The sequence below is a fragment of the Dysgonomonas sp. HGC4 genome (assembly GCF_001261715.1).
Lineage (GTDB): Bacteria > Bacteroidota > Bacteroidia > Bacteroidales > Dysgonomonadaceae > Dysgonomonas_A.
This window is the reverse complement of sequence record NZ_CVRU01000005.1, coordinates 1-53,839: the sequence shown is the minus strand read 5'-3', so window position 1 is coordinate 53,839 and position 53,839 is coordinate 1. Positions and strand designations below refer to the sequence as shown.

46 protein-coding genes and 1 riboswitch are annotated in these 53,839 nt (G+C 36.4%); of the genes, 29 read left to right on the top strand and 17 right to left on the bottom strand.

The genetic code is table 11. The features are described 5' to 3' along the window. Positions 1-224: 224 nt before the first annotated feature. The 3 genes from HGC4_RS00570 to HGC4_RS00560 all read left to right on the top strand — a co-directional run bounded on the left by HGC4_RS00570 (position 225) and on the right by HGC4_RS00560 (position 3,282). Positions 225-938, top strand: coding sequence for a hypothetical protein (locus HGC4_RS00570; protein ID WP_050708170.1), 714 nt, complete (start codon positions 225-227; stop codon positions 936-938). Positions 939-1,124: 186 nt separating this feature from the next. After that, positions 1,125-2,189, top strand: coding sequence for a chorismate synthase (gene aroC, locus HGC4_RS00565; RefSeq protein WP_050708169.1), 1,065 nt, complete (start codon positions 1,125-1,127; stop codon positions 2,187-2,189). A 100-nt stretch (positions 2,190-2,289) separates the two neighbouring features. After that, positions 2,290-3,282, top strand: coding sequence for an FAD:protein FMN transferase (locus tag HGC4_RS00560; RefSeq protein WP_082204016.1), 993 nt, complete (start codon positions 2,290-2,292; stop codon positions 3,280-3,282). A gap of 6 nt (positions 3,283-3,288) precedes the next feature. Here HGC4_RS00560 and HGC4_RS00555 read toward each other — a convergent pair whose 3' ends face one another. Next, positions 3,289-3,660: a nuclear transport factor 2 family protein gene (locus tag HGC4_RS00555; protein WP_050708167.1), complete on the bottom strand. Its 372-nt coding sequence runs from the start codon at positions 3,658-3,660 to the stop codon at positions 3,289-3,291. A gap of 299 nt (positions 3,661-3,959) precedes the next feature. Between HGC4_RS00555 and glyA the strand changes: the two genes are divergently transcribed. From glyA to gap, 3 genes are all read left to right on the top strand, one after another. Next, positions 3,960-5,240 (top strand): serine hydroxymethyltransferase, encoded by a 1,281-nt coding sequence (gene glyA / locus HGC4_RS00550; RefSeq protein ID WP_050708166.1) that lies wholly within the window; start codon positions 3,960-3,962, stop codon positions 5,238-5,240. Between the two features lie 122 nt (positions 5,241-5,362). Further along, the gene (locus HGC4_RS00545) at positions 5,363-6,349 is read left to right on the top strand and encodes an endonuclease I family protein (RefSeq protein ID WP_050708165.1); all 987 of its coding nucleotides are present in this window, start codon (positions 5,363-5,365) and stop codon (positions 6,347-6,349) included. A 311-nt stretch (positions 6,350-6,660) separates the two neighbouring features. Next, entirely contained in the window at positions 6,661-7,665 is a 1,005-nt protein-coding gene (gene gap, locus HGC4_RS00540) for a type I glyceraldehyde-3-phosphate dehydrogenase (RefSeq protein WP_050708164.1), read from the top strand. Positions 7,666-7,749: 84 nt separating this feature from the next. On the opposite strand, the gene HGC4_RS00535 is transcribed toward gap, so the two are convergent. The 10 genes from HGC4_RS00535 to atpD form a co-directional block, all read right to left on the bottom strand. Further along, on the bottom strand, positions 7,750-10,398 hold the full coding sequence (locus HGC4_RS00535; RefSeq protein WP_050708163.1) for a glycoside hydrolase family 78 protein: 2,649 nt from the start codon (positions 10,396-10,398) through the stop codon (positions 7,750-7,752). Between the two features lie 201 nt (positions 10,399-10,599). Next, positions 10,600-11,508: an ATP synthase F1 subunit gamma gene (atpG, locus tag HGC4_RS00530; protein WP_050708162.1), complete on the bottom strand. Its 909-nt coding sequence runs from the start codon at positions 11,506-11,508 to the stop codon at positions 10,600-10,602. A 7-nt stretch (positions 11,509-11,515) separates the two neighbouring features. Further along, the gene (gene atpA / locus HGC4_RS00525) at positions 11,516-13,102 is read right to left on the bottom strand and encodes a F0F1 ATP synthase subunit alpha (RefSeq protein ID WP_050708161.1); all 1,587 of its coding nucleotides are present in this window, start codon (positions 13,100-13,102) and stop codon (positions 11,516-11,518) included. An 84-nt stretch (positions 13,103-13,186) separates the two neighbouring features. Continuing rightward, complete coding sequence (locus HGC4_RS00520) at positions 13,187-13,741, bottom strand: F0F1 ATP synthase subunit delta (RefSeq protein ID WP_050708160.1); 555 nt, start codon at positions 13,739-13,741, stop codon at positions 13,187-13,189. A gap of 6 nt (positions 13,742-13,747) precedes the next feature. Continuing rightward, positions 13,748-14,248, bottom strand: a complete 501-nt coding sequence (gene atpF, locus HGC4_RS00515) for a F0F1 ATP synthase subunit B (RefSeq protein ID WP_050708159.1) — start codon at positions 14,246-14,248, stop codon at positions 13,748-13,750. A gap of 16 nt (positions 14,249-14,264) precedes the next feature. Further along, positions 14,265-14,519: an ATP synthase F0 subunit C gene (gene atpE, locus HGC4_RS00510; protein WP_050708158.1), complete on the bottom strand. Its 255-nt coding sequence runs from the start codon at positions 14,517-14,519 to the stop codon at positions 14,265-14,267. A 138-nt stretch (positions 14,520-14,657) separates the two neighbouring features. After that, positions 14,658-15,758, bottom strand: coding sequence for a F0F1 ATP synthase subunit A (gene atpB / locus HGC4_RS00505; RefSeq protein ID WP_050708157.1), 1,101 nt, complete (start codon positions 15,756-15,758; stop codon positions 14,658-14,660). Continuing rightward, complete coding sequence (locus HGC4_RS00500) at positions 15,751-16,161, bottom strand: hypothetical protein (RefSeq protein ID WP_050708156.1); 411 nt, start codon at positions 16,159-16,161, stop codon at positions 15,751-15,753. The genes atpB and HGC4_RS00500 overlap by 8 nt, the downstream gene beginning before the upstream one ends. 3 nt (positions 16,162-16,164) lie before the next feature. Further along, complete coding sequence (atpC, locus tag HGC4_RS00495) at positions 16,165-16,410, bottom strand: ATP synthase F1 subunit epsilon (protein ID WP_050708155.1); 246 nt, start codon at positions 16,408-16,410, stop codon at positions 16,165-16,167. A 109-nt stretch (positions 16,411-16,519) separates the two neighbouring features. Further along, positions 16,520-18,046, bottom strand: coding sequence for a F0F1 ATP synthase subunit beta (atpD, locus tag HGC4_RS00490; protein ID WP_050708154.1), 1,527 nt, complete (start codon positions 18,044-18,046; stop codon positions 16,520-16,522). A gap of 389 nt (positions 18,047-18,435) precedes the next feature. On the opposite strand from atpD, the gene HGC4_RS00485 reads away from it, so the two are divergent. Then, positions 18,436-19,629 (top strand): saccharopine dehydrogenase family protein, encoded by a 1,194-nt coding sequence (locus HGC4_RS00485; RefSeq protein ID WP_050708153.1) that lies wholly within the window; start codon positions 18,436-18,438, stop codon positions 19,627-19,629. Between the two features lie 110 nt (positions 19,630-19,739). On the opposite strand, the gene aldA is transcribed toward HGC4_RS00485, so the two are convergent. Further along, the gene (aldA, locus tag HGC4_RS00480; protein WP_050708152.1) at positions 19,740-21,176 is read right to left on the bottom strand and encodes an aldehyde dehydrogenase; all 1,437 of its coding nucleotides are present in this window, start codon (positions 21,174-21,176) and stop codon (positions 19,740-19,742) included. Positions 21,177-21,344: 168 nt separating this feature from the next. Beyond that, a complete protein-coding gene (locus HGC4_RS00475) occupies positions 21,345-21,872 on the bottom strand; it encodes a hypothetical protein (protein WP_050708151.1) in 528 nt (175 codons plus the stop codon). A 127-nt stretch (positions 21,873-21,999) separates the two neighbouring features. After that, positions 22,000-22,066: riboswitch (Fluoride riboswitch) on the top strand. Positions 22,067-22,093: 27 nt separating this feature from the next. Here HGC4_RS00475 and HGC4_RS00470 point away from each other — a divergent pair. From HGC4_RS00470 to HGC4_RS00410, 13 genes are all read left to right on the top strand, one after another. Next, the gene (locus tag HGC4_RS00470; protein WP_185099927.1) at positions 22,094-23,416 is read left to right on the top strand and encodes a voltage-gated chloride channel family protein; all 1,323 of its coding nucleotides are present in this window, start codon (positions 22,094-22,096) and stop codon (positions 23,414-23,416) included. 77 nt (positions 23,417-23,493) lie between these two features. Beyond that, positions 23,494-24,366 (top strand): YicC/YloC family endoribonuclease, encoded by an 873-nt coding sequence (locus HGC4_RS00465; RefSeq protein ID WP_050708150.1) that lies wholly within the window; start codon positions 23,494-23,496, stop codon positions 24,364-24,366. A gap of 132 nt (positions 24,367-24,498) precedes the next feature. After that, positions 24,499-25,062 carry a guanylate kinase gene (gene gmk / locus HGC4_RS00460; protein ID WP_050708149.1) on the top strand — a complete coding sequence of 188 codons (564 nt, stop codon included), beginning with the start codon at positions 24,499-24,501 and terminating at the stop codon, positions 25,060-25,062. Beyond that, entirely contained in the window at positions 25,059-25,634 is a 576-nt protein-coding gene (gene nadD, locus HGC4_RS00455; RefSeq protein ID WP_050708148.1) for a nicotinate (nicotinamide) nucleotide adenylyltransferase, read from the top strand. Before gmk ends, nadD begins: the two co-directional genes overlap by 4 nt. Positions 25,635-25,711: 77 nt before the next feature. Continuing rightward, positions 25,712-26,893: a M24 family metallopeptidase gene (locus HGC4_RS00450; RefSeq protein ID WP_050708147.1), complete on the top strand. Its 1,182-nt coding sequence runs from the start codon at positions 25,712-25,714 to the stop codon at positions 26,891-26,893. Positions 26,894-27,002: 109 nt separating this feature from the next. Next, positions 27,003-27,836: a dihydropteroate synthase gene (gene folP / locus HGC4_RS00445; protein ID WP_050708146.1), complete on the top strand. Its 834-nt coding sequence runs from the start codon at positions 27,003-27,005 to the stop codon at positions 27,834-27,836. 92 nt (positions 27,837-27,928) lie between these two features. Next, positions 27,929-28,723 carry a diadenylate cyclase CdaA gene (gene cdaA / locus HGC4_RS00440; RefSeq protein ID WP_082204015.1) on the top strand — a complete coding sequence of 265 codons (795 nt, stop codon included), beginning with the start codon at positions 27,929-27,931 and terminating at the stop codon, positions 28,721-28,723. A 179-nt stretch (positions 28,724-28,902) separates the two neighbouring features. Next, a complete protein-coding gene (locus HGC4_RS00435) occupies positions 28,903-29,877 on the top strand; it encodes a lytic transglycosylase domain-containing protein (protein WP_050708145.1) in 975 nt (324 codons plus the stop codon). A gap of 165 nt (positions 29,878-30,042) precedes the next feature. Further along, positions 30,043-32,877, top strand: a complete 2,835-nt coding sequence (gene uvrA, locus HGC4_RS00430) for an excinuclease ABC subunit UvrA (protein ID WP_050708144.1) — start codon at positions 30,043-30,045, stop codon at positions 32,875-32,877. A gap of 83 nt (positions 32,878-32,960) precedes the next feature. Then, on the top strand, positions 32,961-33,461 hold the full coding sequence (gene tpx, locus HGC4_RS00425) for a thiol peroxidase (RefSeq protein WP_050708143.1): 501 nt from the start codon (positions 32,961-32,963) through the stop codon (positions 33,459-33,461). A gap of 218 nt (positions 33,462-33,679) precedes the next feature. Further along, complete coding sequence (locus HGC4_RS00420; RefSeq protein WP_050708142.1) at positions 33,680-35,965, top strand: NADP-dependent malic enzyme; 2,286 nt, start codon at positions 33,680-33,682, stop codon at positions 35,963-35,965. Positions 35,966-36,035: 70 nt separating this feature from the next. After that, on the top strand, positions 36,036-36,380 hold the full coding sequence (locus tag HGC4_RS00415; protein WP_050708141.1) for a DUF4878 domain-containing protein: 345 nt from the start codon (positions 36,036-36,038) through the stop codon (positions 36,378-36,380). Between the two features lie 71 nt (positions 36,381-36,451). Next, positions 36,452-37,039 (top strand): YiiX/YebB-like N1pC/P60 family cysteine hydrolase, encoded by a 588-nt coding sequence (locus HGC4_RS00410; protein WP_050708140.1) that lies wholly within the window; start codon positions 36,452-36,454, stop codon positions 37,037-37,039. Between the two features lie 12 nt (positions 37,040-37,051). Here HGC4_RS00410 and dgt read toward each other — a convergent pair whose 3' ends face one another. From dgt to lgt, 3 genes are all read right to left on the bottom strand, one after another. Beyond that, complete coding sequence (gene dgt / locus HGC4_RS00405) at positions 37,052-38,380, bottom strand: dGTP triphosphohydrolase (RefSeq protein ID WP_050708139.1); 1,329 nt, start codon at positions 38,378-38,380, stop codon at positions 37,052-37,054. A 283-nt stretch (positions 38,381-38,663) separates the two neighbouring features. Next, entirely contained in the window at positions 38,664-39,866 is a 1,203-nt protein-coding gene (locus HGC4_RS00400; RefSeq protein WP_050708138.1) for an FprA family A-type flavoprotein, read from the bottom strand. Between the two features lie 15 nt (positions 39,867-39,881). After that, positions 39,882-40,733 (bottom strand): prolipoprotein diacylglyceryl transferase, encoded by an 852-nt coding sequence (gene lgt, locus HGC4_RS00395; protein WP_050708137.1) that lies wholly within the window; start codon positions 40,731-40,733, stop codon positions 39,882-39,884. 333 nt (positions 40,734-41,066) lie between these two features. On the opposite strand from lgt, the gene HGC4_RS00390 reads away from it, so the two are divergent. From HGC4_RS00390 to ahpF, 9 genes are all read left to right on the top strand, one after another. Continuing rightward, positions 41,067-41,507: a DUF6769 family protein gene (locus HGC4_RS00390; protein WP_050708136.1), complete on the top strand. Its 441-nt coding sequence runs from the start codon at positions 41,067-41,069 to the stop codon at positions 41,505-41,507. 91 nt (positions 41,508-41,598) lie between these two features. After that, on the top strand, positions 41,599-42,729 hold the full coding sequence (locus tag HGC4_RS00385) for an efflux RND transporter periplasmic adaptor subunit (RefSeq protein WP_050708135.1): 1,131 nt from the start codon (positions 41,599-41,601) through the stop codon (positions 42,727-42,729). Between the two features lie 109 nt (positions 42,730-42,838). Continuing rightward, positions 42,839-45,931 carry an efflux RND transporter permease subunit gene (locus tag HGC4_RS00380; RefSeq protein WP_050708134.1) on the top strand — a complete coding sequence of 1,031 codons (3,093 nt, stop codon included), beginning with the start codon at positions 42,839-42,841 and terminating at the stop codon, positions 45,929-45,931. Between the two features lie 74 nt (positions 45,932-46,005). Further along, positions 46,006-47,193, top strand: a complete 1,188-nt coding sequence (locus HGC4_RS00375) for a TolC family protein (protein WP_050708171.1) — start codon at positions 46,006-46,008, stop codon at positions 47,191-47,193. Positions 47,194-47,221: 28 nt separating this feature from the next. Continuing rightward, on the top strand, positions 47,222-47,644 hold the full coding sequence (locus HGC4_RS00370) for a Fur family transcriptional regulator (protein ID WP_050708133.1): 423 nt from the start codon (positions 47,222-47,224) through the stop codon (positions 47,642-47,644). A 221-nt stretch (positions 47,645-47,865) separates the two neighbouring features. Next, positions 47,866-48,240 (top strand): hypothetical protein, encoded by a 375-nt coding sequence (locus tag HGC4_RS00365; protein WP_157258040.1) that lies wholly within the window; start codon positions 47,866-47,868, stop codon positions 48,238-48,240. Beyond that, positions 48,237-49,643 (top strand): tetratricopeptide repeat protein, encoded by a 1,407-nt coding sequence (locus HGC4_RS00360; RefSeq protein WP_050708131.1) that lies wholly within the window; start codon positions 48,237-48,239, stop codon positions 49,641-49,643. Before HGC4_RS00365 ends, HGC4_RS00360 begins: the two co-directional genes overlap by 4 nt. A gap of 577 nt (positions 49,644-50,220) precedes the next feature. Then, entirely contained in the window at positions 50,221-50,787 is a 567-nt protein-coding gene (gene ahpC, locus HGC4_RS00355) for an alkyl hydroperoxide reductase subunit C (protein WP_050708130.1), read from the top strand. A 106-nt stretch (positions 50,788-50,893) separates the two neighbouring features. Further along, complete coding sequence (gene ahpF, locus HGC4_RS00350; RefSeq protein ID WP_050708129.1) at positions 50,894-52,450, top strand: alkyl hydroperoxide reductase subunit F; 1,557 nt, start codon at positions 50,894-50,896, stop codon at positions 52,448-52,450. A gap of 104 nt (positions 52,451-52,554) precedes the next feature. Here ahpF and HGC4_RS00345 read toward each other — a convergent pair whose 3' ends face one another. Further along, the gene (locus HGC4_RS00345) at positions 52,555-53,376 is read right to left on the bottom strand and encodes an aldo/keto reductase (RefSeq protein ID WP_050708128.1); all 822 of its coding nucleotides are present in this window, start codon (positions 53,374-53,376) and stop codon (positions 52,555-52,557) included. Between the last annotated feature and the right edge of the window lie 463 nt (positions 53,377-53,839).

The following is a 53,839-nucleotide window of genomic DNA, read 5'->3' as shown; positions in this document are numbered from 1 at the left end:
CTCCTATAGGAGAAAAGACTATAGTAAAGTTTAATTGTACATTTATTTAGGTCTGCCATATTTAAGTGCATCTGCAGGAAAGTCTATTATCAATGCAAAGTAACGAAACCTACTATTGTGACCTTATTAGAACTTTAGTTACTTTTGTAAAATAAATCTGAACTTATTTAATATACAGAATGTTAATAAAATCAGCTAGTAAACACATAACTCCATCTAAGTGTATGAAAAGTTTAATTCTTTCATTAGTGACCTTCATTTTAGGAATATCAAATTGTTTAGGGCAAACCGAAACGAAAGCCTTTCGTTATGATACGATTCCTGCTCCAGCAAAGAATGAAGTACAATTATTTCGTTACGATACAGTTGCCGATCCAAGGGCGAGTCAATCTCAGGAACCTTTGTACAAAATTGAGCAGCCAGTGAAACAACAAAGATATCAGTCGAAGCCTACGCAACAGCCACTAAGCTACAATGAGGGACAAGGGAGTCAAGGCCGAATGGTATTCGGAGGTGCATTTGGTATGGCATTTAGTAGTGGTTATGTGTCTGTCAATATCTCTCCGCAGATTGGTTATGAGTTTAATCGTTACTTTACTGCCGGAGGCGGAATCGGTTATTTTTATTATAGAGACAACTCTCATGGGAATGATTTTTCGCAAAACTATTTGGGAGTGAACGCTTATGCCAGATTTCACCCAATTCGTTTTATCTCATTGCAGGTACAACCCGAACTTTATCAGATGTGGGGAAGTGCAGGAGGGCAGTCTCTTGATTCGCAAACCGTTCCTTGTGTATTAGTTGGAGGTGGTGTGAATATTCCTTCTGGACGTAATGGAGCTGTCACTATGATGATTCATTACGATTTGGTTCAGAATGATTGGAGTCCTTATGGAAATCAGATGTTTTATTCAGTCGGATATATTTTTGGATTTTGACGTGTGTAATATCTCCTTAAAGTAGTGGTGACATCTATTGCTTCTAGGAGGCTTTTCGCATTATTATGTATAGTTGAAGTTGTGATTTGCTTTCATTTTTATCTATATTTGTAATAGTTAAGATGGCAGGCTTATTGATATTGATATGTCAACTTAAATTATTTACGATTATTACTTAATAAGGATATGAATACTTTTGGCAATATATTTCGTTTAACGTCTTTCGGAGAGTCTCATGGTGCAGGCATAGGAGGCATAATTGATGGCTGTCCTGCAGGCATTGAGGTAGACATGGATTTTATTCAGAATGAATTGAATCGTCGTCGTCCGGGGCAATCAAAAATAACTACACCCAGAAACGAAGCTGATAAGGTAGAATTTCTATCGGGTATTTTTGAAGGAAAAACTACAGGTACTCCCATTGGTTTTATTATTTGGAACGCTAATCAGCATTCGTCTGATTATGATAATATGAAAGCTTTGTATCGTCCGTCTCATGCGGATTATACATACCAACAAAAATACGGAATAAGAGATCATAGGGGAGGAGGTCGTTCTTCGGCTCGTGAGACTATTGCCCGTTGTGTAGCCGGTGCTTTGGCTAAATTGGTATTGAATCAATTGAATGTTTCTATTACTGCATATACTTCTCAGGTAGGTGGTATTAAATTAGAGAAATTGTATTCTGAATATGATTTGAATACTATTGAAGATACTCCCGTTAGATGTCCCGATGCTGCGAAAGCAGAGGAGATGATAACGTTGATAAATGAAGTGAAATCGAAAGGTGATACAATTGGTGGGGTTATTACTTGTGTAATCAAGGGAACTCCTGTCGGATTGGGCGAACCAGTGTTTGGTAAACTGCATGCAGCTTTGGGAAATGCAATGCTTAGTATCAATGCCGTTAAAGGTTTTGAGTATGGCGATGGCTTTGATGTGAATCACAGAGGCTCGGAAGTGAACGACGAGTTTTATGACAAAGATGGAGCAATAGATACTCGTACCAACCATTCGGGAGGTATTCAAGGTGGAATCTCAAATGGACAGGATATTTATTTCAGAGTAGCATTCAAGCCAGTTGCAACTATATTGATGCAACAACATACGGTAGATCAGGAAGGAAACGAAGCAGATCTTAAAGCTCGTGGACGTCATGATGCGTGTGTACTTCCTCGTGCAGTACCTATTGTTGAGGCAATGGCTGCTATGACAATTCTCGATTACTATTTATTGAATAAAGCTCGTTGATTATATAAGGGCAAAGATCGATTTGTTCTTTCAGAAAATGTTGTAATTAGAGATAGTTATGACTGGTAGATAGTATAATAATTTTTGAACTCTAAGTTGTATGTGGAAACAGTGCTTTATGCTTTTTATTATATCGCTATTTCTTATTTCTTGTAATAAGAAGCAAGCAATTTATATTGAAGATAAAGGAGATGTTTTTCATACAACCTATTCGATAAAATATAAATATACCCATTCTCTTAAATCGGAAATAGAGACAGAGTTAGCAAGGTTTGATGATTCACTGAATCCATTTAAGGCTACTTCTATCATATCTAAAGTGAATAACAATGAGGATGTTGTATTAGATAGTTTTTTTGTGAATGTGTTCAATAGATCACAAGCTGTCTCTAAGGTTTCTGATGGACTTTTTGATATAACAGTGTCTCCACTGATTAATGCTTGGGGTTTTGGGTTTAAGAATCTAGAGAATGTAACCCCCGAAATGATTGATAGCCTTAAATCAATTGTAGGATACGATAAAATACAACTTCAAGATGGGCAGATAGTAAAAAATGATTCTCGTATTCAGATAAATACATCTGCTATTGCTAAAGGTTACTCAACTGATGTTATTGCAAAGCTGCTCGAATCATACGGTATAGCCGATTACATGATTGAGATTGGTGGAGAGGTAACTGCAAAAGGCACAAATGCAAAGGGTGAATGTTGGCATATCGGGATAGATAAGCCTATTGATGAAAAAGTGCCCGAACACAGAGAGTTACAGACCATTATACAATTGTGCGACAAATCGATGGCTACATCTGGCAGTTACCGTAACTTCTATATAAAGGATGGAAAGAAATATGCACATACAATTAACCCTAAAACGGGTTATCCATCGGAATCTAATATCTTAAGTGCAACTGTTATTGCTGATGATTGTATGACAGCAGATGCCTATGCTACGGTCTTCATGCTTGCCGATACTGCCGATATAAGGCGTATAGCATTACAAGAGCAAATTTCGTATCTGCTGATCTTAGATTCGGGTAATGATAGTTTATCTGTTGTAAAATCGTCAGATTTCGAGAAATATGAAGTCCGATAATCTTATTTATATCATTACACTGCTTCCTGCTATAATTTGCCAGTTATTATTGAACTGTTTCCATACTCTAAGGAAACGAACTTTTCCTGAAATAGGTTGAACTCCGTATTCTCCGTTCATGTCTATTGTTACTGCAACTACTGCTGTATCTCCAATTATATTAATCTGCTGATTGGTCGCACTGATGTTGTGCACTTTCATGAGACCACTGCTGTATGATTGCAAATCTATTTCTTTAGTGACAGTTTGCCCCATAGCACTATTAAAAAGGAGATCGGGATGTATAAGTTTATCTAATGTTTCTATATCAGCATGTAGCATAGCATCCAGTAATTGATTTTCAAGTTGCTCAATTGCATTTTTGATCGTTGTGTTCATATCTTCTGTGTTGTTTTATGTATTCTACAAAAGTAGCGTTTTTCTTAAATGAAAAAATGAATATTAAGCAAAACCCTCAATTTTCGTATTATATGGCGATGAGTTTTCAGAATGGTTGTTAAGGTTGAAAATATTGTTCATATAGTCAGCGAAATGAAAAATAATATAGTAAATTTGTAAGCGTATTTTTAGTATTGTCGAATAACTCTATTCTTAACAATACGAGTAATAAAGAGGTCAACGACCTTTAATCAGAAAAATAATAAACAGGTCAGCGACCTTTAAAACTTTCTTATATAATGAAAAGAGATACTGCAATTTTTGATATTATTGAAAGAGAACACCAGCGCCAACTAAAAGGAATTGAACTTATCGCTTCAGAGAATTTTGTGAGCCAACAAGTAATGGATGCTATGGGATCGTGCTTAACTAATAAGTATGCCGAAGGATATCCGGGCAAACGTTATTATGGAGGCTGCGAAATAGTTGACCTTAGCGAGCAATTGGCTATAGATCGTTTGAAACAAATTTTTGGAGCAGAATGGGCGAATGTACAACCTCACTCGGGTGCTCAGGCAAATGCTGCAGTATTTTTGGCATGTCTTCAAGCAGGCGATAAATTTTTAGGATTGAATCTTTCTCATGGAGGTCACCTTTCGCACGGTTCGCCCGTTAACTTTTCGGGGTTGATGTTCCATGCACTAGAATATAATGTAAGACAAGATAACGAAGAGGTTGATTATGATCAGATGGAAGCTGTAGCTAAGGCTGAGAAACCAAAATTGATTATTGCAGGTGCTTCGGCATACTCTCGTGATTGGAATTATGCTCGTATCCGTCAGATTGCAGATTCTATCAATGCTATTTTCTTGGTTGATATGGCTCACCCTGCGGGACTAATTGCTGCGGGTCTTTTAAACAACCCTCTTCAATATGCACATATTGTAACTACTACAACTCATAAAACTCTACGCGGACCTCGTGGAGGAGCTATATTGATAGGTAAAGATTTCGAAAATCCTTGGGGTAAGAAAACTCCTAAAGGCGAAACTCGTATGATGTCGGCTTTGTTAGATTCTGCTGTATTCCCAGGAATACAAGGTGGACCACTAGAGCACGTTATTGCAGCTAAAGCGGTATCTTTTGCTGAGGCATTAGACCCATCATATAAAGTATATCAGGCACAAGTTCAAAAGAATGCTGCTGTAATGGCTCAGGCTTTTGCTGATAAAGGATATAAAATTGTATCGGAAGGTACAGATAATCACTTGATTTTGATTGACCTTAGAAAGAAATTCCCTGAATTGACTGGTAAGGTTGCTGAAAAAGCTCTTGTGGCAGCAGATATTACTACCAATAAAAACATGGTACCTTTTGATAGCCGTAGCCCATTTCTTACATCGGGTTTACGTTTTGGTACTCCAGCTATTACAACTCGTGGAGTTAAGGATGGTTTGATGGGTGATATTGTAGAAATGATTGATACAGTATTGGCTAATCACGAAGACGAAAAAATAATTAAGGCTGTACATGATAAAGTAAATCAAATGATGAAAGATTACCCATTGTTTGCTTGGTAATTTGATCAGAGATTCATTATACATACAAAAAAACGCAGTTGAGGTTTAAAGGCTTCATCTGTGTTTTTTTATTTAGAGATAGTTAAAATAATAAAGAGGGTCTTTTGACCTTGCAGTAATAAGTGGCAAAGAAAAGAAAAAAGAAAAAAGGAAGAAGTAAAGGCTCAAGCTTTGGTAAAAAGCTGTTGTGGGTGATTCCTCTATTAATAGCAATTGCTTCTTTATTTATCAAAGATATATCAATTGGATATTACAATCGGGCAAATGGTTTATACGGCGCAGCTTTAAAGACTGCTATGCATGATATTATAAGAGATCATGAGTATCTGAATTTTGATGAAAATACAACAGCTCGCTATTGGTGGGACAATTATTTTAAGAAGACAGACTGGAGTTCGGAAGGTTATTTTCTAGATATGTATTCTAATGAAAAGCATACAACCTATGTTGGTGGGAATGTCCAGAATCGCGAACATTGCATGCCTCGTAGTTGGTGGGGAAAGAGAGATAAGTATTCTTCGTATGATGCTAATGGCGATCTTCATAATATATTCCCTTCCGATTATAGCGCTAATGCAGCTAAGAGTAATTTGCCACTAGGGGAGGTTGGAATTGCTAAGTTTGATAACGGAGTGTCTAAGGTTGGAAACAATACTTATCCTCATGGATATAGAGGACAGGTGTTTGAACCAGCAGATGAATATAAAGGAGACTTTGCCCGTGTTTACTTTTATATGTTAACTTGTTATGAAGATTACTCATATGATTGGAAGGATGATGCTAAGAAGTCGATGTTGCAGATAGAAGCTTATCCTGGACTTCAACCGTGGGCTCTCGAAATGTTAATCAAGTGGAATAATGAAGACCCTATAAGCGACAAGGAAATAGCCAGAAACAATGCGGTATATAAAATACAAGGCAATAGAAACCCCTTTGTAGATTGTCCTGAATTAGTGAGTCATATTTGGGGAGATAGTAAAGATCAACCGTTTTATATTTCTGAAGATGATAAGATAAATAGACAACCTCAAATAAAAGATTTGGTCTTTTCCTATGTGTTGGAGGCTAGAGATATAGCCGATCGGGTTCTGCTTAAAATTAAAGAATAAATTAAAAGTATTAGGCATAGTTTCGAGTTTTGGAATGTAAAGTCTAGTATTCGTTTTCCTTGGATTTTGCAATATATACTTAGCATAATTCTTTCAGGCTCATAGTCAATACTAAATTATACTAAAGAGGGTATCCAGAAGTGTAATTTTGAAAGAGAATAATTAGTGAAAAATATATTTTTTGCGTATTTTTGTAAAGGTCAAAATGATTAATGTTAGATATCATTTTGGTAATTGTAGAAATACAATGGTGTACTTATTAAGTTAATTTCGGATTAATAAATTTTTTAACCCATAAAACTTTTAATAAAATGATTAAAGTAGGTATTAATGGTTTCGGACGTATTGGTCGTCTAGTTTTCCGTGCAGCTCAAGGTAGAAGTGATATTCAAATTGTTGGTATCAATGACCTTATCGATGTAGAATACATGGCTTACATGCTACGTTATGATACTATCCACGGAAGATTCAACGGAACTGTTGAAATTAAAGACGGTAAATTAGTTGTTAACGGTAATGCTATCCGCGTAACTGCTGAGAGAAATCCTGCTGACCTAAAATGGAGTGATGTTGGTGCTGAGTATGTTGTTGAATCAACAGGTCTTTTCCTAGATAAAGCAAGCGCTCAAGGTCACATTACTGCTGGTGCTAAATATGTAGTTATGTCTGCTCCATCAAAAGACGATACCCCTATGTTCGTTTGCGGTGTAAATGATAGCAAATATGTAAAAGGAACTCAATTTGTTTCTAATGCATCTTGTACTACTAACTGTTTGGCTCCTATCGCTAAAGTATTGAATGACAAATTCGGTATCGTAGAAGCGTTAATGACTACAGTACACGCTACAACTGCAACTCAAAAAACAGTTGATGGTCCTTCAGCTAAAGACTGGAGAGGTGGACGTGCTGCTGCTGGTAACATTATCCCTTCTTCTACAGGTGCAGCTAAAGCTGTAGGTAAAGTAATTCCTGAATTGAATGGCAAACTTACTGGTATGGCATTCCGTGTTCCAACTTTGGACGTTTCAGTTGTTGACTTAACTGCTCGCTTAGCTAAAGAAGCTACTTATGCTGAAATCTGTGCTGCAATGAAATCTGCTGCTGATGGCGAATTGAAAGGTATCCTTGGATATACTGACGAAGAAGTTGTTTCTTCTGACTTTATCGGTGATGCTCGTACTTCAATTTTCGATGCAAAAGCTGGTATCCAATTGAGCCCAACATTTGTGAAAGTTGTTAGCTGGTATGACAATGAGTGGGGTTATTCAAACAAAGTTCTTGAACTAGTTGCTAGAATGGCTAAAGTTAATGCTTAATTAAATTAAGTATCTTATAGATATTAAAAAGCCGAGATTCCTAAAGGAGTCTCGGCTTTTTCTTTTGAAGTATAGCTTGATGTTTTATTTTTTGATCTCTCTCAATTCAAGGTCATAAACTCCGGCAGAGAGTTGTATTGTTTTTTCTCCTTCTATATTCTCTGGAAGATATAATGTGGCTGAACTGTTAGCAGGAATTACCAGATGATAAAGTATCTGTTTATCTGTACGTTTCCACGATGATACAATTTCGCCATAGGGAGAAGTATGCTTTGCCTCGAATTGATTGAGTGCCTTTACAAAATTAGGGCGAAGTTGTATGTGTTTAAATCCTGCCTTATTCTCATCCGGGAATAAACCTCCAAGAGCTCTGTACATCCAAGCATTGATATCGCCGAACATAATATGATTCATAGAAATGTCATTTTCTGCATCTATGTTCCAATTTTCGTATAATGTAGTTGCTCCGTTTACAATCCACCAACCCCATGAAGGATATGTTTCTTGTGATGCAATAGTATACGCTGCTTCTGCGTACCCATTTTCAGAGAGAGCATTTAATAAAGCTTTAGCTCCTAAAATACCGGTATCAATGTGAAAATTATCTTCTTCTACTTTTTTGTAAAGATTGGCTGCAACTTTCGACTTGAGCTTCTCTGGAACTATTCCAAAATAGAGAGGTGCAGCTAGTTCGGTTTGTGATCCCGAACAATATATACCGGTTTTGGTATTCAAGAACTTCTTATTTATAGCATTGCGTATCTTATGAGCCAAACGTGTGTAATGCTCATGGTCTCGTTTCTTTCCGAATATCTTAGCAGCATTGGCTAGTATTGTTACATCCTTATAATAGTACAGAGATGACGTCAGTTCCTTATTACTAATTGTTTTTACAGGAACCCAATCACCGAGCCCCCAATCAGTAGTTCCATGAGGACTGATAGATGCTATATGATCTACATATAACTTGATGTTGCCATACATTTTGTGAAGTAAGCGACTATCACCATAGAATAGATATATTTGCCAAGGAATGATGCCTACAGCGCTAGTCCAGTCAGGACCATTTCCCCAGTCGTATCCCCAACCATGAGTCGGCACTATACTTGGTAATACTCCATTTGACTTTTGTTCATCTTTGAAATCATTCATCCATTTCTCATAAATAGTGATGGCATCAAAACTATATAAGCCTGTTTCTATGGCAATGTGAGAATCGCCTGTCCATCCGTTTTTTTCTCGCTGAGGACAATCAGTCGGATAGCCAAATAAATTCGACAAATATGAGTTGTTAGTGGCTTCCCATATTTTATTCAAAGTAGGGTTCGATGATTTAATACTCCCTATCTGGGGAACATCACTGTGCATTTCTAAAGCCGTTATGCTTTCTTTATTCAAGTCTATTGGTTTTGAAGAGGTAACTTCTACATACTGAAAACCTTTATAGTTGAATTTGGGTGAGAATGTTTCTTTAATTCCTCCTCCTTTTAAAATAAAGATATCTGTTTGGAAAGGATCACTATCATCAGTTGGGCGATAATGAACATCTATATTAGACATATCAGCTCTTCCATCAGGATAGAGACGTTCAGTGTGTCTTATACGTATCTCTGTGTCCTTATCTCCTTGAACACGTATCTCTATAACTCCTGCAATATTTTTAGCAAAACTAAAGACATAGCAAGTGTCATTCCTTTTATCTACTTTGATTGGTTCTAATCGTTCAGTTACACGTATTGGATGTAATTGTTGGCTTGTAATCAGTTTTGAAGGAGCGTCTACAACAACTGCAGTTTGCCAGTCAGTAGTATTCAGACTGGGCATATTCCAATCCTCTATTTCTTTACGAGCATCGTAGTGTTCTGCTGTATAAATACTATTAAATATAATAGGGCTCTCATGAATTCTCCAAGTACTATCAGACGCAATTGTGTCGGTCGTTCCATCTTCATAGTTAATTCTTATATTAACAAGGAAGCGAGGTCGGTTACGCCAATGAGCTTTATCAAAATCCCATACAGCTGTTGACTGATGATTGTACCATCCATTACCGAGTATAACACCAAAAGTGTTGTCTCCTGCCTGTAATAATGAAGTTATATCAAGAGTTGAATACAAATTTCGTTTATCGAATCGGGTGTACATAGGATCTAACATGCGATCGCCCGCCTTAAGTCCGTTTACAGAGAGCTCGTATAATCCAGCTGCTGTTATATAAGCTCTTGCCGATTTGACTACTTTATCCTTACTAATATTTGTATCTTTCCTGAAATAGAAAGTTGGTTTATAATCTACATCTTGTCCATCAGATATCCATTTTCCCTGCCAGTTTTTAGAGGTCATCAATCCCGTTTCAAAAGAGGTAATATCCGAAGGGTTAGATTGATTAGCCTTCCCATTCCATGTAGTTACTCTCCAATAATATTTAGTAAATGGATTTAACGTCTGACCTTTGTAAGCAACCAGACAACTGTCTGAATCAATTTTGCCCGAATCCCATATTTCAGCTTTGTTGTTGGAAAGCTTTAGAGAATCAGTACTAACCATTATTTGATAGGCACTCTGTGCAAGTTCTGTTTGTGCTACTCTCCAACTCAAGCGAGGAGAAGTACAATCTATGCCTAAAGGTTTTTCTAAATATTCGCATTGCAAATTTGTTGGAGGATCAGTCTTTTTTGTACAAGATACCAAGGATGTACTAAGTATGATAAAATATATGAGAAGATTTTTCATCCTGCTATGTAGGGGTGTTAAGTTATATAATTAAGTAATTACATTCTTTATTATTCGAAGGTAATCATAATTATAATTTTTCAAATAATCATTGTAGTAAAAAAGAAAAGAGCATTTGATAATTTCAAATACTCTTTCTATTCTATTGTTTGAGGACTGTTTCAGTTCATAATACTTCTAAGTGATAAATAGGCTATGACCTTATTTACTCAAAGCAGATGCTCCGCCGATTATATCTAGTAACTGATTTGTAATAGCTGCCTGACGATTCTTATTATACTCAATCGTCAAATCACCTACTAATTCTTCAGCATTATCTGTCGCAATCTGCATAGCAAGACTACGTGCAGCATTTTCCGAAGCATTAGAGTCTAATAAAGCCGCAAACAGATTCGATGCTAATACCTTTGGAATAAGATGTGATAAAAGCTCTCCCTTCTCAGGTTCTAAAATATAATCAGTTGTCTGATTGATGTTTGAAGCCCCAGAGTCAAGATTAGCTTTCTCTATAGCTCCTTTCAAATCAAAAGGCAGATACACATTACTTTTAATTTGTTGAACGCCCATCGATTTGAAGTGTGTATAAACTAATATAATCTGATCTATCTCTTTAGATAAGAACTTATCTACAAGCTCCTTCGATATTTGTAATATTGGAGGAAAAGCAGGCCTATCTGTTATCTGTTGAAATGTAGAATTACTTTCAATCGCTAAATTAGATTTTCTAGCAAAATCTGCAATCTTTTTTCCAAAAGGATAAACTATGATATTTTCTTTTCCTACTATCTTAGCACATTGAGATGCGACCGAAGAAAATTCTTTAACAACATTCGCATTGAAACCTCCACACAAACTAGAGTTAGAAGAGAAAGCCACAATGGCTATTTTCCTAATTTCTCTTTCTTGTGCATAAACAGAATCAATACTGCTGTCAGAAGCCAAAAGATTGGTCAGAATCTCATTCAATTTGGTAGAGTAGGGTAGAAAAGAGTTTATTGCCTGTTGAGACTTTCGCAACTTTGCTGTTGCAATCATCTTCATGGCCGAAGTTATTTTCTTCGTGCTTTTTACCGAATCTATCCTATCTTTTACTTCCTTCAATGATGCCATAGCTCAATTATTTTTTGTATTTGCCTGAAATTTCTTCGGCAACCTTTTCGATGATAGCTGTTACGCTCTCATTTATAACTCCTTTTCTAAGAACGTCCAATACAGTCTCTTTGTATTGCATTTCCAATATTTGAAGGAAATCCGACTCAAATTCGTGAACCTTATCTACAGGTACATTATTCAACAGACCATTAGTTCCGCAATATAATATAGCAATCTGTTTTTCAACAGGTACCGGAGAATATTGAGGTTGAACCAATAATGCAGCATTCTTTTGTCCTTTATCTATGGTCAATGCCGTAATTGGATCCATATCTCCACCAAACTTAGTAAATGCTTCAAGTTCACGATACTGAGCTTGGTCGATTTTCAAAGTTCCCGCTACTTTTTTCATAGCTTTAGTTTGAGCACTACCACCCACACGAGAAACCGAAATACCTACGTCAATTGCAGGACGATAACCTGAGTTGAAGAGGTCAATATCCAAAAATATCTGACCATCGGTAATAGAGATTACGTTAGTCGGAATATATGCAGATACGTCACCGGCTTGAGTTTCGATAATTGGAAGTGCTGTTAGGGAACCTCCACCTTTTACTCTGCCTTTCAAACTTTCAGGTAAATCATTCATTTGCTCGGCCACCTCTTGCTGATCGATAATCTTAGCAGCACGTTCCAGTAGACGAGAGTGTAGATAGAAAATATCTCCCGGATATGCTTCACGACCCGGAGGTCTTTTCAATAGCAACGAAACTTCACGATAAGCAACCGCTTGTTTCGACAAGTCATCATAAACCACTAAAGCATGACGACCGGTATCTCTAAAGTATTCACCAATCGCAGCTCCTGAGAACGCTCCGAAATACTGCATTGCAGCAGGTTCGGCAGCTGTTGCTGCAATGATAATTGTATATTCTAATGCACCTTTTTCTTTCAGAGTTTCAACAATGTTGGCTACAGAAGAAGCTTTCTGACCAATTGCAACATAAATACAGTATACAGGATCTCCTGCATCGTAATTTGCCTTTTGGCTAATAATAGCATCAATTGCAATTGCAGTTTTCCCTGTTTGACGGTCACCAATAATTAACTCACGTTGCCCTCTACCAATTGGAATCATGGCATCAATAGCCTTAAGACCGGTTTGTAAAGGTTGAGTTACTGGTTGACGGTAAATAACTCCCGGAGCTTTACGTTCCAGAGGCATTTCCAACAGTTCACCTGTTATATCTCCTTTTCCATCGATAGGTTCTCCTAGTGGTGTAATAACACGACCTAGTAATCCGTCACCGACTTTAATTGAAGCAATAAGGCCTGTTCTTTTGACGTTGAAGCCTTCCTTAATCTGACTACTTGATCCAAGTAATACTGCTCCGACATTATCTTCTTCGAGATTCATCACAACAGCTTTTACTCCATTGTCGAACTCTAATAATTCATTGGCTTCTGCGTTATTGAGACCATAGATGCGAGCTACTCCGTCTCCTACCGAAAGGACAACGCCTACCTCGTCTAATTGAATACGGTTGTCAATCCCATCCAACTGCATCTTCAACACATCAGAAACCTCACTAGCTTTTATATTTTCAGACATATTTATTTCCTTGTATTAAGGTCTCAGACCTATTTTATTGCTTTGGTGGACATTGTAACCAAAGCCTGTTACAACATAAGGTTACTATGCAATTTTTTTATTCTTACTCATCAATTGACTCTTTATTCTAGTCAATTGAGAAGCCACACTGGCATCAAGTCTATAAGTACCAATATATAAAATAAAACCACCGCCTAGTTTAGGATTCACTTCGGTTACAAACTCAATTGTACCCTCTTCTTTATCTTGAACCAGTTGCTTAATTTTATTTATAGTAGTATCATCGACAGGACATGCCGTTACTAATTTTCCGACACTTATATTCTTATATTTCCTGTATAAATCTAAGTATACTAAACTGATCGTTTGCAGATGGTTTTCTCTTCTCTGATGCAATACCAATTGGATAAACCGAACAAATACATCGCTCACCTTTTCACCGGCAGCAAGTTTTATAAGTTCCAGTTTTTCCCTTGTACTCAGTACAGGATTATCTAGTGTTGCCCGAAGTTGTGGCCTACTGGCTAAGGTTTCGGAGAGAATCTTCATTTCTGAAAATATTATATCCTCCGCTTTATTTTCCAAAGCATAGCTAAACAAAGCTCGTGCATAACGCATAGATACCATTCCTGAATTCATAATATATTAAGATTTAGATACCATACTTTCGTCAATCAAACGGTCTATCATAGCCATTTGCTCAGTATTGCTATTCAGATTGTTGCGGATTATTTTTTCAGCAATGTCTACCGAAAGGCCTGCAACTTGGCGACGTATGTCTTTTATTGCATCCTCTTTTTCGAGTCTCATTTGCTTTCTAAGTTCCTCCAATTCTTTCAATCCTTCGGCACGAGCCAATTCTTTCGATTCGTTGATTATACGTGTTCTGGTGCTTTCAGCATCTTTTAAGATTTTCACCTGCTCTTCACGGGCTGAAGCTAATATAGCTTCGCTTTGTTCTTTTATATGAGCCAATTGTTTATTGGCTTCTTTGGCTGCATCTAAAGATTTTTCGATGTACGCATTGCGATCCTCGACCATCTTTGTAATAATGGGAAAACCGAATTTTGCCAATACGGCAAAAACAATCCCAAAAGATAGAAACATCCAAAATAAAAGACCGGCTTCAGGTTGTAAAAGCATAATTTTTTAATTTAATTATTTATAGGATAAATCCACAAACTACTACAGCAAATAGAGCCACACCTTCAATTAGGGCTGCTGCAATAATCATAGACATACGAATATCCCCACTAGCTTCGGGTTGACGAGCAATACCTTCCATTGCAGAAGCACCAATTTTACCGATACCCAGACCTGCACCGATAGCTGCTAAACCTGCTCCTAGAGCTGCACCGAAACCTGTAAGTCCTGCACCAGCTTCAGCTGCTGCTTGTAGAATAGTTGATAGTAACATAATTTTATTCTTTTAGTTATTTAATTATTTGTTTTCTATTTTGATACTAAGTAATGTTTATATACTTATTTCTATATTTTGTAATTGATTCTTTATCTTATTAATATACTCTCCAAAACTCTAAAAAGGTCTATTACCTTAATCGTGTTTTTTAGCGTGATGTGGTTCCACTTGTGCTAGACCTATAAATACGGCTGATAACATAGTGAATACGTATGCTTGGATATAAGCTACCAAGATTTCAACAAAGCTGATAAATATTGTCAAGACTACAGACACCACAGTCATTGAAGCATTGATTCCGGTTCCAAGTTTCACCGTAACAAAGATCAGACATACCAACCCTAAAACGATGGAGTGACCTGCCAAAATATTTGCGAAAAGACGAATCATTAATGCAAATGGTTTTGTGAATACACCCACAAGTTCAATAGCTGGCATGATAGGAATTGGAATCTTTAACCATGTTGGTACATCAGGCCAGAATATTTCTTTCCAATACTCTTTAGTCCCGAAGATATTTACAATAACCAGAGTAAATAATGCTAACACAAAAGTGACTGCTATATTACCTGTTACAGTAGCCCCGAAAGGAAAAATTGGAATTAACCCCGCTATATTATTGATGAAGATAAAAAAGAAAGTTGTCAACAAATAAGGTGCAAATTTCTTGTAGTTTTTGCCCACACATGGTTTTATAATATCATCATTCACACTCATGATAAACATTTCCATGAATCCTATAAAGCCTTTAGGGGCTTTAGGATTTTCTGCTGTAGAATTCTTTTTATACCATCCTGCAACAGACATTATAAGAACAAGAGTTATTATGCTGCAAACAATTAAAGCAAAGGCATTTTTTGTGATAGATATATCCCATGGTCTTATTTCTTCACCTGATGCATTCTTTTCTACAATCTTCCCTTTATAGTCGCCCTCTTGAGCAATGTAGAAGCCTTTGTATGCAGCGTGTCCATGATCGAATCTGGCTGATGAGAATACATTCCATCCACTGTTTTCGCCTTTTACTATGACTGGAAGTGAAACGACAATCTGATGATCTCCCCAAGTTGTAATATGCCACTGGTAAGAATCTGCAAGGTGATCAAGAATTAATTCTTTAACATTCAAGCTTTTTTCACCTTCTAAAGAATGCTCCTCAGACGATGCGTAAGAAGACGTACTTCCTATCACAAATAAGCATACCAGTACAAATATGTATTTTAATCGGCTATTCATTGCTACTATTTTTTTCTTTGATACGCTTCTCTATCTTCATAAAGATGAATGTTTCGGCGATCAGGTATAATAAATAAAATAATATAAAAACAGCTACAAAAGCTTTGATGTTTTCTTTCACCGTAAGCACATACACAGTAACAAAGATCAGTGAAGTAATAACTTTTATGACTTTGGTTAGCATATACATGTTCACTAACTGTTTTTTATCTTTCTTCTGACTACATTTTTCGACCAGAGATACTACCAATGATTCTATTATCAGATAAAATATGGCAAGACCTACAAACCAATTCCAATCAAATGTGGGCAAAAAATAGGACAGACCAACTCCAATGCAACCACTGATTATGAGACCGAAGGCAATTATAGATATAATTAGTTTTGTTTTGAATATATTCATAAATTATTCTACGCAAACGGTAACTATATTTTTTTTGACTTCAACGAACCCACTTTCGATGACTACTTTCAGAGGTGAACCTTTTTCTATTTCGTATGAAATTTCACCTTTATGCAAAGAAGATATAAGTGGAGCATGATCGGGTAATATGCTAAACTCTCCCTCTGTTCCCGGTAGTTTTACGGATAAAACTGTTCCTTGAAACAACATCTTTTCGGGTGAAACTATCTTTAATTGTAATTCTTTCATTGCTTATAAATAACATTAAATGTTTATTGCTGTATTTTATAATTAAAACTGCCTTTGGCTATTACACCCAGTCACAGCAATAAACAAGGTCTGCTACCTCTTTAGGTTATTAACCTTTAGAAGCTTGAGCCATTAGTTTTTTACCTTTCTCAATAGCTTCTTCAATTGTTCCTACATTTAAGAATGCTTGTTCGGGTAGGTTATCTACCTCGCCGTCAAGTATCATTTGGAATCCTTTGATTGTATCTTTAATATCTACAATTACTCCAGGAACTCCTGTAAACTGAGTAGCCACGTTAAATGGTTGAGATAAGAAACGTTGTACACGTCTTGCTCTGTTTACTGTTTGGCGGTCTTCATCCGAAAGCTCTTCCATACCTAATATGGAGATAATATCTTGAAGTTCTTTATTTCTCTGTAATATTTGTTTTACACGCTGTGCAACATCATAATGATCTTGTCCAACCACATTTGGATCTAAGCTGCGTGATGTTGAATCCAAAGGATCCACTGCAGGATAAATACCAAGTTCGGTAATCTTACGACTTAATACTGTTGTTGCATCCAAGTGAGAGAATGTTGTTGCAGGAGCAGGGTCAGTCAAGTCATCCGCAGGCACATAAACTGCCTGAACAGATGTGATAGATCCGTTCTTAGTAGAAGTAATACGCTCTTGCATAGCTCCCATCTCTGTAGAAAGGGTAGGTTGGTAACCCACAGCTGAAGGCATACGACCTAATAGTGCTGATACCTCAGAACCTGCTTGCGTAAAACGGAAGATATTATCAATAAAGAATAATATATCTTTTGGTGCACCATCTTCGTGGTCTGCATCACGGAACGATTCCGCAACAGTTAGTCCCGAAAGAGCTACTGACGAACGTGCCCCAGGAGGTTCGTTCATCTGTCCGAACACGAGCGATATTTGTGATTTTTCAAGTTCCTTAGGATCTACTTTAGATAAATCCCAATGACCTTCTTCCATACTTTTCTTAAATTCGTCACCATAACGAACAACGTTCGATTCGATCATTTCTCGTAGTAAGTCATTACCTTCACGAGTACGCTCTCCAACTCCGGCAAATACCGAATATCCGTTGTGTTTTTTAGCAATATTATTGATAAGCTCCATAATTAATACAGTCTTACCAACTCCTGCTCCACCAAAAAGACCAACTTTACCCCCTTTTGCATAAGGTGCTAATAAGTCAATAACCTTTATCCCTGTAAATAGTACATCACGAGAGGTTATAAGATCTTCAAATTTAGGTGGTTCTCTATGTATAGGTAACCCTCCTGAATTATCAAGAGTTTCCATTCCGTCAATAGCTTCTCCTACCACATTTAGTAAGCGACCCTTTACTTGATTACCAATTGGAACAGTTATAGCCTTACCGGTTGCAATAACATCAAGATTTCGTCTTAAACCGTCCGTACTATCCATTGCAACACCACGAATAGTGTTTTCTCCAATATGTTGTTGCACTTCAATAATTAAAACTTTACCGTTGGGTCTTTGAACGTGTAATGCTTCATATATCTGGGGTAAGTTTGGTGCTGAACCTTCTTTTTGCTCAAAATAGACATCCACCACTGGACCTATGACCTGAGATATACGACCTACTAATTGTGACATAATTATATATTTTTTATTTTTTCTCTTCAATAAGTTTACTGTGCAGGGTCTTTGCTGACGGGTGTGTCAGAAAAGCGATGTTCGCAGTAAAACGCAACAACAATTTATTATTTTTATGCTTTCCAGGTTATCCAATATTTCTTCTTTAAGAAATACGAGTCTTTACAATCAATAACAGTATTTAATAACTTTCATCCTTTATCCGTGCATTGCAATAATGTTATTTCCGTAAGGGGCGAAATATTATATTATTACTATCTGTTTGCGATGATTGTTGAAGCAAATATAGCCAATATTTCATTTTTAAGTTTTATTTTTGTGGGAAAAATAAGTGTACTTACTATTTTTTAAGTATAAATTAACAATATGCTTTTAATACAATTTATAAAATGGGTAGAGTCTTAATTATTGGAGCAGGTGGTGTGGGCACTGTAGTGGTGCACAAGGTCGCTCAAAATCCGGAAGTATTTACAGAAGTAATGCTTGCTAGCCGCACCAAGTCGAAATGTGATGCTATTGCCCAAACTATTGGGGGTGGTAAAATTCAAACAGCTCAGGTGGATGCTGATAATGTAGAGGATTTGATCAGATTATTCAATTCGTTTAAACCCGAGTTGGTAATAAATGTAGCCCTTCCATATCAGGATTTGACTATTATGGATGCTTGTTTGGCATGTAGAGTTAATTATTTAGATACAGCCAATTATGAGCCTAAAGATGAAGCTAAATACGAATATAGCTGGCAGTGGGCTTATCAAGATAAATTTAAAGAAGCTGGTTTAACTGCAATTTTAGGTTGTGGATTCGATCCGGGAGTAACAAGTGTTTTTACTGCTTATGCAGCAAAACATCATTTTGATGAGCTACATACATTAGATATTGTAGACTGTAATGCTGGGGATCACGGAAAGGCTTTTGCAACTAACTTTAATCCGGAAATCAATATTCGTGAGGTTACTCAAAAAGGAAAATATTGGGAAAATGGAGAATGGGTGGAGACTGAGCCACACGAAATTCATAAACCATTGAATTATCCAAATATCGGTGCAAAAGAGTCGTATGTGATTTACCACGAAGAATTAGAATCGTTGGTGAAAAACTTCCCTACTTTGAAACGTGCTCGTTTTTGGATGACTTTCGGACAAGAGTATTTGACTCACTTACGTGTAATTCAGAATATAGGAATGGCTCGTATTGACCCTATTATATATAATGGTGTTGAAATTGTTCCTATTCAGTTCTTGAAAGCTGTATTACCTGATCCGGGAGAGCTTGGAGAAAACTATACTGGCGAAACATCTATAGGTTGTCGTATCACAGGTATAAAGGACGGAAAAGAACGCACCTATTATATATATAACAACTGCTCGCATGAAGCTGCATTCAGAGAAACAGGTATGCAAGGTGTGAGCTATACAACAGGTGTACCTGCAATGATTGGAGCAATGATGTTCTTTAAAGGCATTTGGCGCAAACCGGGAGTATTTAATGTAGAAGAATTTAATCCTGATCCATTCATGGAACAATTGAATATACATGGATTGCCTTGGCATGAATTGTTTGATATCGATTTAGAAATGTAATATCTCAATTATATCAAAAAATAAAAAGACTCGGAGTAATTACCCCGAGTCTTTTTATTGTATAAACTAATTTTAAACTTATCTTATTCATGTTTTTTATTCGTCCCTTATTATCCTTTAGTTTCAAGGTAAACAACATGAGTCCTTAAGTATTCTTCTAAACCGTGTTTGCCGTCAGCACCACCAATGCCCGATTTTCGGCATCCTGCGTGAAACCCTTGCATTGCTTCGAAGTTTTCGCGGTTGATGTATGTTTCGCCGAATTTAAGAGTTCTTACGAGTTTAAATGCAGTATCTAAGTTTTGAGTATAAACCGAAGAGGTTAGACCGAACTCTGAGTCATTTGCCCAAGCGATAGCATCATTAATGTCGGAGAATTCAACAATCGGAAGTACAGGCCCAAATGTTTCTTCTTGAATAATATCCATTTTATTGGTAACTCCGTCAAGTACTGTTGGCTCAAAGAAATATCCTTTGTCGCCTATGCGTTTACCTCCACAAACTAATTTAGCACCTTGTTTGATTGCTTTATCTACTTTCTCCTGAACCGATTTTAAAGCATTGGCTTCTACTAATGGACCCATATCTAGGTCTTGAATCTTATTCGGGTCTCCCACTTTTACGGCTTTCATTCCTGCAACTAGCTTAGTCATGAATGCTTCCTTCACGTTTTTGTGTACATAAACACGTTCAGCACAATTGCAAACTTGTCCAGTATTGATGACTCTCGAAGCTATAATTGCTTTAACTGCTAAATCAAGATCGGCATCGTCCATTACAATTGCAGGAGCTTTTCCTCCTAACTCGAGAGATACTTTTGTAATATTGGGTGCGGCAGCAGTCATCGTTTGTTGTCCCGCAGATACACTACCTGTAAGACTTACCATTCCTACTTTAGGGTTAGCTGCCAATTCGTGACCTATTACAGAACCTCGTCCATTCACCAAATTGAAAACACCTTTTGGTACCCCGGCTTCCTCTACTATCTGCGCAAAGATATATGCATTGATAGGTGTTAATTGACTTGGTTTTACAACTATTGTATTTCCGGTAACAAGTGCAGGAGCAGCTTTACGTGCAATGAGGAAAAATGGGAAATTCCAAGGTAAAATACCTGTTGTTACTCCAATTGCTTTTTTGAATAAGAATATATTTTCGTTAGGGCGATCGCTTTGAATAATTTCACCTTCATAGCGGTGAGCCCATCCTGCCATATATTCGAGGTAGTCGGCAGTAAATAATGTTTCTACATTGGCTAAGCCTTGAGTTTTACCACCTTCTTGTACAATAATATCTGTTATTTCTTTTTCTCTTTTGCGGATGCCGGCAGCAATTTTAAGTAGGTAACTGGCTCTTTCAACAGCAGGAATTTTTTCCCATTGGTCTTGAGCTGCATCTGCTGCATCAATTGCTTTTTTTGTATCATCCAATGTGCCATCAGGCATACGAGCGATAACTTCTTCTGTTGAGGGGTTTAGGACATCAATCCATTTTCCGGAAGTATTTTCGATGAATTTACCATCGATAAACATTTTTAATTCTTTCATGGCGTTACGAATAGTATTTTTAATTGGTTAAAGATTATTAGCCTTAAATTGTGATAAGTAGCTGTAATCCCAAAAATATGAAAATACTTTAGACTTCCGGCACGAAAGAATGCGAAAAAAACAAAAAAAAGACTCTTGCTTTTGTCCTTTCGACTGTGTTAAATGGATTCAGTTGATCTCTTTTTCAGAAAGTAGGCTGTCGGGTTCTCCGATAGTTTCGGGAGATATGTTCTCGCTAACACCCTTCTTTTTCCTAGAACAGTAAATAAAAGACCATATTAATCCAATAATACTAACAAAAAGTAAAAGATGTATGCCACCTCCTGCATTTTTTAGTTTAAACATCTTGGAGCTGATGAAGTAAACATACATATATAGAGAAACAAATATCCCCAAAGCTGAGGTGAAGAGCAAAATGAAATTGGCTGTACGATATTTTATTTTAAATAGGAATGTTGCCGATAGTAAACCTAGTAACGGTACAATATAAAAGACATACGCCAGATGTGGTGAGTCTTTTTTTGAGAAGAACATTATCGTATTCGATATTTTAGTAGTCTTTTTATAGAGTGAAGGTAGATCCCAACCTGTAACGATAAGTTTGCCCCAACTAATCCAAGTAAGAGAAAAAGCAACAAGGATGAATATTATAATAATAGTCTCGAATCTGAGTAAAGAAGTATATTTTGATTTCATGAATAAGCCGTTTTTAATTCGGGCTCAAAAGTATGTAAGAGTTGTAAATCCTGCAACAAAAAAACTGCTATTTTAATGAGTCCTTTTTTTATTTTTTAATATAAAGCAATTATATTTGTGGTGTGATAAATACTCGGGAAATGGTGTCTTCCTTAACCAACCGCCTTGAACAAGCTGATGACGCCTTATTATTAGATATTAATATATTTAATTTATAAGGTATGAAGCTATTAAATAAAGAAACAAACCCATTTTCTGTGCGAAAAATCAGAATTCGATTTCTACTACTCCTTAGAAATTTTCCTGCGATATTATATATTCTTAAATGGATATTGATTACTGCGATTATCGGTGTCTGTATTGGATCGGCTTCGGCTCTGTTTTTACACTCTTTGGACTTCGTAACCAATTATAGAGAATCACATATCTGGATTATATCATTGCTCCCGATAGCAGGTCTGATTATTGGGTTGCTTTACCACTATTATGGTAAAGAAGCCAATGCTGGAAATAATCTATTGATTGACACCATTCACAAGCCCGAAAAGAGAATTCCTTTTCGAATGGCTCCTTTAGTCTTTTTGGGAACGGTAGTCACTCACTTGTTTGGAGGTTCTGCCGGACGCGAAGGTACAGCTATTCAGATGGCAGGGGCTATTGCAGATGTGTTTCGTAAGCCTTTTCGGTTAACAGCCCAAGATAGCCGTATTTTGCTTGTTGCAGCTACTGCTGCCGGATTTGGTTCTGTCTTTGGAACACCTTTTGCCGGTGCAATCTTTGGTCTTGAATTTTATTTAATAGGCAGATTAAGGTATAATGCGCTGCTTCCTGCTCTTTTGGCTTCGGTTATTGCTGATTGGGTAACGAAGGCTTGGCAGGCAGAGCATACGCATTATACAATTTCTTTTGTTCCGGATATTTCCCCTCTCAATTTATTGTACACAATTCTTGCAGGTATTGCATTCGGACTTTGTGCTGTCCTTTTCAGTAAAGGAATTCATTATGTGACGAATGTTTTTAAAACAAAAATAAAATATCCGCCTCTTCGACCTTTTATTGGTGGTATAATTGTAATTATTGCTGTTTGGGCAATTGATACTACCGATTATATCGGGTTAGGCATTCCTATTATTGTAGATTCGTTCGATAATCAATTGGAGCCTTATGCTTTTCTCCTGAAAATAGCATTTACAATAGTAACCCTTGCCGCAGGTTTTAAAGGTGGTGAGGTTACCCCCCTGTTTTTTATAGGTGCTGCATTGGGAAATGCACTCTCATTATTTATTCCACTACCTATGGATCTGTTGGCGGGAATAGGATTTGTAGCGATTTTTGCCGGAGCTACTAACACGCCTATTGCTTGCTCTATAATGGCTATCGAGTTGTTTGGTGGCGGGTGTGGCGTATATGCTGCAATTGCATGTGTTGTTTCTTATTTAATATCTGGACATACAGGTATTTATGGAAAGCAAATGGTAGGCGAGCCCAAGTATGGCAAGTATCTACATGAGAAAGGTAGTCGCTTGGACGAAATAAAGCGCTGAGGAATATATTTGAAGAGTGAATTTTGACCATAGTTTCGTCTAAAAAAGTTACTTTTGTAAAAAATAAAACAAATTATATGATACAATCGATGACAGGATTTGGCAAAGCAACAGCCGAATTATCAAATAAGAAAATTACTGTTGAGGTTAAATCTTTGAATAGTAAACAACTAGACTTGTCTGTGCGTATTCCAAGTGTTTATAAAGAGCAAGAGTTGAATGTGCGTAGCCTGATAGCACGTCGCCTTGAGCGAGGTAAAGTTGATTTTGCTATTTATATTGAAAACACAAGTAAAGAAACTACATCGCAAATTAATCAAAATGTACTTGAAGCATATTATAACCAGATAAAAAATTCTTCTGAAAAGCTAGGAGTAGCTGTCCCTGCAGATTGGTTTCAAGTATTATTGAGACTGCCTGATGTGCTGAAATATGAAGCTCAGGAAGCTGACGAAGAAGAATGGAAAGTGGTATCTGAAACTATAAATAAAGCATTAGATCAACTTGTAGAATTTAGAAAACAAGAAGGTAAAATGTTGGAAGATTTATTCATTCAGAAGGTTACTAATATCAGTACTCTTATGACAGATATAGAACCTTTTGAAGCGGAGAGAGTTGAAAAGGTAAAAAACCGAATCATCGAAGCCCTTCAAAAAATTGAGAATTTTGACTATGATAAAAATCGTTTCGAGCAAGAAATGATTTATTATATTGAAAAACTTGATATTAATGAGGAAAAAGTACGCTTAAGAAATCACCTTAAATATTTCCTTGAAACATTGAACGATACTTCGGGACAAGGTAAAAAACTAGGATTTATTACTCAGGAGATGGGGCGTGAAATAAACACAACAGGTTCTAAAGCAAATCATGTTCAGATGCAGCAAATAGTTGTTCAGATGAAGGATGAATTAGAGCAGATTAAAGAGCAGGTGCTTAACGTGCTCTAAATTTTTAGATGTAGTTGCGAAATTGTAAAAGTAAGGGCAAGTATATATACAATGTTATCTCGGTAATCGCTATAAGTTGTATTTATACTTGCCAAAATAATAAATAGGTCTAAAACCTTAGTGTAAATTTTAATGGGTAAACTTCTTATCTTCTCGGCACCTTCGGGCGCAGGAAAATCGACAATAGTAAATTATTTATTACAGCAGAATCTGAATCTTTCTTTTTCTATTTCGGCTACAAGTCGTCCTCCACGGGGGACCGAACAACATGGGGTAGAGTACTATTTTCTATCTCCGGATGAATTTAGAGAGAAGATAAAAAATAATGAATTTCTGGAATACGAAGAGGTTTACTCTGATAGGTATTATGGTACATTAAAATCAGAAGTTGAACGCATTATGAATAATGGCGGCAATGTAGTTTTTGATGTAGATGTAGTTGGAGGTTGTAATATTAAAAAGTATTATGGCGACAAAGCATTGTCTGTATTTGTTGAACCACCATCGATTGACGAACTTAAGGATAGATTAGAAAAAAGAGGTACAGATAGCCCCGAAGTAATAAAGGATAGAATAGAGAAAGCCGAATTTGAGATGACATTTGCTCCTCAATTTGATGTGGTTATTCATAACGAAGACCTGGAAGTTGCTAAAGCAGAGGCTTTGTCTGTAGTCTCTAAATTTTTGGAACAATGAAAGTCGGTATTTTCTCAGGGTCATTTAATCCGATTCATATCGGACATATGGTGTTAGCTAACTTCATCACCGAATTTACGGATATAGATGAAGTTTGGTTTTTGGTGACACCACAAAATCCACTGAAAGAGGATACTATTTTGTTAGATGAGAATACTCGTTTCGAGATGACAAAACTGGCATTGGCGGAATATCCTAAATTGAAAGCTTCTGATTTTGAGTTCTCTTTGCCAAAACCATCCTATACTATACATACTTTGGAGGCTTTGAGCGAAGTTTATCCCGAAAATACATTCGCCCTGATTATTGGAGCTGACAATTGGGAAGCATTTGATAGATGGAGGGATTTTGAAGAGATATTAGAGCAATATAGAATATATGTATACCCTCGATTTGGTTATCGTATTTCTATCTCTAAGAAATTGAAGGATAGAGTTGAAGCTCTTAATTCTCCCGTTATAGAAATCTCATCTACCTTTATAAGAGAGGCTTTGATTAAAGGTAAAAATATGCATGCATTTTTACCCGAAAATGTACATAAGTATATCATTGAAAAAGGCTTATACCTGTAAAGCATAATTGTTGTTTCGGGTAGTTCTAGCTTTTAAATAAGAATAATAAAAGGTCTGAGACCTTAAAATATAAAATTATGGATTTCAATACATCTTTATTCAACGATTTGCAATCACGTAAAGAACGCCTTCAAAACGAAATGCAAAAAAGTGGAGTAGATGCTTGTATCCTGACAACAGGGGTTAATGTATTTTACGTAGCCGGATCTATCTATAATGGATATTTCTATTTGCCTGCTGAGGGAGAAGCATTCCATTTTCTAAAAAGAACTACTGAGGCGGTTTTAGAAAATGCAATATTTATTCGCAAACCAGAACAAATTGTAGAAGAATTAGAAAAACACGGACTTACTTTACCCAAGAAAGTATTATTGGAAGTTGATACGCTATCTTTTACAGAATGTAGCCGACTGATTTCTTCTCTTCAAATTACTGAAACCGTAAATGCTTCGGTATTGCTACGTCAATTACGTTCCGTAAAATCGGAGTTCGAAATATCTCAAGTAAGAGAATGTGCTAAAAAGCATGTTGAAGTTTACAAGCAAATACCTCGCCTATATAAAAAAGGAATGACCGACCTCGAATTACAATTCGAAATCGAACATCTTATGCGTAAACATGGTTCTTTAGGTATATTCAGAAGTTACGGTGCTAACATGGATATATATATGGGAAGTTTACTAGTGGGTGAAAATGCTGAAAGTCCATCTCCATTTGATTTTGCTTTAGGTGGAAAGGGTGGAAACCCCATACTTCCCCTTGGCGCTTGTGGTGAAGCCATAAAGCAAGGTAATGCAATTATGGTAGATATGGCTGGCAACTATGGTGCTTGGATGACAGATATGACTCGTGTTTTTTCTGTGGGAAAACTTTCGGATTTGGCTTATAAAGCACATGAAGTTTCGAGAGAGATACATGAAATTATCAAGCAGAATACTAAACAAGGAACAGCTTGTGCCGACCTCTATAATACAGCAATGGATCTGGTGAAAAAGAACGATCTCGAAGCTTATTTTATGGGGACAAAGCTACAAGCTAAGTTTGTAGGACATGGAGTTGGTCTCGAAATAAATGAACCTCCTGTACTTACACCTCGTTCGAAAGAAGTTTTTGTAAGCAATACTGTTTTTGCACTTGAACCCAAATTTGTAATTCCAAATGTAGGGGCAGTAGGTGTAGAAAATACTTATTTAGTACATGACGATAGTATTGAGAATCTTACAGTTTTAGAGGAAAGTATAATCGATCTGGAAAAATAAAAGTCTGTGTTAATTAAGTAAATGAAAGTATTTAATGATATGCTTTCTGATTATAACAGTCTATCGCTGTTGCATACCAAATAAGAAAATAGGTCAGAGATCTTAAGATATGGGAAAAACGATAAATATTAAGGGCGAATTACTGGATCTATCCACTCCTGTTGTGATGGGGATACTTAATATTACTCCTGATTCTTTTTATGAAAGAAGTCGCAAACAAAATGTGGCTGACATATTAAAGAGGGTAGAGGAGATACTTCTTCAAGGGGGTACAATGGTTGATATAGGTGCGCAATCTACGCGCCCTTCATCTCAATTTCTCACTTCAGAAGAAGAGATAGACCGTCTATCACCAGCTTTGTCTGCGATCAATAAAGAGTTTCCCGAAGTTGTTTTGTCTGTAGATACTTTTTATGCAGATGTTGCCAGAATCTGTGTGAAAGATTATAATGTGGCAATTGTTAATGATATTTCAGGCGGTGAGCTCGATTCTCAAATGTTTCAAACTGTTGCTGACCTTCAAGTACCCTATATTTTGATGCATATGCGGGGAACTCCTCAAACAATGCAACAATTGAATAAATACAACGATTTAGTTCCTGATATTGCTTATTATTTCTCAGAAAAAGTAGCCCATTTGCATCGGTTAGGGGTGAATGATATTATACTCGATCCCGGTTTTGGATTCTCAAAAGACGTCCCTCAAAATTACGAATTGATGCGTCATTTGAATTTCTTTGAAAATTTTGAATTACCTTTGCTTGTAGGCATATCTAGGAAAACGATGATAACCAAGTTCCTTGAAGTCTCATCTTCTCAGGCTCTTAATGGTACATCTGTACTGAATACATATGCTTTAATGAATGGGGCTAATATCTTACGGGTACATGACGTAAAGGAAGCTTGTGAGGCTATTAAGATAGTTGAACAATTGAAAGATTAGGTTTCAATCTTATTTATTATATTGGCTAGAGCAATACCTAAAATTGTTGTAATTATCAAAATATGACAATAAATATTTAACGTTACTTAGCATTGGAAAATTTCGGAATAAAAGACATTATAGATATTCTGCTGGTTGCATTCGTTATGTATCAGTTGTATAATCTTGTCAAAAAATCGGGAACTACCACTATCTTTAAGGGTATCATTGCATTTATTATACTTTGGATTCTTATAGCCCATGTGCTGCAAATGAGACTTATGGGAGCTATTCTCAATAAGTTTGTAAGCATCGGGATGTTCGTTATAATTATCCTCTTTCAGGACGAAATTCGGCGGTTCCTTATGACTTTGGGTGCTAATAGTGTATTCAGATCATTGGTGAAACTCTTCGGAGGAAAAAGTAAAGATACAGGAAGCAATGCTTTTGTGACTCCAATTGTTTTGGCATGTATGAATATGTCGAAATCTTATACGGGGGCTCTTATTGTTATAGAACAAGAAATGTCATTGGGGCTTTACGAGCAAACCGGAGAATATATAAATGCTGATATAAGCACACGTTTAATAGAGAATATCTTTTTCAAGAATAGTCCACTTCACGATGGAGCTATGATTATTTCCAAAGGAAAAATAAAGGCTGCAGGATGCATACTTCCAGTATCTCAAAATCCTAATTTACCCAAACAGTTTGGTCTTAGACATAGAGCAGGATTGGGTATAAGTCAGGAAACTGATGCGCAGGTAATAACCGTTTCGGAAGAAAGGGGTAAAATCTCATTCATGAGCAGAGGACACATATATCCTAATATAACCCCTGAGAAATTGCAGGAGTTGTTAAATCAGCCTGTTGAAACTGCTGAAAAATCGGAACGAGTACATAAATAAAAGGATACAAATAGAAGTTCAATTTTAATGACACATTTTAAAATCTGAACTTACAATTATAGTCACACTTAACTTAAAAGTAAAAAAGGTTTTAAACCTTAAATTAGGATTTTTTGGGAAACCGAAAGTAATAATTTCCCTAACTTTACATCGAAAATATAATCTAAAGGAAATTTATAATGAAGAAATATATAATACTGGCAATCTCCGCTATCTGTGTATGTTCGTTAGGAGTTATTCTTCTGTCAACTTCTGAAGCGACACTAGAGGAGCGTAAGAATCCTAAAGTGCTGGCTATGACAACATCCATAGATATTCCTGAGGAGGTAAGTTTTGCCGGGGAGAAATTAAAATTAGATCGCTATGATCTTCATGAACGTTTCGATCGCGAAATAAATAGTTTCGCATATTTGCATTCTACTACACTTCTACTTATAAAAAGAGCTAATCGTATATTCCCTATTATAGATCCAATCTTGAAAGAGAACGGTATACCCGAAGATTTTAGGTATTTGGCTGTAATAGAAAGTTCACTCGATCCTAGAGCCGTATCATCTGCTAAAGCATCAGGCTTGTGGCAGTTAATGCCTGCTACGGGAACTCAATTTGGATTGGAAGTATCTAGCGAGGTAGACGAACGATACTCTATTGAAAAATCTACATTAGCAGCATGTAAGTATCTGAATAGTGCTTATCGGAAATATGGAAACTGGTCGAGTGTTGCCATGTCATATAATGCAGGTATGGGACGTATTAGTGGAGAGCTAGATAAACAACAAGCGGAGGATAGTGTAGATTTATGGTTGGTAGAAGAGACTTCTCGTTACTATTTCAGAATGTTGGCTATCAAATGTATTTTCGAAAATCCATATAAATATGGTTATGTAATATCTGCTGAGCATCTTTACAAACCAATTAAATTTAAATCGGTTGAAGTTTCGGAAAGTATACCCGACTTAGCTTCTTTTGCAAAAGACAATGGGGTAACTTATGCACAACTAAAAGATTTCAACTCTTGGCTACGAGACCGAAAATTGACTATCACGGCTAAAAAGCCAAGCACATATACCATTCTTATACCCGATAGCGAATCGCTTTACTACAAAAGGGGCGAAAAAGTAAAAGTGTATGATAAAAGATGGATTACAGAATAATGTTCAAAAGGTATTTTATATTAGATAAAATACCTTTGATGTATTATTTCTGGGAAGGTGAGAAACTTTCATATTATAATTTATTGGGCAAATAATCATTTGCCCTGCAATTTTTTAATAACAAATAGGTCAGGTGACCTTAAAAGGAGCGTTTAGGATAAAATAATGGATCAGAAAGTTGAAGAAACTGAATTAATATCTGTATACGGTGCACGTGTACATAATCTAAAAAATATTGATGTTGATATTCCCCGTAATTCGCTAGTCGTTATTACTGGATTGAGTGGCAGCGGAAAATCATCCCTAGCTTTCGATACAATATTTGCAGAAGGACAACGACGTTATATAGAAACATTTTCGGCATATGCCCGCAACTTCCTTGGCGGAATGGAGCGTCCCGATGTGGATAAGATAACGGGGTTGAGTCCGGTTATCTCGATTGAACAAAAAACAACGAATCGTAACCCACGTTCTACGGTTGGAACAACGACCGAAATATATGACTTCTTACGACTTTTGTATGCAAGAGCCGGAGATGCGTATTCGTACCTGACGGGCGAAAAAATGGTAAAGTATACTGAAGATCAGATACTCGAGCTTATCTTAACTCGTTATCTGGGTAAGAAAATATACATCTTAGCCCCTGTTGTAAGAAATCGTAAAGGACATTATAAAGAACTTTTCGAACAAATCAGAAAGAAGGGCTATTTAAATGTACGTATTGATGGCGAAATCCGTGAGATTCTACCGGGAATGCGTGTTGACCGTTACAAGAATCACAGTATTGAAATTCTTGTAGATAAGATGGCTGTCTCTAATAAATTTGCTGATCAATTAAAGAACAGTGTTAGAGTTGCTATGAAGCAAGGTGAGGGGTTAATCATGATTCAGGATGTTGAGTCGGGAGAAGTTCGTCATTATAGTAGCCAGTTGATGTGCCCTAGTTCGGGTTTATCTTATGGAGAACCTGCTCCACATAATTTTTCGTTCAATTCTCCTTTTGGCGCATGTCCTAAATGTAAAGGTTTGGGAGTTGTCAATCAGATCGATATGGATAAGATTGTGCCGAAACCCGACCAAAGTATACATGCCGGAGGTATAGCTCCTTTGGGTAAGTATAAAAACTCTTTATTTTTCTGGCAGATCGAAGCTATTTGTGAAAAATATGGTGTAACGATAAAAACGCCTATCAAAAATATTCCTGCGGAGGCTTTAGACGAAATAATGTTTGGAACGGATGAGAAACTCGAAATAAAAAACGAGACTCTGGGAGGTTCTACTTATAGCGTTACATTCGAAGGTGTTGCAAAATACATTAATATGCAACAGGAGAGTGAAGCTTCTGCAACGGCTCAGAAATGGGCAAACCAATTTATAAAGACTACCACTTGTCCTGATTGTAAAGGGCAACGTCTCAATATAGAAGCTCTGCATTATAAGATCAATGAGAGAAATATTGCCGAATTGTCGGTTATGGATATCCAAGAACTTTATGATTGGATACAGACCATGGATGAGCATATCTCGGAAAAGCAAAGATTTATAGCAGAAGAGATCAAAAAAGAAATTCTTTCGCGATTGACTTTCTTGTTGGATGTTGGATTGAGCTATTTGTCTCTTAATAGAGCATCTGCTTCCTTGTCGGGAGGCGAAAGCCAGCGTATACGATTGGCCACTCAAATTGGGTCGCAGCTTGTAAATGTACTTTATATTCTTGATGAGCCTAGTATTGGTCTTCATCAAAGAGATAATGTGAGACTGATTAAATCATTGAAGAAATTACGTGATTCGGGCAACTCAGTAGTTGTAGTAGAGCATGATAAAGATATGATGCTCGAAGCGGATTACATTATTGATATGGGACCTTTTGCAGGTCGAAGAGGGGGCGAAGTCGTTTTTGCAGGAACTCCACAAGAAATGCTAAAAGCTGATACGATGACTTCAGACTATCTGAATGAACGTAAAATGATAGAAGTACCTAAGAAAAGGAAAAAAGGAAACGGACATTCTATTGAATTAAAAGGTGCAACAGGTAATAATCTCAAATCAGTAGATATAAAAATACCTTTGGGAACACTCACTTGTGTTACCGGAGTATCGGGTAGTGGTAAATCGAGTTTGCTTAATGGGACTTTGTTACCAATACTTAGCCAACACTTTTTCAGGTCATTGGCAGATCCTCTTCCATATAAGTCTTTCAAAGGAATGGAATTTGTGGATAAAGTGATCAGTGTAGACCAATCTCCCATTGGGCGGACGCCTCGTTCTAATCCGGCTACCTATACAGGAATATTCTCAGATATTAGAAACTTATTTGTAAGCCTCCCCGAAGCCAAAATCAGAGGCTATAAGCCTGGTAGGTTTTCCTTTAACATAAAAGGAGGGCGTTGCGAAACGTGTGGGGGAAATGGATACAAGACAATTGAAATGAACTTTTTGCCAGATGTGTTTGTTCCATGTGAGGATTGTCACGGTAAGCGTTATAATAGAGAAACTCTAGAGGTTAGATTTAAAGGAAAATCTATTGCCGATGTTTTGAATATGACCATTAATGCGGCAGTTGAGTTCTTTGAGAATACTCCAAATATTTTACATAAAATAAAAGTCCTGCAAGATGTAGGTTTGGGCTATATTAAGCTAGGGCAACCGTCGACCACTCTTTCAGGAGGGGAATCGCAACGGGTTAAACTGGCTACCGAACTGGCTCGAACCGATACCGGTAATACTATTTATATTTTAGATGAACCAACTACGGGACTTCATTTTGAGGATATAAGAGTTTTGCTGACTGTATTAAATCAACTTGTTGACAGGGGGAATACCGTAATTGTAATTGAGCATAATTTAGATATAATTAAATGTGCCGATTACATTATTGATATGGGACCTGAGGGCGGTTCTGGCGGTGGAATGTTAATGATGCAGGGTACACCTGAAGAATTAGTGAAAAAAAACATAGGAATTACGTCAGAATTTCTTAAATTAGAGTTAAAAATGTAAAAAAAGAGATTTTTGTGAGATAAATAACAAAAAACAGATTAAATTTGCTCTTGAATTAGAGAGCATCAATAAAACAATAGATTATGGCAAAAATAAGTTTTAAAGGTGGTGAGGTTAATACTATAGGTGCATTACCAAGTAAAGGAACTCAAGCTCCTAATTTTACATTAGTAAATGGTCAGTTAGCAGAAGTGTTTCTTCCTGATTATAAAGGAAAAACAGTTGTTTTGAATATTTTTCCGAGTTTAGACACTAGTGTATGTGCTGCTTCTGTTAGAAAATTCAATCAGGAGGCTGCTAAATTAAACAACACAGTTGTTTTGGCAGTATCAGCAGACCTTCCTTTCGCTGCAGGAAGATTTTGTACAGCAGAAGGAATTGAAAATGTAACTCCGGTGTCAGTTTTTAGAAGCCCGGAATTTGGAAAAGATTATGGTGTGTTGATGACAGATGGTCCACTTAAAGGCCTTTTAGCCCGTGCAGTGGTAGTTATCGACCCAAAAGGAAATATATCGTACATTGAGTTGGTTCCTGAGATTACGCAAGAGCCTAATTATCAGACCGCAATCAACTCTATTGTGTAGTTTTGTAAAGTTTGTGTTAAGAAGGAGAGTCTGCGAAGTGATTTCGCGGACTTTCTATTTTTATAACACTTGCTTTATTTTTAATCCACATATATAAAGAGCAAATCACGCTTTTTTCACTAACTTCGTTTTTGTATCAGAATCCATTATTTCTGGCATAATTCTTCTATCATTTAAGAATTTAATTTGTAAAATAATCTAGAACCTGTATTGGCATTATGAGAAAAGTTACCAAAGAAGCAGCCTTGCTTTATCACTCGAAGGGCAAACCCGGAAAAATAGAGGTGGTTCCAACCAAACCTTATAGTAATCAAACCGATTTGGCATTAGCCTATTCGCCGGGCGTAGCAGAACCTTGTCTCGAAATAGAGAAAGATCCAGATACGGCATACGATTATACCATCAAAGGTAATTTAGTAGCAGTTATATCAAACGGTACATCAGTACTAGGGCTCGGTGATATTGGTGCTTTGGCAGGTAAACCCGTAATGGAAGGTAAAGGATTACTTTTTAAGATATTTGCAGGTATAGATGTATTTGATATAGAAGTGGATGAAAAAGATCCTGAAAGATTCATACAAACGGTAAAGGCTATTTCTCCAACTTTTGGAGGAATCAATCTTGAAGATATAAAAGCTCCTGAGTGTTTTGAAATAGAACGTCGACTAAAAGAGGAACTTGATATCCCCGTTATGCACGACGATCAACATGGTACAGCCATCATCTCGTCTGCTGCTTTATTGAATGCTTTGGAAATTGCAGGAAAGAAGATAGAGGAGGTAAAGCTTGTTGTGAGTGGTGCAGGAGCGTCTGCCGTAGCTTGTACTAAATTGTATATGAGCTTAGGTGTGCGTAAAGAGAATGTTGTGATGTGCGATAGTAAAGGGGTTATATCTTCAAGCAGAACAAATCTGGATGATCAGAAGAAGTTCTTTGCTACTGATAGAGATATTTCTACTTTGACAGAAGCAATGAAAGACGCTGATGTTTTCTTAGGCTTGTCTAAAGCAGGAGTGGTAACTCCCGATATGTTGAAATTGATGAATGATAATCCTATTGTATTTGCTTTGGCAAATCCCGATCCCGAGATTGCTTATGACGATGCAGTTGGAGCAAGAGAGGATGTTATATTTGCAACCGGAAGATCTGATTATCCTAATCAAGTAAATAATGTACTAGGATTCCCCTATATATTTCGTGGAGCTTTAGATGTTAGAGCCAAAGGTATAAATGAAGAAATGAAATTGGCTGCCGTAAAAGCTCTGGCTAATTTGGCAAAAGAATCGGTTCCCGATGTCGTAAATGCTGCTTATGGGCTTCAACGTACTGTATTTGGACGAGATTATTTTATACCCAAGCCATTAGACCCTCGTTTGTTGACAGCTGTGTCTATTGCTGTTGCAAAGGCTGCAATAGAATCGGGTGTTGCGCGTAGACCTATTGACGATTGGTCTGCTTATGAGAATAAACTGACCGAGATGATGGGGTATAGCAATAAATTGGTGAGACAGTTGACCAGTCTGGCTAAAAAACATCCAAAGAAGATTGTATTTTGTGAAGGTAATCACATCAATATGATAAAGGCGGCTGTTATTACTAAGAACGAAGAGATTTGTGATCCTATTCTTATTGGTAATGCAGAACGTATACAACGAATTGCAAAAGATAATAATTTGAATATTTCAGGTATTGAAATTATAAACCATAGAGCTTTGACCGAAGATATTCGTCGTGATAAATATGCTCGTATATTATCTGAAAAAAGACAAAGACAAGGTATTACCTATGTTGAGGCTTTTGAGAAAATGAATGACCGTAACTATTTCGGTATGATGATGGTTGAAACCGGAGAAGCTGATTCTCTTATTACAGGGGTGTATAGTCATTACCAAGAGTTTGCTCAAAAGGCTATTGAGGTAATAGGTTTACGTCCAGATACCGATCATTTTGCAGCAATGCATATTTTACAGACTAAAAAGGGTACATTCTTTATTGCTGATACGCTAATAAATAGATGGCCTAATAAGGATGCTTTGGTTGATATTGCAAAATTGACTCACAATGCAGTGAAGTTTTTTAATATTGATCCTGTAATGGCAATGCTATCTTTTTCTAACTTTGGCGCAGATAAAGACGGAAGTCCTCATAGTATTGCTCAGGCGGTAGATTATTTGCATAAGAATAATCCGGAGATAGAAATTGATGGAGAGATGCAGGTTAACTTCGCTCTAAATAAGGAATTAAGAGATACAACATTCCCTTTTAATACATTGAAGGGTAAAGATGTAAATACACTTATATTTCCCAATTTAAGCTCGGCAAATGTAGTTAGCAGATTACTTGTCGATTTGGGAATATCGGGTGAAACAATAGGACCTATTCAAATGGGGCTGAACAAACCAGTACATTTTACAGATATAGAAAGCTCGGTGCGAGATATAATAAATCTGACAACGGTAGCTGTTATTGATGCAATTGTATATGAGAGTAAATCGTCAAATTAATAAATTGAAGGTATCCAAATAATGGCGAAAAGCTCATATGGATGCTTGCTAAAATAATAAATAGATATTTATGAAAAAAATAGTATTACTATTATTCGTTTCGGTTGCTTTTGTTTCTTGTAATAGTAATTCACCAAAAGTAGCTGCCGAAAAATTCACCGAAAGTATGGCTAAAGGCGATCTGGAAGATGCTAAAAAATACGTGACTGCAGGAACTGCTTCTCTTATTGATATGGCAACTCAAATGTCGGGTGATGCACTACCTAAATATCCGGACTTTAAGTTTGAGATGATTAAAGATTCAATTGTTGGAGATTCAATAGCTTGGGTTACTTATTTATCGCCTCAGGGTAATCAAGAGGAACTTAACTTAGTGAAACGAGATGGTGAATGGAAAGTTACAATGGGTAAATAAGGCACAGACCTTTTTATTACCTCGGTAAATATTATTACCCGTTACTGTTTTATATATTATACGGTAAATAGTTGGATACTCTTAAAATCTTTTTGTTAAGCTTGTTTTTGTTATTATTGGGCTGTCATAAGAATGAAAAGATCAATGATAATGGATTAAATACACAAGAGTTTCAAAATGGAGATATTATATATCGTCATGGGAATGGATTCTTCTCTGATTATTTTAGAAAATCATCAAATAGAGAACAATTGTATTCCCATGGCGGTATTATTGTTATAGACAGTAGCCAAGTGTATGTAATACATTCTGAGGCGAGCGAGTTTACAGGAATAGGAGGTGTCAGAAAAGAGGAACTAGACACTTTTCTGAAAGATATATCTACTTGGGGAGTTTATAGATTAGATACAACACAAATAGTTCGAGATTCTATCGTTTGCGTTGCTACTCAATATTTGAATAAGGAGACACCTTTCGATCTCGATTTTGACAATAGTTCTGATGAGAAAGTATATTGTACGGAATTGATCGCTATTTCGATCAATAACGCCATCCATCGGAATTTGATAAAACCGACGGGAACTATTCGTAATAAGCAATACTACGCAATTGATGATACTTATCTTATAAAAGAAATGAAACCGATCATCAGAAAATAAAACTGGGAGACCTTAAACGGCAGGTAAACTCATACCTGTTATCTTTCGGTATAAATCTAAAGCATAAATATCGGTCATTCCCGAAATATAATCCAAGATAGCCAATACACGCGTGTATAATGACGGGTATTGTACCTCATACTGCTCGGGAACCCTTCTTAATAAAAGTTGAGAATATGCTTTGTCCGGATCGCGTATTGCATCCATCAATGTATCTAATAGTAATCCGATAATGCGATGTCCTGCAAGTTCTATGTCCAGAACATCTTTAGCTCTATAAATGTATTTGACACTGTATTCAGTACACGTTTTGTATGCTTCTCTCGAAAGATTAGGAATATGTTTGATTAAAGCTCCATTGAAAGTTCCACAAAGAATTTCTTCTTCGTGGTCTATGAATACCTGAGCACATTCATTTACAAGCAAGCCTATAACATTAGATCGTAAATAAGCCAATTGTTCATTTACATCGTTTACAAGCAGCATCGTTCTTCTCATTTTTTCTTGCCTTTCGGGAGGAAAGAAATTCATAAAAAGTTCTATTGTTCTTTCAGTTGTCAGAATATGTAGTTTATGAGCATCCTCAATGTCCATAATCTTGTAACATATATCATCGGCAGCCTCTACAAGATAAACAAGAGGGTAACGAGCCAATCTAAGGGGCTGTTCCTGCAATTTAGGTATTCCTAGTTCATCTGCTATTTTTGTTACGTCAGCCTCCTCTGCTTGGAAGAATCCAAATTTACCTTTACCATGTGCCAATTCTGATGAAAAGGGATATTTTATGATAGAAGCCAACATGGAATAAGTCATAGCAAAACCTCCTTTTCTACGTCCTATAAACTGGTGGGTTAGTAGGCGAATTGAGTTTGCATTTCCATCGAAATTAATAAAGTCTTCCCATCGTCCATCACCTTTTACTATATCGTGATAAAGTGGTTGTCCTTTACCTTCTGAAAAATAAGTGGCAATGGCTTTTTCTCCCGAATGTCCGAAAGGAGGATTACCCAAATCGTGAGCCAAACAGGCAGCAGCAACAATTGATCCTATTTCTTCAAAAGCTGCTGGAGAATCCGGATATTTTGTGCGTAGCGTCTTAGACACCATCAAACTGATAGATCGTCCCACAGAAGATACTTCTAAGCTGTGCGTTAATCTATTATGTACAAATACACTGCCTGGAAGTGGAAATACTTGAGTTTTATTTTGAAGCCTTCTGAAAGGCGATGAAAAGATGAGGCGGTCGTAATCTCTTTGGAAATCGGAGCGATCATGTTGTCTTTCGTCATGAAATTCTTCCATTCCAAAACGTTTAGACGATAATAGTTTTTGCCATTCCATATTTAAGTAGATGAAAACGTTTAATGATATATTCTAATTTGTACGGGGTAGGGCTTGCTCTATGCATTCAATTGCTGCAAATAGATAAGCTGTCCCCTAAACCTAAACACTAAAAAGGTCTAAGACCTAAAGATAGGATTAAATTATTTTTTAGTCAATCTATTGAGCTATAAAAGACAAACGAGACTATTATAATAGTCTCGTTTGTGAAGTTATTCTCGTTTATAAGAATGAATCGTCTTTTAATCTAATGGAGAAAAGAATAAAAAGGTTTGTAACCTGTTTATCTATCCAGAATTAGTTTATCAGCCATAGTTTTACCTAAAGCTATACAAGCATCATAAGTTTGAAGGCTCATCGATTGTTTCATTTCTACGGGAGTACCTATTATCTCGAAGTTGGTACTTTCAGCAAACTGTGCTATGCGTTTAAGTGCTGCACCTGCCCATGTATATGAACCGAAATAGCTGAAATATCTGTTTTTCATATCTCTTTCTTCTATTTTTGCAAGAAGAGTGGCTACCTCTGGAAACAATTTATTGTTATAAGTAGGCGATCCTATTATAAGACCTTTATACTTAAATATATCACGAATAATATATGAGTGAGAGCGTTTAGATGTATTATGGAGTATAATTTCTTTAATACCTTGTTGAGCCAATTCCAAAGCTATTGTCTCAGCCATTTGCTCGGTATTTCCGTACATACTTCCGTAGGCTATAACTACACCTTCATCGCCTTCATATTTACTTAGTTTGTCATAGATTGAAATAACTTTACTTATTTGCTCGGGAATAGTCCAGATAGGACCATGAGTAGAGCAAATATAATTGATTTCGAGGTGACTTAGTTTTTGTAATGCTTTTTGAACGGGAGAACCAAACTTACCTACCACATTTGAATAATAACGTACCATCTCATCATAGTAACGCTCTGGGTGTAATTGTTTGTCGGTAATTCCACCGTCAAGTGTACCGAATGTGCCGAATGCGTCTCCTGAGAAGATCATTTTCTCGGTTGTTTCATAAGTCATCATAGTTTCTGGCCAGTGTACCATTGGTGTTAGATAAAACACTAAGTTGTGTTTACCTAAGCTCAATTGTTCGCCGTCTTCTATAACTAATACACCGTCAGTAATACCATAAAATCCGCTTACCATATCGGCAGTTCTTTTGTTGCCGACAATCTGAATGTTTGGATATTTGGTTTTAAGTAATCTTAGCGATCCTGAATGATCGGGTTCCATGTGATTGATTACTAGGTAATCAAGTTCCTTTCCGTCTAGTGCTGTTTCTAATTTCTGTAGAAAAATGTCTGAATAACAGATGTCTACAGTGTCGAATAGTGCTGTTTTTTGGTCTACAATTAAATAAGAATTATACGAAACTCCTTTAGGGAGAGGCCATAAATTTTCGAATAAAGCCTTTGTTCTGTCATTAACGCCAATATAGTATAAGTCTTCCTTTATTTGAATAGGTTTTAACATAATACAAATAATATATTATTTTTTATCGATAGTTTGTTCTTTGTTTTTAAGGGCATTATATACTAACCAAACACCCCATATAACGAATGGGATACTTAGTAATTGTCCCATATTAATACCTATACTTGCTCTCATTTGTACTTCAAAAGGCTCTTGTACGTTCTTCATGTATTCGATAAAGAATCGAGATAAGAAAATTCCGATTAACGAAATACCTAATATAAGACCTTGCTTCTCTTTAGCACGTGTTTTGTAAAACATATACATGGTCAGAATAAATATCGCAAAATATATGACAGCTTCATATATTTGTGTAGGGTGGCAAGGTAATTCTCCTGCTCCTCCATCTACAAGAGGCAAGTGCCAGCTTCTATCTCTTACGAAATTGAATCCCCAAGGCATTGTCGTAGGGCCTCCGTATATTTCGGAATTCATAAGATTTCCTACGCGAATAAAAGCAGCTCCAATGGCAACCCCTACAATAAGGCGATCGAGTGCCCATATAATACTTTTTTTACTGACGTTGCGGCAGAAAAGCCAGATACCGATAGTCATCCCTATTGCCCCACCATGACTAGCAAGACCACCTTCCCAAATCTTGAGAATTTCGATTGGATGAGATAGATAATATCCTGGGTCATAGAATAGACAATGTCCAAGTCGGGCACCTATTATAAGACCAATTAATACATACACAAAGAGAGAATCGAACCACTTTTCGGGAAGTTTTTCCGATTGATACATTTTTTGTACCACATAAGACGTACAAAGTACTCCTATTGCCCAACATAATCCGTACCAACGGATTTCTCGTCCAAAAATATTAACTAATTCAGGACTAACATCCCATGTGATAAAAGCAAGCATAAATAAATGTTATTAGAACAGACTTCTTTATTAAATATACAGATGATATTATGTTATAAAGAGGGCATATTACTATTAAAGACGCAAATATACAGAAAATAAAATAGATTTATCTAGCTAATAAACCATAAAATATTTTGTCCGAATACTTGGTTTTTAGTGGCTTTTAATTGATTATCCCGGATAAACCTTTTGTAATGATTTCTGTTATATGTGTAAGCTGTTCTAAAAAAATGCATTATTTTTGAAGTTATAATACTACTAAAATGGTAAATGCAACCAGGTTGCAAGATAGAATTGTTACTTTTGTAGTCTGATGTGGTAGAACAAATTATGAATAAGAAGAAATTTATAATACAAATATGTTTGATGCTCGCCTGTATATTTTTACAGGTTCACATTATTCTACCTCATTTTCATCACGATGGAATTGTATGTATAACCAAAGAAGGAAATACTGAATGCCTAAAATGTCATTCTTCCTCTGAAAGCCATAACCATGCGAAAGACCATTGTGCTGATACTCTTGATAAATGCGATTTGAAACAGATTGTTATGCGTCAGTATGATTCTGATGATGATACCAATAGTTTACATTCAATAGATCTGCTTACTGTGTATTGTCTGATTTATCCATTGACTAATCTTCATTTAGAGTTTCCATATTCTTCCCTTGATTGGACTCAAATACCTTATTTCGATAATTATACTTCCCCTTTTACTGGCTCTGTGAAAAGTTTAAGAGCCCCTCCTGTGTCTTCCTTTTTAGGATAAACCACGTAAATTAATTCGTATTAGTCAAGATTACTAAACACATCCGATTTGTGTTTTGGTAGGGCATAAATTGTTTATTAAAAGAAACAAAATGAGAAAAAATATATTGTTTGTATTCAGTCTTATAATTTTAGGATGGGGATGCTCAGGACATGGCGATCACTCGCATGATGAAGTAAAAACGGAAGAAGGCGATCACACAGATGAAGTAGTCTTTACTACCGAACAGGCTAAAGCTATAGGTTTGGAGACTGTTACAGTAGAAGCGGGAGAGTTTCATGAAGTTATTAAAACCAGTGGGCAGATTCTTTCGGCACCTGGAGATGAAATTGTAGTATCGGCTACGGCAAGTGGTATCGTCACTCTAGATAGAAATTCTCTTACAGAAGGTCTTTCTGTAAAAAGGGGAGAGTCATTACTTTCTATATCTTCTCAAGATCTACCCGATGGCGACCCAGGAGTGAGAGCTAATGCTGCCTATGCAATAGCGGAGAAAGAGTTTCAGCGTGCACAATCTCTTATTGGAGACAAGCTTATTTCGGAAAAAGAATATAATGAGGCTAAGTTGAATTACGAAAATGCAAAAGTGTCTTATCAATCTTATTCTAAAAATAGAGCAGGTGGTGGAGCTGTAATATCATCTTCTCTTAGTGGTTTTATCAAAGCCAAATTAGTAAATGAGGGAGAGTATGTAGAAGTAGGACAGCCTTTGTTTAGAATTACTCAAAATAGAAAACTACAACTTCGGGCAGACGTTTCCGAGCGCTATTATAAATCGCTGGGTACTATTATATCTACTAATTTCAGAACACCTTATGATAATCATATTTATGAACTGTCAGAACTAGAAGGACGATTGGTTTCGTATGGTAAGTCGGTAGGAAGTGAGGGTTTTTATATTCCGGTGAATTTTGAATTTAATAATGTCGGTAATATTATCGCAGGTTCTTATGTAGAAGTATTTCTTCTGGGAAAATCACGTCCCGATGTAATTTCAATACCACTATCAGCATTGGTTGAAACGCAAGGATTGTTCTTCGTTTATGTACAGGTTAATACTGATGATTATCGGAAACAAGAGGTGAAAACAGGAGTTAGTGATGGTAAGAAGATTGAAATTATATCAGGATTGAAAGCCGGAGACAAAGTGGTAGTCAAAGGTGCATACCATATAAAACTTGCGGCTGCGTCAGGATCAATTCCTCATGGTCATACTCATTAAGAGGGTCGTATAACCTTGTTATTGCTTTGGTAAATATTACTCCAAAGCCTGCTATACTATTGTTTATGGCAGTAATTAATTTTGAATACTTACATTAAGAGGAATTGATATGTTAAATAAAATAATACACTTCTCATTAAACAACCGGATTGTGGTTCTGGTGGCTGCCTTTCTACTCTTGATAGGAGGAACTTACACAGCCAAAAATATGGAAATAGATGTATTTCCAGACCTTAATGCTCCCACGGTAGTGGTGATGACCGAGGCCAATGGTATGGCTAGTGAAGAGGTTGAACGCCTTGTTACTTATGCTATTGAAGCCGGAATAAATGGTGCAACTGATGTTAGAAGGGTGCGCTCGTCATCTACAACAGGCTTTTCTGTGGTATGGGCAGAGTTTGAGTGGGGAACCGACATTTATAAAGCTAGACAAGTGGTGGCTGAAAAGTTGGCTGCAATAGCTGGAGAGCTTCCCGATAATATAGGGCAACCTACTCTTGGACCTCAATCTTCTATAATGGGAGAGGTAATGACTATTGGTGTTTCGTCCGATACTACTTCGTTATTGGATTTGCGGACTCTAGCCGATTGGGTAATACGTCCTCGATTGTTATCTACGGGAGGCGTTGCGCAGGTTACGGTAATAGGAGGAGATATAAAAGAATTTCAGATATTGCTTGATCCCGGACGTATGAAACATTACGGAGTGGGATTAAATGAAGTGATGGCTGTGGTTCAGGATATGAACAGAAATGCTTCAGGAGGAATACTATACGAATATGGTAACGAGTATATTGTCAGAGGTATTCTTCAGAGTGAAAATACAGATCAGTTAGGTAAAGCTGTTATAAAGAAGCAAGGCGATGGTGTGATTCTTATTAGCGATATTGCAGATATAAAAATAGGAGGAAAAGAGCCTAGACTGGGTGTGGCTTCCGAAAAAGGGAAAGCGGCAGTATTGATCACTATTACAAAACAGCCTAATACAAATACAATAGAGCTTACCAAGAAATTGGACGCTTCTATCATTGATCTTCAAAAGAATCTTCCATCAGATATTAAAATATCGAGTGATATTTTCCGTCAGGAACGTTTTATACAAAATTCGATTGGTAATGTAGAAAAATCGTTGTACGAAGGATCTATTTTCGTGGTAATTGTACTCTTTCTCTTTTTAATGAATACACGTACTACGTTGATCTCGTTGCTAGCTATACCTTTATCTTTATTAGTATCTATATTAACCCTTAAATTTATGGGGCTAACTATCAATACGATGAGTTTAGGGGGAATGGCTATTGCTATCGGCTCATTAGTAGATGATGCCATTATTGATGTGGAAAACGTATTCAAGCATCTTCGAGAGAATAGGGCTAAGCCGAAAGAGGAGCAGTTGCCCGTACTCGAAGTCGTTTTCGAAGCCTCTAAAGAGGTGCGTATGCCCATCCTTAATTCAACTTTAATTATTGTGGCTTGTTTTGTTCCTCTATTCTTTCTGAGCGGAATGGAAGGTCGTATGCTTATGCCGCTGGGTATTGCCTTTATAGTTGCTTTGTTTGCGTCTACGGTTGTCGCTTTAACAGTAACACCGGTTCTTTGCAGCTACTTGTTGGGCAAGACCAAAGGTGATAAAGAAGAAAAAGAACCTCGTTTGGTTTTGACTTTGAAATATTGGTACGAGAAGAGTTTACATTGGGCTCTAGATCATCAGAAAAAGGTGTTGGGTATTACAGGACTGCTGTTAATCTCGGCAATTGTAATCTTTTTTACACTTGGGCGGAATTTTCTTCCTCCTTTCAATGAAGGGTCTTTTACTATCAATATAAATGCTTTACCGGGAATTTCGTTAGATGAGTCGGATAAAATAGGGCGACAAGCCGAAGAGGCACTCTTAGGCATTAAGGAAATACAGACCGTGGGTCGAAAAACAGGTAGGGCAGAGCTCGATGAGCATTCTTTGGGAGTAAATACATCGGAGATAGAAGCTCCATTTATTCTGGGTGATCGTTCAAAAGATGAGCTTTTGGCTGAGGTGCGCGAGAAGTTGAATGCCATTCCGGGTATTGCAGTTGAAGTAGGTCAGCCTATTTCTCACCGTCTCGATCATATGCTTTCGGGTACTAAGGCAAATATTGCGATAAAGCTTTTCGGGGATGATCTGAATCAGCTTTATAAAACAGCCAGCGAAATACGCGATGCTATTCAAAATATAGATGGTATTGCCGATCTGAATGTTGAACAACAAGTGGAACGACCCGAATTGAGGATAACCCCTAGAAGAGAAGTATTAGCTAAATACGGTATTACATTACCCGAATTTTCGGAAATCATTACAACCATGTTGTCGGGCGAAGTTGTTTCGCAAGTGTATGAGAATGGAAAAACGTTTGATCTTACAGTTAAAGTAAATGATGATTACAAAGATCAGGCTGAAAAAATAAAGAACCTGATGATTGATGCTGACGGAACAAAAATACCGCTGGAATATGTAGCAGACATACGCTCATCTATGGGACCTAATACTATTAGTAGAGAGAATGTAGAACGTAAGATTGTTGTGTCGGCTAATGTTACAGATCGCGATTTGCGAAGTGTAGTAAATGAGATACAGGAAACAATAGGTACTAATATTCAGTTTCCTGAAGGCTATCATGTAGAGTATGGAGGTCAGTTTGAAAGCGAGCAGGCAGCATCAGAAACTTTGATGATAACTTCTTTCTTTGCCATTCTTGTCATATTCTTATTGTTATACAATCAGTTTAAGAATGTATCTCAATCTATTATTGTACTTCTCAATCTGCCATTGTCTCTTATCGGAGGTATATACGTTATCTTGTTTACTACGGGCGAAATAAGTATTCCGGCTATTATCGGGTTTATTGCACTCTTTGGAATTGCCACCCGAAACGGTATATTGTTAATGGCTCACTACAATGATTTGCACAATAGGGGAGAAACTATCGAGAATAGTATTATTCATGGATCGCTAGATAGATTAAATCCTATCTTAATGACTGCCCTTTGTTCGGGATTGGCTCTTATACCTCTTGCCGTACAAGGAGATTTGCCTGGTAATGAAATTCAGAGCCCAATGGCTAAAGTTATTTTAGGAGGTTTGCTAACGTCTACACTGTTGAATATGTATATCATTCCTATCATTTACAGAATGATGCAGCAACGGGCATTGAATAAAAAGAAGTAATACTATGAAGCTAATTAAGGTCATATTCCTTTTTATTTCATTGATGAGTGTAATAACAAAAAGTAATGGTAATTATGAAATACAACAATAAATATATTCTACTTATCTATGCATTGATGCTCTCTTGGGGAGTAAATGCTCAGGATAGCTTTCAGCAGGTGTTGAGAAATATAGAGTCTAATAATACAACTCTAAAAGCACTGCAAGAACAGACTAAAGCGGATAAGATAAGTAATAAAACTGCTCTTAATCTGGAGAATCCCGAAGTGGGTGTAGGTTATTTGTGGGGTAGTCCTACGGGTGAAGGTAATCGAAAAGATTTGAGTATAACCCAATCTTTTGACTTTCCCACAGCTTATCGTTACAGATCGCAGGTGGTTGCGGGACAGAATACGCAAGCCGATTTAGCGTATAGGCAACAAGCTAAAGAGATTTTGCAAGAAGCCAGAGCTTTTTGTGTAGAGCTTGTATATCAAACAAAGGTTTATGAAGAATTGATAGAACGGGTAAAGTTCGCAAGAGAATTGAGAGAAGCCTATCAAATACGTTTCGATAAGGGCGATATTAATATTATCGAATACAACAAGACTAAGTTGAATTTGCTGAATGAAGAGAAAGCTTTGCAAATCTGTGAGGTGGAAATTGCGACTCTTCGGGCTGAATTGCAGCGGATGAATGGAGGCGAGCCTCTGATGGATGTCTTGGATACTTATTCTAATTATGTGCTGCCGCTAAGTTTCGATCAGTGGTTTACTATGGCTAAGGTGAATAATCCGGCTCTTGAATTAGCCGAAAAAGAAGTTGATGTGAGCCGTAAGCAGGAGAAACTAACCAAAGCTTTAAATCTACCTAAAATATCGGCAGGATATATGAGTGAGCGTCTTTTAGGTGCTACCCATCAAGGGGTCACTCTTGGAATATCTATTCCGTTATGGGAGGGTAAAAATACGGTAAAACACCAAAAAGCCCAAACTTTAGCTTTGCAGGTACAACACAAAGACTCGGAGCTTCAATTTTATAATAATCTAAAGAATCAATATAGTAGAGCCAGTACTTTGTCGGGTTTGCTTCGCGATTATGAAGAAGTATTAAATGTATCTAATAATAAGAGCTTGTTGAAGAAAGCTTTTGATAAAGGTCAATTATCTTTGATTGATTATTTGTTAGAATTGTCGATCTATTATGATACAATAGATGAATATTTGGAGAGGGAGCGAGATTATCAGCTAGCTTTGTCCGAACTTCAACAATGGGATAGCTAACTTTGAGAACATATAAAAGAGTTATATAATGAGTACAGAATATGTTGCCCGATTAGAGGAAAGAGGAGTAAAACCTACTGCCGTAAGATTATTGATCTTTAAGGCAATGCTGGAATATCCTCAGGCATTTAGTTTGTCGGATCTTGAAATAAGTCTTGATACCGTAGATAAGTCGACCCTTTTTAGAACCATATCATTATTTCATGAGAAGTTGCTGATCCATAGTATTGACGATGGCTCAGGGTCGGTTAAGTACTCGGTTTGTAGCTCCGATTGTAACTGTTCCATTCAGGATTTGCATGTTCATTTCAACTGCCATAACTGTAAAAAGACTTTTTGTATGGAAAATATTTCTATACCTAAAGTTCAGTTACCGCAGGGCTTTCTGTTGGAAAGTGTAAATTTTGTATTGAAAGGTTTATGTGATAAGTGTTCGAAGATTAAAGAATAACTATAATCAGTTCTTTTACTGGAAGGAAGATACTCAAATTTGAGTATCTTCCTTTTTTTTATAACTTTTTTATAATTCTTTCTTCTAAAAATATTAAATGAATATATGGTCTGTGCTACTTGATATTTTTCAACTTATTTTACGGAAAAATCCCGTATAGGGTATAAAAAACTCTGTAATATAGGTTATTATTAGAGTCTATCAGTTTAAATTTTTTCGGCATGATTAAGAATAGAAATACTATGAAAATTACAAGCTTATTGATTATCATTAGCTGTATTGCTTTATTATTTACTTCCTGTGAAAAGGACGAAATGGGTATAGGTACTACTGGAGGTGGCGGTATGGATAACTCCGTAGAATCTACATCTAGTAGATCTGGACTTCAATTACTTGATTTGAATGGAGATTTAGGTCAAGTAAGTGTGAACATAACCAATACAAATGAAGAAGTAGTTTTTTATAAAGAAGTAGATACTTCTTTGGACGAAAATACGTCTATAGATATTTCTAGTTTGCCTTCTGATATCTATTATATTGATATTGTTGGTAAGGATGGGGAAATTATTGAACATGATAGTTTTATTATAAAATGACAAGAAAGCATACAACAGTTTCAAAAGATTATTTATTGAAACTGTTTTTTATTTTTTCAAAGGTTTTAAGAAATTCACCTATGAGAGTAACATCAAACTTTATACTGCTTCTAATTACTACTATTATATTATTTTCTTGTAAAGAAAATAACCATTCCACAGAACTATTAAATAAAGCTCAAGCTATATTGGAGACTAATCCTGATCAGGCACTTAGATTAGTTGATTCTATTGAAAATCCAAAGAATCTTGAAAAAGATGCTTACATGAAATATATAGTAACTTATGTGGGAGCAAAAAAGGAAACAGAAGCTGATATAACTACAGACACTATAATCTTCGAGGCTCAAAATTATTTTAGTAAAAAGGGTGATTTTCCAAATTTAGCATTAGCAAGTTATTATGGAGGATGGGTATATTATGAAAATAATAAATTACCAAAGTCATTGGAAGCTTTTATGCATGGGGCTTATGCTGCTGACAAATCAAACAATTATCTTTTGGCTGGTAGAAGTTTCAATAATATCGGATATATTTATTTTGAACAGGAAATTTTAGATAGTGCTATAGTCAATTATAAAAAGGCCTTGTTTTATTATGATAGAGTAGAGAATATAGATCAAAGAAAATTAAAAACATTAACTAATATAGGAAGATCATATGAAGATTGTAATAAATTTGATAGTGCCTATTTTTATTTCAATAAAGCCTTAGATAAGTCAATTGAAATAAATAATGAGGAATATCAGAGCTTTTCTTTACAGAACTTAGGAATTGTTTGTTATGGTCTTAAAGATTATGATAAAGCGATTGAGTATCTCGAGTCTGCATTGGCTATGAATATTACGAATGAAGTGGAATCTAGAAAAATGCATCTAGTATTGTTGAAAAGCAATAATAAAAAACAAGACTCTAAATCAGCGAAAAAATATGCTGACTTAGTTACTGCAAGTTTACCTGAGGTAAACTATATTCATACAATTAAAGAGATATATGCAGCTCTTGCCGATTATTACCAACAAATAGGGGATTATAAAGAAGCTTTACATTATAGGGATTTAGAAAAAGAAGTCACGCAACAGATAAAAGAAGATACTGAAGTTGCAGCCTTACTCGGTGCTGATAAAAATTTCCACTTAACTTTAAAAAGGCAGCAGATAGATCAGTATAAAGCTCAAGTTTGCTTCTGGTTAATAGTTGGTGGTGTTGTTTTTATTTCAATATTAATTTTATCAGCATTTCTCTTTAAATTACATAAGAAGGATAAAAAGGAAATAGAATTGCAAGCACAAAAATATGATAATATAAAGAGTCAGTTAATCTCTATGAGGATTGAGTCTAAAGCTAAAGAAGCAGAGATAGCATCTATGCTGGCGGATGAGGAAGACGATGAGGATGAATAGTCCCTGCATAGAGTGAAAGTATTAGATATATAATAAAGGTTCGAGAAAATTCCATTCTCGAGCCTTTATTGTTTTAAATATCTAAATTGATTGAATGAAAATCCATTTTGAGAATGAGCTTTCTTTGTTTATAAGATATGACAGATATAATTTTTTATTCTCATAATATATTTAGTTTGGCTTAGCTAATAGATGATATTTATTTGTCAATAATGATACGATAGAGAAAAAGTGTTTTCTAATGACTCTCAAAAAGTAAAAAATGAAATATTAGTTAAAAAAAATGTCTTTTTTTTAGATTGATGATTTTTAAGATTGTTTTGTATTGATTGTTAGATTCTTTAGTGGATTTTGTAGTTGACAGAAGTCTCTCTATTGATGTTTGCTTTGCAACCTTAATGAATGTTTTGTAACTTATTGTTTTTGTTAATATTTAGCATTGTTAAGTATCAGATTTCGAATTTTAGAGGATATAGTCGATATAGGTATTTTCTATAAAGGATAGTTTGTTTATAAATAAAAACTATATATCTTTGCATCATCATAAACGAAATTTATCAACTTAATAATAAAAAATATGGAACCAATTATCAATTCTCAATCACCAGAGTTCAAAGTACAAGCTTATCACAATGGAGCTTTCAAAACAGTTAGCAGCGACGACGTAAAAGGAAAATGGGCTGTTTTCTTTTTCTACCCAGCCGATTTTACATTTGTTTGTCCTACTGAATTAGTAGACATCGCAGATAAATACGATCAACTGCAAGCAATGGGTGTTGAGGTGTATTCTGTAAGTACAGATTCTCATTTTGTACACAAAGCATGGCATGATGCTTCTGAAACTATCCGTAAAATCAAATACCCAATGTTAGCCGATCCAACAGGATTGTTGAGTCGTGCATTTGGTGTAATGATCGAATCAGAAGGAATGGCATACAGAGGAACTTTCTTGGTGAATCCAGAAGGACAAATCAAAATTGCTGAAATTCATGACAATGGTATCGGACGTAATGCTGACGAATTGCTACGTAAAATTGAGGCTGCTCAGTTTGTAGCTACTCACGATGGTGAAGTTTGTCCAGCTAAATGGAAAAAAGGCGATGAGACTTTAAAACCTAGTATTGACTTGGTTGGTAAGATCTAATTAAGGAATACTGAGACCGGCAATTGCCGGTCTTAATTTTTCAGATATCATCCGCTTAAATAACTATTAGGTCGAAGACCATTAAACTGAAAATAAAAATTTAAATATGTTAGATTCCTCTTTAAAAGAACAATTACGTACTGTATTTGCAGAGCTTAAGGCTCAATATACATTTGATATAGCAGTGTCTAATCAACATGAAAGCCGCAACGAATTACTCGAAATGTTATCGGATGTAGCTTCTTGCTCAGATAAATTATCTTGTGAAGTGAATGAAGGAAATGGACTTGAATTTTCGCTCCTCAAAGATGGCGAAAAAACAGGTGTTAAATTTCGTGGCATTCCTAATGGACATGAGTTTACCTCATTACTATTGGCTATACTGAACAGCGATGGTAAGGGAAAGAATATTCCAGATGATTTCATTGTAGGTAGAGTGAAGGCTTTGAAAGGACCTATTAATTTGACTACTTATGTATCTTTAACATGTACCAATTGCCCTGATATTGTTCAGGCTCTGAATGCAATGGCTATCCTAAATCCTGAGATTTCTCACGAAATGGTTGATGGTGCATTGAATCAGGAAGAAGTTGATGCATTAAAATTACAAGGAGTTCCTGCTGTATTTGCAGATGGTAAGTTGCTTCATGTAGGAAGAGGCGATTTTGGAGAATTGTTATCGAAACTCGAAAATCAATATGGTAGCGACGATCAGAAGATCGAAACCGGTACTTCTAAGAATTACGATGTAGTTGTAGTTGGTGGAGGTCCTGCCGGTGCAGCCGCAGCAATATATTCGGCACGTAAAGGCTTAAGTGTAGCATTATTGGCTGAGCGTATTGGCGGACAAGTTAAAGAAACTGTGGGTATTGAGAATATGGTTTCTGTTCCTAAAACCACAGGAGAAGAACTTGCCAATAATTTGAAACTACATATAAAAGACTATGCTATTGATGTATTAGAGCATCGCTTAGTCGAAAATGTAGAGGTAGAAGAAGGTCATAAGGTTGTATATACCAATGTAGGAGAGAAGTTGATAACTCCTGCTTTGATTATTGCAACAGGTGCAAGCTGGCGTAAACTTAATGTTGCTGGTGAATCTGAATATATCGGAAGAGGTGTTGCTTTTTGTCCTCACTGCGATGGTCCTTTCTACAAAGGAAAGCATGCAGCGGTAGTAGGCGGTGGAAACTCAGGTATTGAAGCTGCTATTGACTTAGCAGGTATCTGCTCGAAAGTAACTGTTTTCGAATTTTTAGATGAGCTGAAGGCTGATAAAGTGCTACAAGAAAAAGTAAGAAGTTTGCCTAATGTAGAGATTATTCTAAGTTCTCAAACTACGGAAGTAGTTGGAAATGGTGATAAGGTTACAGGCATCCGTGTAAAAGATCGTAAGACAGAACAAGAGCGTGTTGTTGATCTGGATGGTATCTTTGTTCAGATAGGATTGGCTGCTAACAGTTCGGTATTCAAAGGCGTGGTAAGTACGAATCGTTTCGGCGAAATAGAAGTAGATAGCCATTGTCGTACGGATGTTCCGGGTATTTATGCTGCGGGAGACGTAACTACCGTTCCTTACAAACAAATTATTATAGCTATGGGTGAAGGTGCAAAGGCTTCCCTTTCGGCTTTCGAAGATCGTATCAGAGGTGTACTCTCTTAAATATATAATAAGAATAGAAAAGGCTGCCCATATTGGGTAGCCTTTTTTTTATATTATGCTCTTTGGTTATTATATTTACCAAAGCAATAAAAGGATCTGCGACCTTAGAAATTAAAGTTGTCAGGATCTGACCCTAAGCGCAAGCCTTTGTGTAAAGAGCTTATCTGTTTAACTTCAGTATCTGTCAGTTGAAAATCGTTGATATTCAGATTTTCAATTTGTCTTTCTTTATGCACTGATTTTGGAATCACAATTACTCCACGTTCCAGATTCCAGCGAAGTACTATTTGTGCGGCACTTTTATTATGCTTCTTGGCTATTTCAAGAACCACGGGGTTACTCAATACATCCGATTGCCCTGCACCTAATGGTCCCCATGCTTCGGGGTATATGCCCTTTTCTTTGCAATAGTTAATAAGAGATTCTTGGATAAGGTAAGGATAGCACTCAATCTGATTTACTGCCGGGACTATTTCAGCCTGTTGTAATAGATCATCCAGATGATGAGAGTGATAATTACTTACACCTATCGCTTTCACTTTCCCTGCTCTGTATATCTCCTCCATTTTTTTCCAAACACTTACATAAGTTCCCCTCACAGGCCAATGTACGAGGTATAAGTCTACATAGTTTGTGCCTAGTTTTTCGAGGCTGGCATCAAGAGCTTCTTTTACTTTGCCTGATCGCTGATCGTCATTCCAAAGTTTGGTTGTCAGGAATATTTCTTGGCGAGGTACTCCCGAGTCTTTAATTGCTTTACCTACTTCTTCTTCATTGCCATAAATCATCGCAGTATCTATATGTCTATATCCAACAGATAATGCCGATTTCACTGTCTCATATGCTACGTTTGCATCATTTACTCTAAAGACACCAAGCCCTATGGCGGGTATCCTTACTCCATTGTTTAATATAAATTCTTTCATATAATATTATTGTTAAGGTCTCAGACCAATTTATTCGTTGTTGTGGAGGCGGCAATTAATATTTAGATATTATTGTAGTCTGCTTAGATCTATAAATATAACAATAATTGTTTTCTTTAGTTTATAATTTCCTCTTTTTTAGACTTTTCTCCAATTAATCTTTCATATGGGTTGGTACTGCCGATTGTATGGGTTTTCTCGAAATTTGGACTAAGTTATTACGATCAAATCCTTAATGATTAATCTCATTATATATAATAGGTAGGGATTAGGATGAGTATATATTTGCAATGATGATACCAAATACTCATTTCGAACGACTCATCGGATAAAATGAAAAATGAGTAATATGAGTAAGCTTAACTTTAGATCTTATTGCCTTTATGTTAAATCTATCTCAACAATTCTTTAGTAATGCACAGAATTTTATCGCCGAAAATTTGGTGGGTAACTCTATTTTATT

Coding starts and splice junctions, on each gene's coding strand:
- HGC4_RS00500 (WP_050708156.1), bottom strand. CDS start 16,161: ATGAATATATTCAAAACAAAACTAATTATATCTATAATTGCCTTCGGT.
- folP (WP_050708146.1), top strand. CDS start 27,003: ATGGGAAAAACGATAAATATTAAGGGCGAATTACTGGATCTATCCACT.
- HGC4_RS00465 (WP_050708150.1), top strand. CDS start 23,494: ATGATACAATCGATGACAGGATTTGGCAAAGCAACAGCCGAATTATCA.
- atpG (WP_050708162.1), bottom strand. CDS start 11,508: ATGGCATCATTGAAGGAAGTAAAAGATAGGATAGATTCGGTAAAAAGC.
- HGC4_RS00535 (WP_050708163.1), bottom strand. CDS start 10,398: ATGAAAAATCTTCTCATATATTTTATCATACTTAGTACATCCTTGGTA.
- uvrA (WP_050708144.1), top strand. CDS start 30,043: ATGGATCAGAAAGTTGAAGAAACTGAATTAATATCTGTATACGGTGCA.
- HGC4_RS00475 (WP_050708151.1), bottom strand. CDS start 21,872: ATGAAATCAAAATATACTTCTTTACTCAGATTCGAGACTATTATTATA.
- nadD (WP_050708148.1), top strand. CDS start 25,059: ATGAAAGTCGGTATTTTCTCAGGGTCATTTAATCCGATTCATATCGGA.
- gap (WP_050708164.1), top strand. CDS start 6,661: ATGATTAAAGTAGGTATTAATGGTTTCGGACGTATTGGTCGTCTAGTT.
- atpD (WP_050708154.1), bottom strand. CDS start 18,046: ATGTCACAATTAGTAGGTCGTATATCTCAGGTCATAGGTCCAGTGGTG.
- HGC4_RS00370 (WP_050708133.1), top strand. CDS start 47,222: ATGAGTACAGAATATGTTGCCCGATTAGAGGAAAGAGGAGTAAAACCT.
- dgt (WP_050708139.1), bottom strand. CDS start 38,380: ATGGAATGGCAAAAACTATTATCGTCTAAACGTTTTGGAATGGAAGAA.
- HGC4_RS00570 (WP_050708170.1), top strand. CDS start 225: ATGAAAAGTTTAATTCTTTCATTAGTGACCTTCATTTTAGGAATATCA.
- HGC4_RS00345 (WP_050708128.1), bottom strand. CDS start 53,376: ATGAAAGAATTTATATTAAACAATGGAGTAAGGATACCCGCCATAGGG.
- HGC4_RS00385 (WP_050708135.1), top strand. CDS start 41,599: ATGAGAAAAAATATATTGTTTGTATTCAGTCTTATAATTTTAGGATGG.
- HGC4_RS00365 (WP_157258040.1), top strand. CDS start 47,866: ATGATTAAGAATAGAAATACTATGAAAATTACAAGCTTATTGATTATC.
- HGC4_RS00390 (WP_050708136.1), top strand. CDS start 41,067: ATGAATAAGAAGAAATTTATAATACAAATATGTTTGATGCTCGCCTGT.
- HGC4_RS00555 (WP_050708167.1), bottom strand. CDS start 3,660: ATGAACACAACGATCAAAAATGCAATTGAGCAACTTGAAAATCAATTA.
- HGC4_RS00380 (WP_050708134.1), top strand. CDS start 42,839: ATGTTAAATAAAATAATACACTTCTCATTAAACAACCGGATTGTGGTT.
- atpA (WP_050708161.1), bottom strand. CDS start 13,102: ATGTCTGAAAATATAAAAGCTAGTGAGGTTTCTGATGTGTTGAAGATG.
- HGC4_RS00400 (WP_050708138.1), bottom strand. CDS start 39,866: ATGTTAAAACCTATTCAAATAAAGGAAGACTTATACTATATTGGCGTT.
- HGC4_RS00420 (WP_050708142.1), top strand. CDS start 33,680: ATGAGAAAAGTTACCAAAGAAGCAGCCTTGCTTTATCACTCGAAGGGC.
- tpx (WP_050708143.1), top strand. CDS start 32,961: ATGGCAAAAATAAGTTTTAAAGGTGGTGAGGTTAATACTATAGGTGCA.
- aroC (WP_050708169.1), top strand. CDS start 1,125: ATGAATACTTTTGGCAATATATTTCGTTTAACGTCTTTCGGAGAGTCT.
- gmk (WP_050708149.1), top strand. CDS start 24,499: ATGGGTAAACTTCTTATCTTCTCGGCACCTTCGGGCGCAGGAAAATCG.
- atpE (WP_050708158.1), bottom strand. CDS start 14,519: ATGTTACTATCAACTATTCTACAAGCAGCAGCTGAAGCTGGTGCAGGA.
- HGC4_RS00450 (WP_050708147.1), top strand. CDS start 25,712: ATGGATTTCAATACATCTTTATTCAACGATTTGCAATCACGTAAAGAA.
- HGC4_RS00485 (WP_050708153.1), top strand. CDS start 18,436: ATGGGTAGAGTCTTAATTATTGGAGCAGGTGGTGTGGGCACTGTAGTG.
- aldA (WP_050708152.1), bottom strand. CDS start 21,176: ATGAAAGAATTAAAAATGTTTATCGATGGTAAATTCATCGAAAATACT.
- atpC (WP_050708155.1), bottom strand. CDS start 16,410: ATGAAAGAATTACAATTAAAGATAGTTTCACCCGAAAAGATGTTGTTT.
- HGC4_RS00470 (WP_185099927.1), top strand. CDS start 22,094: ATGAAGCTATTAAATAAAGAAACAAACCCATTTTCTGTGCGAAAAATC.
- HGC4_RS00435 (WP_050708145.1), top strand. CDS start 28,903: ATGAAGAAATATATAATACTGGCAATCTCCGCTATCTGTGTATGTTCG.
- HGC4_RS00520 (WP_050708160.1), bottom strand. CDS start 13,741: ATGAATTCAGGAATGGTATCTATGCGTTATGCACGAGCTTTGTTTAGC.
- HGC4_RS00415 (WP_050708141.1), top strand. CDS start 36,036: ATGAAAAAAATAGTATTACTATTATTCGTTTCGGTTGCTTTTGTTTCT.
- ahpF (WP_050708129.1), top strand. CDS start 50,894: ATGTTAGATTCCTCTTTAAAAGAACAATTACGTACTGTATTTGCAGAG.
- lgt (WP_050708137.1), bottom strand. CDS start 40,733: ATGCTTGCTTTTATCACATGGGATGTTAGTCCTGAATTAGTTAATATT.
- atpB (WP_050708157.1), bottom strand. CDS start 15,758: ATGAATAGCCGATTAAAATACATATTTGTACTGGTATGCTTATTTGTG.
- HGC4_RS00360 (WP_050708131.1), top strand. CDS start 48,237: ATGACAAGAAAGCATACAACAGTTTCAAAAGATTATTTATTGAAACTG.
- HGC4_RS00560 (WP_082204016.1), top strand. CDS start 2,290: ATGTGGAAACAGTGCTTTATGCTTTTTATTATATCGCTATTTCTTATT.
- HGC4_RS00375 (WP_050708171.1), top strand. CDS start 46,006: ATGAAATACAACAATAAATATATTCTACTTATCTATGCATTGATGCTC.
- ahpC (WP_050708130.1), top strand. CDS start 50,221: ATGGAACCAATTATCAATTCTCAATCACCAGAGTTCAAAGTACAAGCT.
- glyA (WP_050708166.1), top strand. CDS start 3,960: ATGAAAAGAGATACTGCAATTTTTGATATTATTGAAAGAGAACACCAG.